This window comes from Collinsella sp. CLA-ER-H8, assembly GCF_040092335.1.
Classification (GTDB): Bacteria; Actinomycetota; Coriobacteriia; order Coriobacteriales; family Coriobacteriaceae; genus Collinsella.
The window spans coordinates 1-41,789 of sequence record NZ_JBBNLU010000017.1 but is presented as its reverse complement, the minus strand read 5'-3'; the positions used below and the strand labels follow the sequence as shown (position 1 = coordinate 41,789).

Below are 41,789 nucleotides of genomic sequence, written 5' to 3'. Positions count from 1 at the left end.
CAAGCCCATAAGGAGGGCCTACGAGGCGTGGGTCGAGGCCGGACTTCCGCTCGATTGGGACAGGCAAGCCTTCGAGGCCGAGCGCAAAATGGATTCTAAAAAACACCTTGCCAAATAGGAGCGTCAGGACGCAAGAAACCCCTGCCGCACGAAGTGCGCAGCGGGGGTTTCTTGCATGTCCGAGGACGTTCTGAAAAGTAACTTCAGGGCGGGCCCGGACAAACAACCGACTACAGGTCGATGTGCGATTCCTTGATCGGGAACGGCTCCGCGAAGTGGCAGGCGCAGCAGTGGCCCGGGGCAACTTCCTTAAACTCGGGAAGCTTCTCAGAGCAGATACCCTGCGCGATCGGGCAGCGCGTGTGGAAACGGCAGCCGGTCGGCGGATCCAGCGGCGACGGCGGATCGCCAGCGAGGATGATGCGCTTGCGCGTCTTCTGGATATCAGGATCGGGCACCGGCACAGCAGACAGCAGCGACTGCGTGTACGGATGGTGAGGCTCGCTATAGAGCGTCTTCCAGTCCGAAACCTCAACCATCTTACCCAGATACATAACGGCAACGCGATCAGAAATGTGCTGTACGACAGAGAGGTCGTGAGCAATGAAGAGATAAGCCGTACCGAACTTGTCCTGGAGCTCCTTAAGAAGGTTCAGAACCTGGGCCTGAATGGATACATCAAGTGCAGAGACAGGCTCGTCGCAGATGATCAGCTTGGGCTTCAGAGCGAATGCGCGAGCGATGCCGACACGCTGGCGCTGGCCGCCCGAGAACTCGTGCGGATAGCGGTTGATGTGCTCGGGGTTCAGACCGACGACGTCCAGCAGCTCGCGGACGCGCTCGATACGCTCTTCCTTGGTACCCACGCCATGAATGGTCATGGGCTCGGAGACGATCTCGCCGATGGTCATGCGGGGATTCAGCGAAGCATAAGGATCCTGGAAGATAAACTGCATCTCGCGACGCATGTCCTTGATCTCATGCTTGCTCATCTCGGCAACATCTTTACCCTGGAAGAACACCTTACCGGCGGTCGGCTTGGTCAGGCGCATGATGGTACGGCCCGTGGTGGACTTACCGCAACCAGACTCGCCGACCAGGCCAAAGGTCTCGCCCGGATAAATCTCGAACGAAATGTCATTCACAGCAGAGACGACACGCTTGGAGAAGCGCTTGGCGAACATGCCGGACTCAGCGGGAAACTCCTTAGAGAGATGCTCGACCTTCAGCAGCGGAGTACGCTCGTTGGTATCTGCCATTACGCCTCGCCTCCCTTCTTGGAATCCTTGCGCGTACGGGACGTCTCAGGAGCGTTCTTGAGGAACTCGGGGTCACCGGAATAGTGGCACGCAGAGTAATGACCAGAATCGGTAACAACGCGCTCGGGGCGCTGCTTGCGGCACTTGTCCGTCGCATAGGGGCAGCGAGGAGAGAAGACGCAGCCCTCAGGCAGGTTCATGAGCGAAGGCGGGTTGCCGTGAATCGGCGTAAGAGGCTTCTTCTCTTCGATGGCCTGCTCCGGGATGGAGCGGATAAGGCCCCAGGTGTAGGGGTGGCGGCTCTCGTAGAAGATTTCCTCAGCAGTACCGAACTCGACGGGACGGCCGGCGTACATAACCATGATCTTGTCGGCCATATCAGCGACAACGCCCAGGTCATGGGTGATCATGATGATGGCGTTGCCGTTCTTCTCCTGCATTTCCTGCATAAGCTCAATAATCTGAGCCTGAATGGTAACGTCCAGAGCCGTCGTGGGCTCGTCGGCAATCAGGATATCGGGATCGCAGGCAAGAGCCATAGCGATCATGACACGCTGACGCATACCGCCGGAGAACTGGTGCGGATACTCATTGACGCGCTTCTCGGGCTCGGGGATACCCACGAGGTCCAAAAGCTCGGTAGCGCGCTTGAGCGCCTCCTGCTTGGAGTAGCCACGGTGCAGACGAAGGCCCTCGCCCACCTGCTTGCCGATCTTATAGACCGGGTTCAAGGAGGTCATAGGATCCTGGAAGATCATCGCGATGTCGTTACCGCGAATGTGCTGCATCTCTTCCTCGGTCATCTCGAGGATAGAACGACCGCGATAGCGAACGTCACCGCCCTCGATCTTTCCCGGAGGCATCGAGATGAGGCCCATGATGGTCATGGCGGTCACGGACTTACCGGAACCGGACTCACCGACGACACCCAGGGTCTCGCCGCGATCGAGCGTGTAGGAGACACCGTCGACAGCGCGAACAACGCCATCCTCGGTGTGGAAATACATCTTAAGGTCATCGACCTCGAGCAGATGCTGGCCCTCGGGAACCGGCTGGTCCTTCAGGTCCACATAGTTCTTGTTCTTCTTCATCCTTATGCGTCCTTCATCTTGACGTCGAGGGCGTCGCGCAGACCGTCACCCAGCAGGGTGAAGGCGAGCACCGTCGAAAGAATTGCCAGACCGGGCATGATCATCATCCAGGGAGCAGTCAGAAGATACTGCTGACCGTCCTGAATCATGGAGCCCCACGAAGGCGTAGGCGGAATAACGCCCATGCCGAGGAAGGACAGAGCGGACTCGGTCAGAATGGCGCCACCAATGTTCATGGTCGCGTAGACCACGATGGAGGCGACAGAGTTCGGGAAGATGTGACGCACAACGATACGAGCATCAGATGCACCCATCGCGCGCGCAGCGTCAACATAGTCGTTTTCCTTGACCGTCAAGATTGCAGAGCGGAAGACGCGCGCAATCGAAGGCCAGCCGAGAATGCCGATGGCAAAAAAGACGTTCTGAAGACCACGGCCGATAACGGCGATCATGGCGACAACGAAAAGCACGTACGGGAACGCCAGGAAAATATCCGCACAGCGCATGATGATCGTATCCCAGATGCCGCCGTAGAAACCGGCCAGAGCACCCATGACCAGACCGATCACCGTGGAGATCGCAGTGGCCATAATACCGACGGAAAGCGAAACACGTGCACCGTAGATAACGCGAACGAGAATGTCACGACCAAGGGCGTCGGTGCCAAACGGGTGCTCTGCACACGGAGCCATCAGCGACGTCTGGGCCATGGTGGTTGAGTCGGAAGCCGTTGGCGAACCGAGCCAGGGCTTAGCCCACAGATCTGCGGTCAGGGCAACCACAACGACGATGATGATCCAGCAGACACCGATAACGGCGAGCTTGTTCTTACGAAGACGCTTAAAAGCGTCGCCCCACAGCGTGCGGGACTTGGCGGGAGCAGATGCGGCCTTGGTGGCGGTAGCCTGCTCCTGAGACTGAGGATCAGTTTCCTGCATGAGACGTACCTCCCTTAGGCCTTATCCGACGGACCGCCAAGGCGGATGCGCGGGTCGAGGAATGCATAGCTAATGTCGACGAGCAGGTTGATCACCATGACGACGACGACGATGAGCGTAACGCCGCCCATAACGATGGGCCAGTCACGCATGCTAATGGCGCGATAGACCTCATAGCCGATACCGGGCCAGTTGAAGACCGTCTCGGTCAGGATGGCGCCCGAAAGCATGCCGCCAAAGTCGACACCAATATAGGTAACGACGGGGATGAGTGCATTCTTAAGCGCATGCTTGATGATGATCGCGCGATTGGAGAGACCCTTGGCTTTTGCCGTACGAATGTAATCCTGGTTCATGACGTCAAGCAGCTGCGAGCGCATAATGCGGGCAGCATAAGCGGTCGAAACCGAAGCCAGCGTAATGGTCGGAAGCACATAGTGCATCCAATCCTGATACTGAGAGCTGGCACCGCCGGCACCCGAGATCGGCATGGAGAATGCACCGCCCGTGGCGTCCTTGAGAATGACGCCAAAGAACAGTTGCAGCAACATACCGAGCCAGAAGGCCGGGACGGCAACGAGGATCGACGTGGTGAGCGTTACCAAAATATCCCAGAAGGAATAACGCTTTACCGCCGAAATGATACCCGCACCGATACCCATGATTGCCTCGAGCACGATGGCGCACGCGGCAAGCTTGACCGTATACGGATACTTCTGGGCAAAGATTTCCGTAACCGGCAGCTTGCGCTGATACGAATTGCCCAGATCGCCATGAAGCAGGCCGTTCATGTAATACAAGTAACGGTCCACGAGCGACGTTTGAACGGGGTCGCCGTTCTCGTCAAGGATCGCGTTGCCGTCCTCGTCCGACTGGACCAGGTGATAGCGGACGCGAAGCTGAAGCTCCACCTCGGGGGACAGAGCCTTGTCTCCACCGATCAGCTTGATCGGATCTCCCGGCACGATATTCTGGAGGGCGAACAAAATCAGCGTAACGCCCAAAAACACCGGGATGAACTGAAGCACACGTTTAACGATGTACTTACCCATACCACTCCCCTATCTAGGGATTAACCTAAATGGGATGCCGATCGCCAGACCGGCATCCCAAAATTACCATCAGCCAGTTTACCCCAGGTTAGGGAGAACTGTATGTTTCCCATGAGGTCTACGTAAATACTTGACCCTCACGGAAGCTGCAAACTCTTAGGCGAGCTCAGCGGTACCCAGATCGGCGTGCTTCTGCGGATCGACATAGAGGTGCTTGATGCGATCGGAGCCGGCGATGGTGTGCGTGTAGAACATCACCGGGATGACCGGGCAGTCGGCAGCGACCATTGCATCGGCCTCCTGCATCTTAGCGACGCGCTCTTCGTCGTCAACCGTGGTACGGGCCTCGTCGACCTTGGCGTCGAACTCGGGGTTGTTGTAACCAGAGCGGTTGTCGCCACCGAGGGAGTCGGAGTGGAACAGCGGATACAGGAAGTTGTCCATGATCGGGTAGTCAGCAATCCAACCCAGACGACCGAACTGATAGTTAAAGTTCTGATACTGCTCGAGCAGGGCAGACCACTCGGGGGTATCGGAGACAGCGGTAACGCCAACCTTGGCGAGGTCGCCGATGATGGACTCCATGATCTCCTTGTGGCCACCGTCCTGGTTGTAGGAAAGGGTCACGTTAATGCCACGATCGCCGTTAGCACCAGCGGGAGCAACCTTGTCGAGGTACTCGTTAGCCTTGTCGACGTCGTAGGCGCAGAACTCCCATGCGCCCTCCTTGTAGCCATCGATGCCCGGAGGAACAATGCCGTCGGCAGGGGTACGGGTACCCTTGAAGATGGTCTTGCAGATGGCCTCACGGTTGATGGCCAGGGAGATACCCCTGCGCAGGTCGGCGTTGTTGAACGGCTCGGCCGTGTTGTTGCAGGTCAGGTAGTAGGTGGAAGGCTCGGCGCCGAGCAGCATGCGCTCGCCGTCACCCATGGTGTAGCCGTCCTTGGACACGCCGCGATCCTTCTTGGCAGCGTCGATCTGAGCAACGGGAACGTCGCAGACATCGAGGTTACCGGCCTGGAACTCCTTGTAAGCGGTCTCCATGTCCTTGATGACCTGGAAGTGGATGCCATCGATCTTGGCCTTGTCGCCATAGTAATCGTCGAACTTCTTGAGGTTGATCTCCTGACCATCCTCCCACTTGCCGTCCATCATGAACGGGCCGTTACCGACCGGTGCAAGGTAGAAGCTCTTGACATCGGACTCGGCGCACTCGGGAACCGGGGCCAGAGCCGGGTGAGAGGCGACGAAGGGGAAGTCGGCGTAAGCGGAAGACAGCTTGACGACGAGGGTCTCATCGTCGGGGCAAGTAACACCGCTGAGCTCGGTAGCGTTACCGGCAAGCAGGTCGTCATAGCCCTCGACCATGGAAAGGTGATAGGAGACCTCGGAAGGGCCGTACTCGGTAGCGATGGCCGACTTGGTGTTGACCAGACGCTCCCAACCGAGCTTGAAGGACTTGGAGGTAACGTCGTCACCGTTGTGGAACTTGGCCTTCTTGATCTTGAAGGTAAACTCGGTGGCGTCGTCGTTGGCCTCAAAGGACTCGCAAGCCAGCGGAACGATCTCGCCCTTCTCGGCGTCATAAGAGGTCAGAGCGTCAAAGAGCTGGTACTCGACCTGAGTGCCCTGGTCCTCCTGGACATTGTAGGGGTCGATGCAGACCGGGTTGTTGATGTAGAAGTTCAGCGTCGAACCGGACTCAGAACCGGAAGCGTCGCCGCCCTTCTTGCCGCATGCGGCAAGAAAAGCCATGGAGCTCGCAGCGAGGGTGCCGCCAACAAAGGCGCGACGACCCATAACGGGCTGGTGGAACATAGAATCAGCCATGCCATCCTCCTTATGAGATAGGACAAAGAAATGTTCAGTCGGACATATGTCGAGACAATCCGATCCGAACCATCAAAACGCCGCCCGCTGCTATGGCTGGTTATGCACAACGGACCAACGTTTCGCAATACAGTAGCGCATTTTATGCACGATTTGGGGCTAATTCCGGTTAACGGTCGAGAATTTCTTTAGTTGGGCGAAGTATGTGGGGATATTTTGACTCTGTTACAAATATGTAAACAAAAAGGGTCCCGCACCTGCGAGACCCATTGCAAACGTATATACGCCGATGCTTAGTAGCCGACGATGCCCTGCGGGAAGAAGAACATGCACAGGACGACGCACACGGCAAAAACAACGGCCATAATTACCGTCAGGCGATCGAGGTTCTGCTCCATGACGCCCGTGGCAGAGCTGGAGTTATACAGCGAGCTAGCGATCATATCCGAAACGCCGGTGCCCTTACCGGAATGCATCAGGACGAGAATCGTCAGCGCCACGGCAGAGACAGCCCAAACGACAAACAGAAGAATCTGGAACGGACCCATAGATAAGCTCCTTAATAGAACAGTTCAAACCCCAGTACTGTACCACAATCCCCCGCTCTCCCCTACCTGCCACTCAAGGACGGGGTGGAAATGGCAGAAATACCAAAAAGGGGGTTGTCCGGTTGTGGACAACCCCCTTACTAGAAAACGGTATTTGTTTTCTATTAGGCCTCGGTGGCGAGCACGCGGCCCGTCATCTCGGCGGAAGGCTCAATACCAGCCATGGTGAGCATGGTCGGAGCGATATCGGAAAGACGGCCGTCCTCGATACCGGTGAGCTGTGCCTTCTCATCAACGATGATGAACGGCACGCGGTTGGTGGTGTGAGCCGTAAACGGATGCTTGGAACCGTCGGAAGCAACGTCAAACATGTGATCGGCGTTGCCGTGGTCGGCGGTAATCAGTGCAAAGCCGCCCTTGGCGAGAATCGCCGGGACAACCTTGGACAGGGCATCGTCAACAGCCTCGACAGCCTTAACGGCAGCGTCGAAGACACCGGTGTGACCAACCATGTCGCAGTTCGCGAAGTTCACGATGTAGAAATCAGCGCGATCCTCGTTGATGGCGGCGACGAGCTTCTCGGTAACCTCGGGAGCGCTCATCTCGGGCTGCAGATCGTAGGTAGCAACCTTGGGGGAAGCGACGAGCACGCGCTCCTCGCCCTCCTTGGGCTCCTCGATACCGCCGTTGAGGAAGAACGTCACGTGGGCGTACTTCTCGGTCTCGGCGGTGTGCAGCTGCTTCAGGCCATTGGCGGCGATAACGTCGGCCAGGACGTTCTCGGGGAACGTCTTGGGGAAGGCGACCTCAACGTCAAACGTCGGATCGTACTCGGTCATCGTCACAAAGTGCGAAAGTTTGATCTGCTCGCGCTCAAAGCCGTCGAACTCCTTGTCCGTGAACACGCGGGTCATCTGACGAGCGCGGTCGGGACGGAAGTTGAAGAAGATGGCCGCGTCGCCCTCGTGGATGCCCTCGTTGTGGGCAGCGAAGGGTTCGACGAACTCATCGCCGCGCGGATCCTTCTCGTAGTAGGCCTTGATACCGGCAACGGGGTCGGTATCAGCATCGGACGCGTTGACCATGACGTCGTAGGCGCGCTGGATGCGCTCCCAACGATTATCGCGGTCCATGGCCCAATAACGGCCCGAGACGGTGGCAACGCGAGCGTCGCAACCGGTCTCCTCGGAGATCTTAGCCAGGAAGGCGCAGAACTCACTCATGTAACCGGCACCGGACTGCGGGTCAACGTCGCGACCATCCATGAAGGCGTGGACGCGAACGGTCTTGACACCGTGCTCGGCAGCCATCTTGACCAGAGCCTCGACGTGGTTCATGTGAGAATGAACACCGCCAGGGCTCATAAGGCCCATGAGGTGGAGAGTCTTACCGTCAGCCTTGACGTCGTCCATAGCCTTGACAAAAACCTCGTTCTTGGCGATGGAGCCGTCCTTGATGGCGTTGTTGATGCGCGAAAGCTCCTGAAACACGATGCGTCCGGCACCGATGTTGAGGTGACCCACCTCGGAGTTGCCCATCTGGCCGTCGGGAAGGCCCACGTCCTCGCCCGAAGCGCCGAGCGTGGTGTGGGGGTACTTCTCGTACAGGCTATCAAGGAAGGGCGTCTTGGCAGCGGCGACGGCGTTCTCGCCATCGGCCGGAGCAAGGCCGCAACCATCCATGATGATCAGGAGTGCAGGAAGATGACGTTGTGCCATATGTCCTACTCGCCTGCCTTGACGACCATAGAGGCGAAGTCGGCAGCCTTGAGCGAAGCGCCGCCCACGAGGGCGCCGTCAACGTCGGGCTTGGCGACGAGCTCGGCGATGTTGCCGGGCTTGGCGGAACCGCCATACAGCACGCGGATGCCGTTGGCGAGCTCCTCGCCGAACATCTCCTTGAGGGTCTCACGGATAGCGCCGCAGACCTCCTGAGCGTCCTCGGCGGTAGCGGTCTTGCCTGTGCCGATGGCCCAGATGGGCTCGTAGGCGACGACGACCTGCTTGGGGCAGGTGATCTCAAGGCCAGCAAGGCCAGCCTTGACCTGGTTCACGACGTGCTCGACATAGGTGCCAGCCTCGCGGACCTCGAGGGACTCGCCGCAGCAGAAGACGGGAACAAGACCGGCGGAAACGAGAGCCTTAGCCTTCTTGTTCTGATCCTCGTCGGTCTCGTGGAAGTAGTCGCGACGCTCGGAGTGACCGATGATGCAGTAGGTGCAGCCAGCGGACTTGAGCATGTCGCAAGAAGACTCACCGGTGAAGGCACCCTTGGCCTCCCAGTACACGTTCTGTGCACCGAGGGCGATGGGGGCAGCCTGAATGCGGTCATGAACCGTGGTGATGTCGATGGTCGGAGGGCAGACGAGCACCTCGACGCCAGCCGGAACCTCGGGCAGAGCCTGAGCCAGCTCGTCGGCGAGCTTGGCGGCCTCGGCGACGTCGTTGTTCATCTTCCAGTTACCAGCGATAAGAAGGGTGCGATTAGGCATCGAGAAGCGCCTCCACTCCGGGCAGGGCCTTACCCTCGACGAGCTCCATGGAAGCGCCACCACCGGTGGAGATCCAGCTCATCTTGTCGGCCAGGTTGAACTTGTTGACAGCTGCGACGGAGTCGCCACCGCCGATGATCGAGGTGCAGTCAGCCTCGGCGAGAGCCTCGGCGATAGCCTGGGTGCCGTGAGCAAAGTTGTCAAACTCGAAGACGCCCATGGGGCCGTTCCAGAACACGGTCTTGGCGCCCTTGACAGCCTCGGCATAGAGCTCCTCGGTCTTGGGACCGATGTCCATACCCTCACGATCGTCGGGGATAGCGTCGGAAGCAACAACCTCGGGGACAGCGTCCTCGCCAAAGTGATCGGCAACACGGTTGTCGATGGGGAGTAGGATCTTGACACCCTTCTCCTCGGCCTTCTTGAGCATCTCGCCGGCGCGCTCGACCCAGTCCTCTTCCTTGAGGGACTGACCAACGGACAGGCCCTGAGCCAGGAAGAAGGTGTAGGCCATGCCGCCACCGATGATCAGGGTGTCAGCGGAGTCGATGAGGTGATCGAGAACGCCGATCTTGGAGGAAACCTTGGAACCGCCGACGATGGCGACGAAGGGGCGCTCGGGCTCGGCGAAGATGCCGGTCAGCGTGTCGACCTCCTTCTCGAGCAAGAAGCCGGCGACGGCAGGCAGGTAAGCGGCGGGGCCCACGACGGAACCCTGGGCGCGGTGAGCGGTGCCAAAGGCATCGAGAACGAAGACGTCACCATAGGAAGCGAGCTTCTTGGCGATCTCGGGATCGTTCTTCTTCTCACGCTTGTCAAAACGGACGTTCTCGAGAACGAGGACCTTACCCGGCTCGACGGCGGCGACAGCCTCAGCAGCCTTCTCGCCGTAGGTGTCAGCGACAAAGGCAACGTCGAGACCAGAGAGCTCAGCGAGCTTCTTGGCGACGGGCTCGAGGGACAGCTCGGGCTGGAAGCCGGTGCCCTCGGGACGGCCGAGGTGGCTCATGAGGATGACGCGAGCGTTGTGCTCAACGAGGTAGTTGATGGTGGGCAGGGCAGCCTTGATACGGGTGGTGTCGCCAACGACGCCATCCTTGATAGGCACGTTAAAGTCAACGCGGACGAGAACGCGCTTGCCGTCGACATCGATGTCGCGGACGGTCTTCTTGGTAAAGGCCATGTTTGCTTCTACCTTTCGTACGTGTCTGCCTCCCATTACGGCAGACGATTTCTTATAAAAAGGGCGCGACCCTAGGGTGTAAGCCCTATAAGGCCGCGCCCTTCTTTAGACGCTCAACGAGCTATTCGCTAAAAGCTAAATTAAGCAACGAACTTCTCGAAGTACTTGATGGTGCGGACCATCTGAGAGGTGTAGGAGTTCTCGTTGTCGTACCAAGAGGTGACCTGAACGAGGGTCTGGCCGTTGCCGAGGTCAGAGCACATGGTCTGAGTGGCGTCGAAGATGGAGCCGTGAGTCTCGCCGACGATGTCGCGGGAGACGATCTGGTCCTCGTTGTAGGCGAAGGTCTCGGGGATGGTCTCGGCGTAGGCCTTCATGGCAGCGTTGACCTCGTCGACGGTGACCTTCTTGTCAACGACGGCGTAGAGGTTGGTCAGCGAGCCGGTCGGCGTCGGGACGCGCTGGGCGGCACCGATGAGCTTGCCGTTGAGCTCGGGGAGAACCAGGCCGATGGCCTTGGCAGCGCCCGTGGTGTTCGGGACGATGTTCTCGGAGCAGGCGCGAGAGCGACGGAAGTTGCCCTTGCGCTGCGGGCCGTCGAGCGGCATCTGGTCGCCGGTGAAGGCGTGGATGGTGGTCATGATGCCGGACACGATGGGAGCGAAGTCGTTCAGACCCTTGGCCATCGGGGCGAGGCAGTTGGTGGTGCAAGAAGCAGCGGAGATGATGTTGTCCTCAGCGGTCAGCGTCTCATGGTTGACGTTGTACACGATGGTGGGCAGATCGCTGCCGGCCGGAGCGGAGATGACGACCTTCTTGGCGCCAGCGTTGATGTGGGCCTGAGCCTTAGCCTTGCTGGTGTAGAAGCCGGTGCACTCGAGAACGACGTCGACGTCAAGGTCGCCCCAAGGCAGGTTGTTAGCGTCGGCCTCCTTGTAGATCTTGATCTCCTTGCCGTCAACGGTGATGGAATCCTCGCCAGCAACGACCTCGTGATCGCGAGCGTAGTTGCCCTGCGTGGAGTCGTACTTCAGCAGGTAAGCGAGCATATCGGGAGAGGTGAGGTCGTTGATAGCGACGATCTCGGAGCCCTCATGACCGAACATCTGACGGAAAGCCAGACGACCGATGCGACCGAAGCCGTTAATAGCAACCTTTACTGCCATTGTGTCTCCTTTCGTAAGGCCCCCGCGAGCTACAGCGCCCGCCGTTGAGGCCCACAAACTAACCACTCGCCTAATATACCTTTTTTTTGACTTGAATTTCACGAGAATGCTCGAAATTGAAAATCAAATTTACGTTAAAACGTTTTAAATACTAAAATAGCAGCTAAATCCATATATAAGTCGTTACTTCAAACTACCTGTTTGCTTCAATGAGCTTTTCAAGCCGTAAAACACGATGGTAGAGGGCTGACTTCGACAAGGGAGGGTCAGCCATCTCCCCCAAATCACGCAGCGACAGATCAGGATAGCGCTCGCGCAGGTCGCAAAAGACCGCCAAGGCATCCGGAAGCGCATCGCGAAGGCCACGCTGCTCGAGCTCCTCGATAAGCGCAAGCTGATGTTGGGCAGCACCGGCGCTTCTGGTCTGGTTGGCGAGCTCGGCATTCACGCGACGGTTCACATCGTTCTTAACCAACTTGACCGCGCGCGCCTCCTCAATCTCGGCAACGCTGCGCTTGGCACCAATCAGCTTTAATAGATGCTCGATTTCCTCGGCGCTCTTAATGTACACGGCATATGACCCCCGCCGTGCATTAACACGAGCATGGACCCCAATCTGCTCCAACAGATCGCAAAGTCCCTTGGCATATTGCTCGCCCTGCACAGCGATCTCCAAATGAAAATCGCCGCGTGGATCGGCCACGAAGCCGCCCGCGATGAGCGCGCCGCGGATATAGGCAAGTCTACAGCAAGGACGGGCAACGATATGTCGGGGTACGCCGGCGACAAGTCCTCCCCTACGGTCGAGGATACCCAGCAGAACCAAGGCCTTATCCAGGTCTGGCTGATCAGGCAAGGTGATGAGGTAGTTTCGAACCTTATGCAAGACAGATTTGCGGACGGTGAACTCCGTTTTGAGCTTAAGGATACGATGCGTCAGCGTGATCATCGTGCGCGCGACGGCTCCCGTCTCAGTCGCAACCGTCAAACGATACCGCCCAGAGCCGGCAAGCGAGAGCGTACCGCTCACGCGCGTGAGGGCGGCAAGCGTCGACAAGTCGCAGTATTCACATTCGGGTTCGCAGCGCGCAAGCTCGTCGCGCACCTCAGCGGTAAACGACATGCAGGCCTATGCCTTCGTGTTGGCGCGCGACAGGTCGCGGTGGGAAATGCTCACATGATACTGAGCGCCTTCCAGGTAACGGGCCGTGGCCTCGGCAATGGCAACGCTGCGGTGCTGGCCGCCCGTGCAGCCGATGGCGATAGAAAGCTGCGGCTTACCCTCCGCGATATAGCCCGGCATCACCGTATCGAGCAGCTGTGTCCAAGCCTTCCAAAACTCCTGCGTCTTGGGATGGTCCAGAACAAAATCGGAGACCTTTTTATCGAGACCGGTCATCGTGCGCATCTCGGGATCGTAGAACGGATTGGGCAGGAAGCGGACGTCGATCATAATGTCCGCCTCGACGGGCATGCCGTGCTTAAAGCCAAACGAGAACACGTGGACGTCCATGAGCTGCTGGTCGGACAGCTCGGAAAATGCCATACGTAGCTTGTTGCGCAGCGCAGAGGTGCGCAGACGGCTCGTGTCGATAATCATATCGGCTCGGTCGCGCACGCCCTGAAGCTGAAGGCGCTCGCGCTGAATGGCATCGGCCGTAGTCTCCCCCGGCTTGGCAATGGGATGACGGCGGCGATTTTCGCTGTAGCGACGAATCAGCACCTCGTCAGAAGCCTCCAGGAACACGATGTCGCAGCTCATCTCGCGCTCTTCGAGCGCGGCGACCGCATCGAGCAACTCGTCAAACAGTCCCTGGCTACGCAAATCGCAGGTGACGGCGAGATGCCTGCCCACGCCCGTATTGATGCCGACGAGCTCGGCAAGCTGGGCGATGAGACGCGGAGGCAGGTTATCGATGCAAAAATAGCCCATGTCCTCGAACACGTGCATGGCCTGTGTGCGGCCTGATCCGGACATTCCGGTGATGATGACGATATCGGGGATGCGCTCCGAGCGCTCCGCCGCATCCATGGCATCTCCCTTTTGCATGTGTTGCCTCCCGAAAACAAGCGCGGGACCCAGCAACCCGGATCCCGCGCGGTCAATTGCCTATATTGAGTATACCGCCCCGAGCGGATACGAGGCCTGTCTTACGCCTCAAGCGCAGCCTTGAACCAACTCGTAATACTCGTGGGGTGCGTGATGGCGGTGCCGACGACAACGGCCCAGGCGCCAGCATCGATCGCGGCGCGAGCCTCCTCGGGCGTATGCACGCGACCCTCGCAAATGATGGGAAGGCCGGGGAATTCCTCGGTCGCCTGACGCAGGAGCGGCAGATCGGGGCCATCGGCCATGGTGCAGTCGATGGCGGCGACACCGTGAGAAAGCGTGGTGGATACAAGGTCGAAGCCCATATCAACCGCACGGCGAATGTCCTCGATGGTGGCACAATCCGCCATCAGGAGCACACCCTCCTCGTGCAGCGGGCGGAAGGTATCCTCGACCGACTTGCCGTCGGGACGCGGGCGATCGGTGGCGTCGATCGCCACGATATCGGCACCGGCAGCAACGCAGGCGCGAGCGTGACGCAGCGTCGGCGTGATGTAAACGCCCTCGTGCCCATCCTTCCACAGGCCGATAACAGGAACCTCACAGCGACCCTTAATGGCGGCAATGTCGGCAAGGCCCTGGCAGCGAATGGCGGCGGCGCCACCGAGCTCGCAAGCGCGAGACATTTGAGCCATGGTCTCGGGCGTACGAAGCGGCTCGCCCATATACGCCTGAACGCTCACGACGAGCTTGCCCTTCAGGGATTGAATCAAAGGATCGACGGTCATAAGGCTGTAACCTTTCTCGGAACAGCCTCCCGAGGCGTGTTGTCTCGGGAGGCTCCTACAGAAGATACGTTTACTTCAACGAGGCAAGAAGATGCTCAGCGGCACCGATGAGCGGAGCATCGCCCTCCAGAGAACCGATGAGGATCGGCGTGTCCTGAAGCGGATCGAGCGCCTGGCTGGCATAGCCCTCGTGCACCGAATCCTTCCACGTCTGCGAACGCCAATCGGGACCTTGGTGAATCACGCCGCCCGAAAGCACGATGACCTCTGGGTCCAGGATGTTAGCGAGCGAGCCCAAGCTGGCCCCCAGCGCAAAGCCGGCGTCATGGATAACCTCGGTCGCCTTTGCGTCGCCCGCACGGCACAGGTCGTTCACATCGCGACCGACCGAAGGACGGCTGGGGTCGACGCGACCAAAGCGCTCATCGTACATACGACCAATGGAAGTGCCCGAAGCAACCGACTCAAGATGGCCGGAACGCCCGCAGGCGCAGGGAATGCCGGCGGCAGCCGAGCACTCGATGTGGCCCATATGGCCGGCAGCACCATGGAAGCCCTGCATCACGCGGCCGTTCTCGACATATGCGCCGCCGATGCCCGTGCCGATGCCCAGGCACAAGACGGAGAACTTGCCCTTGCCGACGCCCCAGTGGGCCTCGCCCAGAGCATGAGCCTGCACGTCGCCCACAACGGCAACGGGGAGACCAAGGTCCTCGCGCAGACGCGGCCCCAACTGAACGCCGGACCAGCCGGGCATGATCTCGTTGGCATACGCGATGGCGCCCGTCTTGGGATCGACGACGCCGGCGGCACCAATGCCGACGCCAAGGACCTCGACATCGGGATTCGCCTCGAGAGCAGCCTTGATGGACGCCTCGATACGCTGGAAGACGGCCTCGCCGCCCTCTTGGGCCTCGGTGGGAACCTCGGCCTCAAAAACGGGATGGGGCACACTACCGTCAGCCGGGTACTCCATGATGGCAGTCGCGATCTTAGTTCCGCCGATATCGACAGAGCAGACGTACTTGTTCTCCATGTCGTTCTCCTTAGGAGATAAAAACAACTACAGGAAATGAAGGCGGTGTTATCGCCGCAGCATGATAAAGGTTTCCCAGGTGCCCGAGGTTGGGGTGAAAGTGGTCGGGCGTTGACCTAATGGGTCACGCCCGGCCACTTGAGCCCCAAGATCGGGTGCCTGGGGAAGCTTTACAGGAGACCGTTGTCCTGGAGGACCTTCTTAATCGCCTCGACGTTCTCGCCGGTCATGGCCTTCACCGGGCGCGGCATGGTCGGGCTGTCGAAGATGCCCATGAGGTTCATAGCGGTCTTGAAGGCACCGACGCCACCGGCATAGCCCTGGACGCCCGAGGTGACATCCCAGATGTGCGAAATCTCATTGAGGCGGTCCTGCTCGGCCTTGACGGTAGCCCAGTCACCAGCCTGAGCGGCCTTCCACTGACGCACGTAGCCCTCGGGCTCAACGTTGGCGAGACCCGGGACGGAACCGTCGGCGCCACCGAGGTAGGCGCCGTCGACAACAACCTCGTGACCGGTGAGAATGCTCATCGGATGGCCGTTCTTCTCGTTCTCCTGAACGAGGTAGCGGAACGAGATGTCATCACCCGAGGAATCCTTGACGCCGGCCAGAACGCCCTCGGCGCCGAGCTTGGCAAGGAGCTTCCAGGGGAGCTTGGTGTGAACGCAGACGGGAATGTCATAGGCAAAGATGGGCAGGTCGAGCTCCTCGTGCAGGATGCGGAAGTGCTCCTCAACCTCGGTCATGCCCTGCAGGGCATAGAACGGGCAGGTGGCGACAAGCGCATCGGCGCCCAGCTCCTGAGCGACCTTGCCGTGCTCGATCATGCGCTCGGTCTCGGTGTCGATGATGCCGACCAGAACGGGAACACGGTGGTCGACGATACGAACGGCCTCGGCGATAATCTGGCGACGGCGCTCGTCGGTGGAGAAGACGACCTCGCCCGAGGATCCCAAGAAGAACAGGCCATCGACGCCGGCATCGATCATGCGGTTGATGCTGCGCTCAAAGGAGACAACATCGAGCTGGTGGTCTTCGGTATCGGGAACAACGACGGGAGGGATAACGCCGGTGAATTTCTGAGTTGCCACAAGAATCTCCTTAGTTGTCTGGCGGGCAGCCCTATGCCGCCCACTCTTGTTGGCAGTGTCCAGGCCGTCTAGGCCAAAGAACACGGGTAGAACGTTTGGTTAAAGAAGTCGACGACTTCGTTTTCGAACGCATTGATGCGCTCGTGAGCGTATTTTGCATAGATGATATGCCTCCGGTCACACTCAAGACCGTTGAATACGGCAAACTGATCCTTGGGATCGCTCACGGTATCCATAAGCGATGTGCCCATGAGCACCGATCCGCGCACCCGAGGCGACAGCGCCTCGAGGCCGCCAGGAAGCGGATTGGCAACCGCCGTGCAGGCGAGGCCCCGCTCGTCCAGAGCAGAAACCGCCAGCGCGACTCCGCCGCCAAGACCCTCGCCCCATGCAAAGATGCGGTCGGGGTCCATGCCATCAAGATTGCGCACCACCTTCGCCAGCGCGCCACCCCAACGGACGCGCTCGACAAAAGCGGGCGAAGAAATCCCCCGCTGCAGGTCGTCCGCACCAGCAACATCGTCATCCAGCGCAAGGACGGCATACCCCATGGCGGCAAATCTCGTCATGTGATGCCAGCCGCGCACAGGCCGATCGATGTCGTGGAACATCAGACACAACGGCACGCGCTCAGATACTCGGGCACGACCGACAGGCTCGATCAAACGAGCGTGAATCGCATCGTCACCGAGCTCAAAGGAGACCTCCGAGTAACGGACACAGGGGTTAACAAAGTCAATCGCCGTAATGGCCAGGCCTTGAATCTCAAGATTCGAAGCGCATGTCTCTAAATCGGAAACATCTGCTTGGACATCACCGCGCCAGCCTCGATATTCTGCGAGCCTTGACGAAACCGTTCCAGGAATTCCCACGAGCCCGGGGACAATCAGCTCATTGACATTGCTCTCGCACTTAGACATGAGCCTCCCCTCCCTTACAGAAAAACGGAATGATCAGATCGTCAAAATCCTGAATCTCCTCGTGGCCAAAGCCTTCAAAGAACTCATGACGCTTTTCACAGGTCAGGTTGTTATAGACCGCAAACTGCGTAGCTGGCGGACAGACGATATCGGCTGTGCCGGTGCCAAACAGCACGGGGCATTTGACCATAGGGGCAAAGTTCTTGGAATCGAAGTACTCCAGCTTGGCATAGGCTTCGTCAATACGAGTCGAGTCCTCGTCAAACCAGCGAGACCAATAGCGCAGGCCCTCGTAGGCAATGTCGTCGGCATCCAAATCCCAGACCAGACGGAAATCTGACAGGAAGGGATAGAGGATGGCGGCACGATTGATAAGCTCGCTGTTAAGCGCACAGGTCGCAATGCCCAAACCGCCGCCCTGCGACGCGCCGTTCACAAACACACGCGCAAGATCGATGCCCTCGAGCTCGCGAACGATGCGGCACAGGATGCGAATATCTTGGTGCAAGCGGACATAGTAGAGGTTGGCCGGGTCGCCGTCGATACCGGCGACGATATGACCGGCAACCGTTGTGCCCTCAAATCCACCAATGTCCTCGGAGGGACCTCCTTGGCCGGGGCAGTCGAGGGCGATGAGTGCCATGCCCATGCCCGCAAACGACGCCTGCTCAAACCAGCTGCGGCTTGCACCCGGATACCCATGGAACTGAAGCACCAATGGCACGGGCTCGTCCGAGACAGGTTTAAGGTACTTGGCATGCAGGCGCGCGCCACACATGCCGGTATACCAGAGGTCGAAAAGCTGGCAGGTCGCGGCATCGGCGACCGATGCCGTCTCGATCGCATAGTCAAGCCCGACGGCGTCGGCCTCGGCCATGCGATCCTTCCAAAAGAGATCGAAATCTGATGGACGGGGCATGGCGCCTCGGTATTCACCAAATTGATGTTGTAGCTCCTGAGCACTTGGCATGGCTCGTGAACCCAACCTTTCGAAATCGCAACGGAGGTGCGCCCGGCAAGGGAACCGGGCGCACGGGAGGGAAAGCGAGGCTACTCGCCGAGCTTGGGATGCAGCAGCGACGGCGCAGCGCCGAGCAGCATCTTGGTGTAGGGGTCCTGGGGGTGCTGGAAGACCTGCTTGGCCTCGCCCTGCTCGACGATCCTGCCACCATTCATAACGATGATGTCGTCAGAGATATAGCGGACCGTCTGGATGTCATGGCTGATGAACACCATGGCCAGGCCGAGCTCCTTCTTAAGGTCGGTTAACAGGTTCAGAATCTGTGCGCGGACCGAAACGTCCAGAGCCGAGGTGGGCTCGTCGGCGATGATGGCATCGGGGTTCAGCGACAGGGCACGGGCAATTGCGACGCGCTGACGCTGGCCGCCCGAAAGCTGACCGGGAAGAACCTCGGCGGCGGAGCTGGGCAGACCGGTGAGCTCCAGGAGCTCCTTGACGCGCTTCTCCTGCTCGGCCTCAGTACCCAGGTTGTGGACGCGCATGGGGTCGAGCAGCTGCTCGCGAACGACCATGCGGGGATTGAGCGCCGTGGCCGGGTTCTGGAACACGACTGAGATGACGCGACCCATGTGGCGACGGTCCTCGGCGGTACGTTTGGTAACGTCCTTGCCCTTAAAGTAGACCTTGCCGCTCGTGGGGGCCTGCAGGCCGCACATGACGTTGGCGGTGGTGGACTTACCGCAACCGGACTCGCCGACGATGCCGATCGTCTGACCGGGCATGAGCTTAATCGTTACACCCTGGACGGCGTGAACCAGGTTGGGGTGCAGAATCGAGCCGGTACGGGTCCTAAAGGTGACGTGGACGTCATCAAGGAAGATGATCGGCTCGACGCCGTTGACTGCGGTCTCGCTCATCTACATCACCTCCGCGTGAGGGGTCAAACCATTTGCCTTGAGCACCTCGTCGGGGAGCTCGGAATAGAAGTGCTCGGTACCGGGCACGCGCTTGAAGACCGGACGGGTGTCCAGGCCAATACGCGGATGGCTCGAGCGGGGCGCGAAGCGATCGCCCTTGGGGAAATCGCGCGGGCTCGGAACGGCGCCGGGCACCTGGTGCAGGCGACCCGAACCGCTCTCGATGGACAGAACGGAACCCAGAAGACCGCGGGTGTACTCGTGGATCGGGTTGGTGAGCAGCTCCTTGGTGGGTGCCTGCTCGATAACCTGGCCAGCGTACATAACCGTGATGTTATGGGCAACCTCGGCGACCAGAGCCAGGTCATGCGAAACGAAGATCATGGCAAAGCCGAGCTTGGCCTGAAGATCGTTGAGCAGCTTGATGACCTGCTTCTGGACGGTAACGTCCAGAGCGGTCGTGGGCTCGTCGCAGATGACCAGCTTGGGGTCGCGGGTAAGGGCCATAGCGATCAGGACACGCTGACGCTGGCCGCCGGAAAGCTCGTGCGGATAGCTCTCGAGCGTGCGCTTGGGATCGAGGCCGACGAGCTCCAGGAGCTCCTCGGCGCTGCGGGTTCCGCCGCGCTTGGTGAGCTGCTTCATCTGGGCAGAGATGAGCATGGAGGGGTTGAGCGAGGACAGGGCGTCCTGATAGACCATAGCGATATCGGTACCGCGCAGGCCGAACCACTCCTTCTTGCTCATCTTGAGCAGGTCACGGCCCTCCCAGAGGACCTCGCCGGAAAGGTGCTCGTCCTCATCGGTCAGGCCCATGATGGCCAGCGTGGTGATGGACTTACCGCAACCGGACTCGCCCACCAGGCCCATGGTCTGACCAGGACGGACGTCAAAGTTGACATGGTCGACGACGTTGATATCACCGTGATGCTCAAACTGAATGCAGAAGTCACGGACCGAGAGAATCGGTTCAACAGACTCGTCGGGCACATGGCGATCGTCACGCTTGAGCTCGACATCGCGCAGGGCGCCAAGGCGAGCGGAGAGGGACTGGGCCTGCTCCTTGTAGGCGCGAACGGGGTCGGAGACCAGCAGGTCGGCCTCGCGACGCTTGGAGGAATCGGTAGGATCCAGGGCGGCGGAGGGGGCAGCGGCCATGGCGTCGGTAATGCCCTCGGAGAGGATGTTAAGCGCCAGGCAGGTGATCATGATGGCCAGGCCCGGGAACAGCGCCTGCCACCAACGGCCGGCGAGCACGCCGCCGCGGGCGTCGGCGAGGATGTTGCCCCAGGTAGCGGTGGGCTCCTGGATACCAGCGCCGATGAAGGTCAACGAGGCCTCGAAGATGATGGCGTCGGCGACCAGGGTAACGGTGAAGACCATGATCGGGGCGATGCAGTTACGCAGAACATGCTTGATCAAAATCCACGGAGCCTTGGCGCCGGAAACGATGACCGCGCGGACATAGTCCTCGCCGTACTCGGACACGATGTTGGCGCGCACGATACGGGCAATCTGCGGAGTGTACATAAAGCCAATGGCGAAGATGATCGACGGCACGGAGTTGCCCAGGATGGAGACAAAGACGGCCGCGAGGGCGATGCCCGGGATGGACATGATGATGTCCAAGATACGCATGATCGTCTCGGAGACGGCCTTGCGCGAAACCGCTGCAAGGGCGCCCACGACCGAGCCGCAGACCAGAGCCATGGCAGTGGCGCCAAAGCCGATAATCAGCGAGTAACGACCACCGTAGAGCATACGCGACAGAATGTCGCGACCCTTATCGTCGGTACCGAAGATAAATCCGTTGCCGGGAGCCTGGCGAGCCGTAAAAATCTCGACCGGGCTATAGGGGGCAAGAAGGGGCGCCAGGATCGCAGTCAGGGCGACCAGCACCAGCACGACGGCGGCAATCTTAGAAGATAGCGTCATCTTCTTCCAGCCACCGAGCTTGAGCCCCTTGGAGGCAGCCTTCTCGAGCTGCTCGGTTTGCTTCTCTCGAATCTTTACCATAATCTACACCGTCCTGATGCGCGGGTTGATGAGCAGGTAGAGCATGTCAACCACGATGTTGATGATGATGAAGGCGAGAGCAACGACGATGACGACGCCCTGAACCAGGTTCGCCTCGTTGCCCTGAACGCCCTGCAGAATCGCGGTGCCCATGCCGGGGAGGTTGAAGATAACCTCGATGACGACGGCGCCGCCCATGAGGTAACCGATCTTAAGACCGAGGGTGGTGACCGGGGTGATCAGCGCATTGCGAAGAACGTTGATGCCGACGACGACCTTCTCGGGAACGCCGGCGCCACGAGCCATACGGACATAGTCCTTGTCGAGCTCCTCGACCATGGCGGTACGCACGATACGAGTCATCTGGCCCGTCAGCGGAAATGCCAAGGCGATAGCGGGCATGATCATACGTCCCAGATAGCCAACCGGATTCGTGGTGAAGTGAGGCAGAGCACCCGATGCCGGGAGCACCTTAAGGTAGGAAGAGAACAGCAGGATCAACAGAACGGCAAGCCAGAACGACGGGGTTGCCAAGCCGGCGATGGAAAAGACGCGGATCACTTGGTCCGGCCATTTGTCGCGATACAGTGCCGCGATGACGCCGAGCAAAAACGAAACGACCGCACCGATGGCAAGACCGATGAAGGTCAGCTGCATCGTGACGGGCAGGGCCGTGGAGATGCGCTTGGCAACGGAGTTGCGAGCAGCACCATAGGTGCCCATGTCGCCATGGATCAAATCGCCCATATAGCGCACGTAGCGCACGGGCCAGGGGTCGTCCAGACCATACTTCTCATGGTACTCGGCAACCGCCTCGGGCGAGGCGCCGTCACCCAACGCCGTGTAGGCGGGGTCGGTCTTGGAGAACGACATAAGGAAGAACACCAGGACGGTGACGCCCAATGCCATGATCGGCAGCGCCACAAGACGCCTTCCAATCAAACGTAGCAAGTTGTTCACGTTCTCTCCCCTTTCTTTTGTCGGTAGGACCAACTGGTATATGAGTACGGATACTCATTACAAGACCCGAGCGACATCGTTGCCGCCCGGGTCTTTGTTTCAACTATGAGGATACGGTCCCAACGACCGACATCCTGCATACAGACTCAAGCGAGTCTTACGCCTTGACGGTCGCAACGCCCCTGAAGGACATGCTCGTCGTGCCGATGCCCTTGAAGCCATCGAGGGCCTCGCCGTTGGGCGCAGTGGACGGATCGTCCCAGGAAGCGGAGACGGTCTTGACGTGGACAACGGGGTACAGAACAGCGTTGTCGGCAATGATGTCGAAGCACTCGTTCCACTTCTTCTGCTGCTCGTCGCCCTCGGCGGCAAGAGCCTCGTCCATGAGACCGTGGAGCTTCTGCCACTCAGCGGACTCCTTCCACGGGCAACGGGTCTGCATCCAGACGTTGTCGCCGTACCACCAGTTGAGCAGCAGGTCGGGGTCGGCGCCGAAGCAGGAAGGATCGCCAGGGGCAAGGAGGATATCGTAGGCCTCGCCGCCGTCGATGGCAGCGTAGGTGGCCGGCGAGGTATCGGTCTGGATGGTCACATCGAAGCCGAGAGCGTCGAGATCGTTCTTGACCTGGGCGGCCATGCCCTTAATCTGCTCGTTGTCGGTGGTGCGCAGGGTGATGGCACCCGGGGTGATGCCAGACTCCTCGATGAGCTTCTTAGCCTTCTTGGCGTCGGTCTTGTACACCGTGGAAGCCTCATGATAGTTGGTGAAGCTCTTGGGCAGGTAGCAGCTGGCAGCGGTGGCAAGGCCGGCGAAGGTGTTGCTGACCATCTTCTCGGTGTCGAGCGCATACATGACAGCCTGACGGACCTTGACGTTGTTCCAAGGCTCCTTGGCGACGTTGAACATAATGAAGCGGGTGCCGAAACCCTGAACGTTATCGATCTTGCAGCCGGCGCTCTCGAGCTGGTCGACGGCGTCAGCGGTAACGAGCTCCATAACGAGCGTGGAGCCCTCCTGCTGAGCGGTAACGCGAGCGGTGGGGTCGGTCAGGATGCTGTACTGGATCTTCTTATCCTCGGCAGCATACTCACCGTTGTACTCAGGATTGGGAACCAGGGTAATCTCGGTATCGGAGATAGAGTCGTACATCCAGGGGCCGGAGCCGATCGGCTGCTTGGCGCGATCCTCCTCGGTCTGGGTGGCCGGGGTAACGCGGACGATGGCCAGACGATCCTTGAGCAGGGAGAAGTTGGGGACCTTGGTCTTGACCGTCACGGTGCTGGCGTCCTTGGCCTCGATGGACTCGAAGGGTTGGAAGAACGGAGCATAGGTAGCGGAAGCGGCGCAAGCGGTGTAGGAGGCGACGACATCGTCAGCGGTGACCTCGGTGCCATCGGAGAACTTGGCACCCTTACGGATGGTGACCTCGAAAGTGGTGTCGTCCACAGACTTGGGATCGTCGGTGGCGAGCTCGTTGAAGGTGCTGTAGTCGTGGTAATCGATGCCGTAGAGGCCCTCGACGACGTGCCAGTTAGCACCCAGGCCCACAGCGGAGCCGGTGCTGGCGGGATCGAAGCTGGACGGAGCGTAAGCGGAACCAGCGGTGATCACGCCGCCGCCACGGTTGGCGGAATCGGTGGAACCGGAAGCGGAACCCTCGTCGCTAGAGCTGCCACCGCAGCCGGTGAGACCAAGCCCTGCGACAGCAGCGACGCTGCCGGTGAGGCCGAGGAACGAACGCCTGGACATACCCTTGTTGATGATGGCCATGTCTTCTCCTATCAATAGAGAATCTTACTCGGGAGCACCTAGACTTGCCCCCGCGCAACTTGCGGACGATATATACCTTACCTACCGACGAGCCCAACTGAGGTGCCGCGCTCGGCGACCGATACATACATCCGCTTGAACGGTATTTACTACCGTTCACCGAATTCGTTGACAAACGATTCGCCAGACAGTATGTATCGGCGAGGTGAGATATCAGTCTTCGTCAACCCGCAGGATAGCAGGGTTGTTCACCATGACTAGTCAAACGTTTTAGCGTTAATAAAACCCGAAACCAGCAGGCAATCATGGCGAAATAAATGGTTGAAAATCACGCAATCATGTATATCAGTAGTTTAGGCTCGTGTTTAGCTATCGGAATGGCCAGCCGCCGCCTCGGCGCGCTCGGCATTCCATGCAACGAGCGCCTCGTGGACCGCCTTGGCAACATCGGCAGGTATGCCGCGAACTTCCGCGATCTCTTGCTCGCTCGCCGCGCGCAAACGCTTCATCGAGCCAAAATGGCGCATAAGGGCACGTTTTCTGGTGGGTCCCACGCCTGGAACGTCATCGAGTACCGAAACCGTCATGGCTTTATCGCGCAACTCGCGATGGAACGTGATGGCAAAACGGTGCGATTCATCGCGAACCTGTTTAATTAGATAGAGCGAAGCAGACCCGGTCGGCAGCACGACGGGAGTCTCGTCCCAAGGCACGAAAACTTCCTCATCGGCCTTCGCCAAGCCGCAAACCGGTATATCGAGCCCAAGAGCCTCAAGTTGCTTGATCGCAGCGGTCAATTGCGGCTTACCGCCATCGACAACGAGCAAATCGGGGCGCGAGCCAAAGCGCTCGTCGACCATGCGCTCGGGAGCATAGCGTCGTCCCAAAACCTCGGACATCGACACGAAGTCGTTTGCCTCGTCCAATTCGGCCTGAATTTTAAAACGACGGTACTGGCTTTTGTCGGCGCGTCCGTTGGTAAACACCACCATCGAGGCGACGGTAAAGGTTCCATGCAGCGTCGAGATATCGAAGCACTCGATACGCATCGGCGGCGCCGGCAGCGCCAGCGCGCTTTCGAGCTCCAGGAGCGCTTGATTGGTGCGGTCGTCAGCGTACCCCGTTCGCATCATGTAGCGCATGAGGGCATGGCGCGCATTTTTGGATGCCATATCGAGCAAACGGTGCTTTTCGCCACGCTGCGGCCTATGGAGATGGCAGGAACGCTCGCGCTTGCCTGCAAGCCACTCCCCCAGCGCCTCCGCATCCTCAAGCTCGACAGAGAGGTTTATCTCAGCTGGAATATCAGCCGTCTCGTCGTAATAGCGCTTAAGAAAGCCCGACTGGAGCTCTTCCTCGTCAACATCAAGACCCTTGTCGAGAATGAACTCGCAGGTGCGAACTGTTCGGCCCTCACGCACGACAAAGACGCAAGCGGCAGAGATGGTCTCCTCGCGATAGAAACCGATGACATCGATATCGACACTGGAGGGAAAAACGACTTGCTGACGGTCGTCCAGACCCCTGATGACCTCCAAACGACGCTTGACGCGTGCCGCGCGCTCAAAATCGAGTGCCTCGGCGGCATCCGCCATCTCGGAAGTCAGCTCGTCGACGACATCCTTGCGATGGCCCGACAAAAAGCGCTCGACACACTTGACGTTCTTGGCATAGTCTGCCGGGGAAATCGCGCCGACACACGCACCCGGGCCGCGCCCGACATGGTAGTCAAAGCAGGGGCGCCCGTTTTGCGCGCAAATCATATTGACGATGTCTTCCTCGCCCTTGTGGGACTCGACGATACGACGACAACGACGCCACTCCGCACAGGATGCGGAGCAGATGGGGATAACCTTGCGCAGCGTATCTATCGTCTCACGTGCCGCACGGCTATCGGTATAGGGACCAAAATAACGCGTTCCCGGCTTATGACGCTCGCGCGTATATTTGATAGCGGGATACAGGTCGCTCTTGGTGATAGCGATAAAGGGATAGCTCTTGTCGTCCTTAAGGTCCACATTAAAGTACGGATGGTACTGGCCGATCAGGTTGCGCTCGAGTACAAGCGCCTCGTGCTCGGTCTCCACCACGATATAGTCAAAGCTCGCCACCAGCTGCATCATCAGCGGGATCTTTTGACGCTCATCCTGCAGCGTCACGTACTGGCGCATACGGGAACGCAGGTTTTTCGCCTTGCCAACGTAGATGACATCGCCCTTGGCATCTTTCCAAAGGTAACATCCGGGCTGCGTGGGAACGCGCGAAACCTGCTCGGCGAGTGTTGGAATGTTGTCGTGACCGGCCACACGCACCTACTTGCGACGAAGCAGCGCCGAGACCTCGGGCATCTTAAGGACGACGGCAAGGCCAAAGGTAACAGCAAGCGAGACGACACCCGCAACGCAAACGTAACCAAGAGTAATCAGAATCGAGCCGCCAAGTGCCCCGACAAAGTGCTCAAGCGCCCACATGACGCCGGCGCCTGCGGCAGCGCCCAGGCCACCGAGCAAAAGGCCAAAGAAACCGCCATGCAGGATAGATTTGACCTGAAGGCCACGCAGACGACGACGCAGCCACCACAGCGAGCAACCGACCAGGATCACGTAGTCGACGACATACGAAAGCGCGATTGCCGGCATACCGAAGCCCAGCACAACGCCAAACAGCAGAACCGAGCCGGCCTGGCCGATGGCGGAATACAGGCAATAGCGGCTATAGGGCTTCATGTCGAGCAAGGCAGAGAAGCTCTTCTGCATCAACACGACCACGCCGTAGAGCGGCAGCGAGAACGCCAGGTAGACAAGGAACTCGGACACCAGCGCCACGCCGGACTCATCAAACTTGCCGGCACAGTAAATCATGTTGAGCGGACGCGCGAAGACAATCAGGTACAGCGCGAACGGAATCAGGAAGAACAGCATCTGGGCGACGCCACGCGAAATGCCCGTGCGAACGCTGTCGTAATCCTTCTCCTGCGCGTCGTGAGAGAGCTCGGTATAGAGCGCCGTCGAAAGCGAGGCGGCAATCAGCGCGTAGGGCAGCGTGTACCACAGGCGCGCATAGGCGATGACGGAAGGACCAGTCTCGGGCTGGACCACCAGCGCGGCAGCGTTGGTGATAGAAGTCGAGACAAACATGCACACCGTGGCGAGCAGCGTCGGGATACCGAGCGCAATCGTCTGGCGCAGTGCGGGGTCCTTAAAGTCGATATGGATATGGGGATGCACGCCGTGCTTGCCAAGCGCGGGAATCTGACATGCCATCTGAACAAAGACACCGAGGGTCGTACCGGCCGCAATCAAGATGATGCCGGCACGTTCGCCAAACTGTGCGGACACGGGCGCAAAACCCATAAAGCTCGCAATGACGATCACATTGTTGAGGACCGGGGCAAACGTCGACCAGAAGTAGTCGCGGTGTGCGTTGAGAACGCCCGAGAACACCGAACCCAAACCATAAAACAGAATCTGGATGGCAAAGAAACGGAACATGAACGCAGCGGTATCCATGCTGCCGCCGTCACCCGAAAGGAACGATTGTGTCCAGATAAAGCCCGGGGCGAACACGGTCCCCAGCAACGAAATGCCACCCAGCACCAAAAGCAGAATGCCGAGCAGGTTGCCCACGTACTCGTTCGAGGCCTCGCGACCCTGCTCACGCCTCACGCCCATGTACACGGGCAAAAACGCCGTCACGAGCATGCCACCCATCACGAGTTCGTAGAGCATATTGGGCAGGTTGTTGGCGACCTGATAGGAGGACGAGAGTAGCGACATGCCGATAGCGGCCGCCATTGCCCACGTGCGGATAAAACCGGTAACGCGAGACACGATGGTCAGGATGGTCATAAGCCCAGCGGAACGACCAACCGTGGAGTAGTCCGACGAGCCCATGTCGTCAGTGTCATCTCGCGACGAAGAAACTTCGGATGAGGGTGTCTGAGGCGCAGATTCTTTTGCAAAATGAGCTCCGCACTTCAATTCTTCCTGCGGCATCGCTCAGTCCTCTCTCGTAATCGCGGCAACCGTCGCCCCGCAAAATGCAATTAAATCATCGGGTGCAAGCTCGAGCTGATAACCACGCTTGCCGCCCGAAATAAAAATGGTATCCCAAAGGACACACGTCTCATCAATGAGCGTCCGGTAGCGTTTTTTCATACCGACCGGGCTGCAGCCGCCGCGAACGTAGCCAGTCGCCGCAAGCAAATCCTTCACATGCATCATGACCAAGGACTTCTCCCCCGCGGCACGCGCGGCGGACTTTAGATCGAGCTCATCGGCAACAGGGATGCAGCACACGACATGGTCGTTGGACGGCGTCACGCAGACCAAGGTCTTAAATCCTTGACCGGGCTCCTCGCCAAGCTGCTCCGAAATCGCGACCCCCAGGCCCACTGACTCATCACCATCGTCTTCGTACGTATGTAGAACATAGGAAATGCCGGCGCTTTCCAGCTCGCGCATCGCATTGGTTTTTGGCGTCTTTACAGCCTTTGCCATGACATATCCTTTCCCTCGCATTCGGACGCAAAGATTAAGTATATGTCCAATTCGGCTGCATACGTCACTTCGACACAGCAAGCGCCATCGAATCACGAGGAGTCGATGGCGCCCATAAACTGAATCGCCTATTTATTGAGCATCAAGTTGAGCCTGACGCTCCCGGTCACGCCTGAGCAACGGCGCCAAAAACTTGCCCGTATAACTCTGCGGACAGTCCGCAACCTGCTCCGGTGTGCCCGAAACCACGACGGTTCCGCCGCCGTTACCGCCCTCGGGACCCATATCGATCAGGCGGTCGGCAACCTTGATGACATCAAGGTTGTGTTCAATCACCAGCACCGTGTTGCCCGCATCGACCAAGCGCTGCAGCACATCGAGCAGCTGGCGGACGTCCTCAAAATGAAGGCCGGTCGTCGGCTCGTCCAAAATATAGAACGTCTTGCCCGTCTGGCGTCGATGAAGCTCCTTGGCGAGCTTCACACGCTGCGCCTCGCCGCCCGAGAGCGTCGTGGCGGGCTGGCCCAGGCTCACGTAGCCTAAGCCTACATCGTACAGCGTCTGGAGCTTGCGCTTAATCTGCGGGATATTCCCAAAGAAGGCCAGCGCCTCGGTGACGCTCATGTCGAGCACGTCCGAGATGGTCTTGCCACGGTAGGTGACCTCGAGTGTCTCGCGGTTGTAGCGTTTACCGCCGCAAACTTCGCAGGGAACGTAGATATCGGGAAGGAAGTGCATCTCGATCTTGATCTGCCCGTCGCCCTTGCACGCCTCGCAGCGCCCGCCACTCACATTAAAGGAGAAACGACCCGGCGAGTAGCCGCGCGCCTTCGACTCCGGCGTACTCGCAAACAGCGCGCGAAGATCATCCCACAGGCCGATATAGGTAGCAGGGTTGGAACGCGGCGTGCGGCCAATCGGCGACTGGTCGATATCAATAACCTTATCGATACACTCGATGCCCTCGATTTTTTTATACGGACCCACAGGGCGCGTCGAACGGTGAATAGCATTCGTAAGGGCAGGCGCAATGGTGTCGGTAACCAGGGAGCTCTTGCCCGATCCCGACACGCCGGTAACAACCGTAAGCGTACCAAACTCGATCTTGGCAGTAACATTTTTGAGGTTGTTGGCTCGAGCGCCCGTAATTTTAAGGCAGCCGCGACCGGGCTTGCGCCGTTCATCAGGCACCCGAATCATTCGTTTGCCGGTCAGATAAGCGCCCGTCATCGACTCAGGACACGCCATGATATCAGCAGGCGTTCCCGCCGCGACTACGTGCCCGCCGTTGACACCGGCGCCGGGCCCCATGTCGATCACGTAGTCGGCGGCACGGATTGTATCCTCGTCGTGTTCGACGACGATAACGGTATTGCCGATATCGCGCAGGCGCTCGAGCGTCTTGATCAGGCGCTCGTTGTCACGCTGATGAAGACCGATCGAGGGCTCGTCCAGAATATAGAGCACGCCCATGAGACCCGCGCCGATCTGCGTTGCCAAGCGAATACGCTGTGCCTCGCCACCGGAAAGCGTCGCCGAGGCACGATCGAGCGTCAGATAGTCGAGTCCAACATCGACCAGAAAACGCAAGCGCTCCAGAATTTCCTTGACGATACGACCGCCGATAAACTGTTGGCGCTCGGTGAGTTCCAGGCCCTCAAAAAACTCGAGCGATTCACGGCACGACAGGCAACAAACCTCGTAAATGGACTTGCCGCCCACGGTGACGGCGAGCATCTCGGAGCGCAAACGAGCGCCGTGGCAGGTCGAGCACGGCTCCTCGCGAATGTACTTCTCCAGGCGCGCCTTGGTGTTCTCGTTCGTCGTCTCGGTATAGCGTTCGTACAGGATGTTGCGAACGCCCGAAAACTTGGTATCCCACTGGCTGCGACGTCCGTCGAGCTTTTGGTAGTCGACCGAGATCTTCGTATCGCCCAGGCCATCCAAGAATGCACGACGCACGCGAGGGGGCAAGTCCTCCCACGGCGTATCGGCGCTCACCTTAAAGTGTTTGCAGACCGCAGCAAAAATCTGCGGATAGTAGTTCGAATTGCCAAACAGGCTACCAAAGACTCCGTCGGCAATGGACTTCGAGGGGTCCTCGATCAGCGCCTCGGCATCAACGGTTTTCTTAAAGCCCAGGCCGTCGCACTCAGGACATGCGCCATAGGGAGCGTTAAACGAAAAATCACGCGGCTGAAGATCGTCAATGGAGTGTCCATGCTCCGGGCACGCCAAGGCCAACGAATACTCCAGCAGCTCGCCCTCGGTCCCCTCGGGAGCATCACGATCGGGCAGCATGTACACGTTTACATTGCCGTGAGCCAGCGCGGTCGCCTGCTCAACAGACTCGGCGATACGGCCCAGAGAATTCTCACGGATCACGATGCGATCGACCACGACCTCGATATCGTGCTTGAATTTCTTATCCAGATCGATCGGATCGTCGAGCGAGCGCACTTCGCCGTCAACGCGCACGCGGCTAAAGCCCTCGGCGCGAAGGTCCTCAAACAGTTTGGTATACTCGCCTTTTCGCCCGCGCACCACCGGTGCCAGCACAAACGCGCGGCGGCCCTCCCCCGCCGCCAAGACCTTGTCGGCAACCTGGTCGGTCGTCTGGCGCTCAATGACGCGGCCGCATTCGGGACAGTGCGGGGTGCCCACACGGGCGAACAGCAGACGCAGATAGTCATAAATCTCGGTTACGGTGCCAACCGTCGAGCGAGGGTTTTTAGACGTCGTCTTTTGGTCGATCGACACCGCCGGCGAAAGGCCGTCGATTGAATCCAAGTCGGGTTTGTCCATCTGGCCCAAGAACTGGCGCGCATAGCTCGAAAGACTCTCGACGTATCGACGCTGGCCCTCGGCATAGATAGTGTCAAATGCCAGCGAACTCTTGCCCGAGCCAGAAAGACCGGTAATGACCACGAGTTGGTCACGCGGAATGGAAACATCGATATCACGGAGGTTGTGCTCACGAGCGCCGCGAATAACGATAGAAGAATCAGACATGGAAGCTCCTTGCCTCCTATTGCATCGAATCATACTGTCGATGAGTTTAGCGCACTCGACGCGCACAGATGTTCGTAATACAAGATTCGCAGACCTTTAGCTTTGCGTATCGGGCGCTTTGTTTCTCGAAATGCCGTGGAAAGGTTACAGTAATCTAATACTGAACTTAATTTGCCGTAACAGAGGAACGTCCATGACCGAAGATATCCCCCTTGAAATCACTTCGAGCGACATGGCCAATCTGCCCATATTCATCGCCGTCCTTATCGTGGCCATCGTCGTGGTGCGCGTATATTTTTCAATCAAACACAATGAAAAGCCGCCCATTGCCCGCGTCTTTTGGTGCGCGACGCTCCTCATCCCGCTCGGCATGGTAGCTGCATGGATTACGAATCAATTGCTCGTAAATGAGGACAATTCCCTATGGGTCCTTTCTTATTCGGCGCTCGGTGCTACCGCCGTCATACTTCTTGTCGAGCCCTTGGTTTCGGGACTTATCGACCAAACCGATCTTGCGACGGGAACGGTTGCCTGTATTTGCCGTGACATCCTTGTCATCGCCGCTGTTTCAGCGCTCTCGTTCGTTTCACTCGAAATTGCCTGTAACGAAACGTTCTATCGCATTCCCGCCAACTCATTCGGGTTTTCCGTCGGGCTGCTCGCGACGGTTCTGCTCTCCCTTTATTTGCTGGGACAGCGTCATGGAGGCGTCATGGCCCTCGTGCCCGTCGCCTGTTGCATCCTTGGCATTGCCGAGCACTTCGTCATAACGTTTAAAGGCGAGGCCATCCTGCCAAGCGATATCTTGGCCCTTGGCACCGCAATGGAAGTGAGCGAGGGATACGAGTTTACCTTTACCGCCGGAATCGTAACCTCTCTAGCCCTGCTGGAGATTTCCCTAGGGCTTCTTTCGCTTATCCGACCGAGAAAGCTCCGTACGCCCACCCATGTCTTCCCCGCAATCGCCGCTAACCTCTGCGCTTTTCTGCTAGTGACCGTTGTGGGGCTCTCGGGCTTTTCCAGCATCGACTTGGAGCAGGCGCTGAATTTTGGATTTGACCGTTGGCAGCCCATCACCACGTATGCGTCTCAGGGTTTTATCACTTCGTTCACCGAAATGGTCAACGAGTTGCCCATTGAGAAGCCCGAAGACTATACGCCCGATGAGGCGCAGAGCATCGAGCAGGAGCTCGCCGCCACCTACGACAGCACGTATGGCTCGAGCGAGCAGCGCGCGGCGGCCGTTGCCCAGTTCAATGAAATCAAGCCGACGATTGTTGCCGTCATGAATGAGAGTTTTAGCGACCTTTCGTGCTTTGAGCAGCTCCAGGCGGCCGGGTACACCGGCCCCGCATTCTACAACTCGCTTCCCGACACACTTGTTCGCGGCACCATGCTCGCTTCGGTCGCCGGTGGCGGAACGGCGAACTCCGAATTCGAATTTTTGACCGGAGCGACAACGGCCTTTGTCGGATTAGGCAAAATCCCCTATCAGCTATATCAGATGAATGGCGTCAACAGCCTGGCAAAGGACCTTAAGGAGCTTGGGTATACCGCTACCGCTATGCACCCGCAAAACCCCGTCAACTACCATCGAGATAAAATCTATCAGCAGCTGGGCTTTGGAGACTTTCTTTCAATCGGCGATTTCGAAGGTGCGCCCTGTTACCATGCCGGCGTATGCGACTACGCCACCTACGACAAGATACTCGACCTGCTTAGAACCGACGAAGCCCCGCAGTTCATCTTTGACGTCACGATGCAAAATCACGGCGGCTACGACTATGGCACCGTTCCCGCCGAGGAGCTGACAAACTATTGGGTCGAGGGAGCCAGCGAGGGTACCAATAGCGCGCTCAACACCTATCTTACCTGCATCAACGCATCCGACCGGGACCTCGAGTACTTTATCAACGAGCTCCGCAATATCGGCAGACCGGTTGTCCTTGTCTTTTTTGGCGACCATCAGCCGAGCGCCGCAACGACTCTCAACGACGAGCTGTACCCTCAGGAAGATACGGCAAGCCACGCTTTCCGTATCTATCAGTCGACATATTTTGTCTGGGCTAACTATGAAATCGCCGGCAATACCGAGCTCAACGTCTACGACACCGTCGGGGCAAACGAGGTTGCAGCCATTACCCTTAATAAGATCGGCGCCCCGCTCACCGACTATCAAAAGGCTCTGCTTGCAACAAGGTCAGATGTGCCCACCATCAATGTCGCCGGCTACCTTGGTGCCGACGGGCTGCGCTACGACTTGGAATCTGAAGACAGCCCATACGCCTCGACGATCGACAAGCTGCAGCGCATGCAATACCTCGAGTTCGCCAGCAAAGTTCAGTAAGCCCGCCCATTCGCTTGGACCCATCGTATTGCAAGCACGCTCGGCCCAAATGCATCGTAAATGACTCCCGCTCGCAAACGAGGGTACAATGACGCTCGTGTCACATCACGGGGCCCCGGCCCCAACATATACAAAGGAGTCATACATGGGTTGCGAGCACGCACAGGCCGCCGGCGGACAAACGTCGCCGTCGCAATTTGAGGAGAATACGCTGTCCGAGGTCAAACGCGTCATCGCCGTGCTTTCCGGCAAGGGCGGTGTCGGCAAGTCGTTTGTCACCGGTGCCATCGCCACCGAGCTTGCCCGTCACGGCCACAAGGTCGGCGTCCTCGATGCCGACATCACCGGTCCCTCTATCCCCAAGATGTTCGGTATGAGCGGACGCCACGTCCATGCCCTTGGCAACCTCATGCTGCCTGAAATCTCCGAGCGCGGCGTCAAGGTCATGAGCTCCAACCTTCTGCTCCAAAACGAGACCGACCCCGTCCTTTGGCGCGGTCCGGTCATCGCAGGCGCCATTAGGCAGTTCTGGAGCGAGACCTCATGGGGCCCCATCGACTACCTGCTGGTCGACATGCCTCCGGGAACAGGCGACGTCGCTCTCACCGTCTTCCAGTCACTGCCCGTCGACGGCATCGTCATCGTCACGAGCCCGCAGGATCTGGTCTCGATGATCGTCGCCAAGGCGGTCAACATGGCCGAGAAGATGAACGTCCCCATTCTGGGCATTGTCGAGAACATGAGCTATATTGAGTGCCCCGACTGCGGCAAGAAGATCGAGGTCTTTGGCAAGAGCAAGCTCCCCGAGGTCGCAGAGCGCTATAACCTCGACATCTTGGGCCAGCTTCCCATTAATCCGGCACTCGCCGAGGCCTGCGATAAGGGCGAGGTCGAGACCGCACTGCCCGATGGCATGTTGCCCAAGGCAGTCTCTGCCGTCGAGGCCATTACCCCGCACGAGACCGACGAGGCCTAAGTGAACGCGAGCGCCTTCTATGACGTCCTGGTAATCGGCGGCGGGGCTTCAGGCCTCGCCGCCGCCATTACGGCCGCACGAGCTGGCAAAAGCGTCTGCATCGTTGAGCGCGATGTCGCCTGCGGCCTTAAGCTCCTTGCGACCGGCAACGGCCGCTGCAACCTCTCCAACGAATCGATTGATCCACAGCGGTATAACCACCCCGCATTCGTTGAATCCGTTATGGGCCCCCGGCCCGAACAAGAGCTTATGGGTTTCTTCTCCTCGCTGGGCATCATGACAACCTCCGAGGAAGGCCGGCTGTACCCGCGCTCCCTTCGCGCCGAATCGGTGCGCGACGCGCTTCTCAACGTTTGCGACCGCCTAGGTATCACCTTAATCTGCGGAGCCAACGTTGCCTCGGCGCACAAAGCTTCCGAAGGCTGGACACTCCAAATAGACCGTCCAGCGCGGGCACTCAAGGCAAAGAAGCACGACGACCGAAAATCGGAGCTCCGCTCGCTTCGGAAAGCGCTCGCCGATGTCCCTCGCAAGAACGAGGCCCTGGAGGCACATGCCGTAATTATCGCCACGGGCGGCAACCCCACCGGTATCGCCGATACGTTTGGCCTCCCCCTCACCTCGCTGCGCCCCATCCTCTGCCCCGTATCGGCAACGGTCGTTGGCGATCGGGCGGCACTCAAGACGTTGGATGGTCTGCGCGTCCGCGCCCGCTTGACGCTCACCCGTAACCATAGTGAGCTCTGGCACGAAGACGGTGAAGTACTGTTTCGAGCCTTCGGCATCTCGGGCGTCGCTGTCTTCAACCTCTCCCGTCGTATCCAGCGCGGTGATACGATCCTGCTCGACGTTTTCCCCGACCTCTCCAAAGACGAGCTGCTCGATATGCTCAACCGGCGCGTTGAGCTGCTCGGCGGCTTTTCGCCCCGCGATCCCCGTTGGCTCGACGGCATGCTCGCCCCGCAACTCTCCCGCGTCGTCTGCACGGCGTTCGAGCAGTGCCATCCAGGCTCCAACGATGTCATCCACCTGGTCTCGATCCTCAAGCACTTTAAGTTGCTCGTCGAGGGAACAGCCGAGGAGCGCTCGGCGCAGGTCACGCGTGGTGGCGTATCTGTCGAGAGTATCTCAACACCCAGCCTACGCGCGCGCAGCGTTGTCGACGCCCCGCTTTACGTCTGTGGCGAAGCGCTCGACATCGACGCCGATTGCGGAGGCTTTAACCTTGCGTGGGCATGGCTCTCGGGCATTCGCGCTGCAAGCAGCCTGTAGCCGCGCAGTCTATAATCAAAAACGCATTCGGGCCGTCTGGGATACCGGACGGCCTCTTTCTTGCCTCTAAGGAGACCTCGATGATCGAAATCACCCAAGTCAACGCTTCGCTCGATGAAGCCGGCGATGAAAATGCCTGCCTCATTGTTGGCAAGCGAGTCGCCAAGCGCGTCCTACGTTGCAAGGACTCCGAGATCAAGTCCATCGAGCTCCACCGCAAGTCAATCGACGCTCGCAAAAAACGAGACGTCCATTTTATCCTGAGCTTTCGTGTTGAGCTGACCAGTCCCCACCTCGAGCGAGAAGTGGTCGACAGCGTTTCCGAACGTGACCGCTCGCGCGTACGCGCGATAGAAGACGATGAGCCTTCATTCCCCTCCCCCATTTCCGACGCATCCAAAGAGCGCCCCGTCGTTGTCGGCGCCGGATGCGCCGGCCTTTTCGCTGCGCTCACGCTCGCCGAAGCAGGTCTTAAGCCCTTGCTTATCGAGCGCGGCGACCCGGCATTTCGCCGCTCGCAGGCGATCGACCTCTTTCTAAAGGAGCGCATCCTCGACCCCGAGAGCAATATCCAGTTTGGCCTGGGCGGCGCGGGGACCTTCTCGGACGGCAAGCTCAATACGGGAACCAAAAATCCCGCCCATCGCCTTATCCTCGAAACCTTCGTCGAGGCGGGCGCGCCCCGCGATATTCTGTGGGATGCCAAGCCGCACATTGGCTCCGACATCCTTCCCACGGTTGTCACCGCTATATCCCAGCGCATCGAGCAGCTCGGAGGTGTCGTCCGTTATCGAACAAAGCTCGTCGACATTCGCATCGACGCGTCTGGCGCCATCACCGGTATCGATGTCCAATCGTCCCAAGACGCCGCTTACGAGCCAGTTGAGACAAAGCACCTCATCCTCGCCTGCGGGCATTCTGCTCGCGAGCTTTTTGAGCTCCTTAAGGACCACAACGTGGCCCTCGCACAAAAGACCTTTGCCATGGGCGTTCGCATCGAGCATCCGCAGCGCGACATCGACCGAGCCCAATATGGAGCCTCGGCGGGGCATCCTGCCCTCGGAGCAGCCCCCTACAAGCTCGTCGCCCATCTTCCCAACGGCCGCAGCGTGTTCTCGTTTTGCATGTGCCCCGGCGGGCAGGTTGTCGCCGCCTCTTCCGAGCAGGGCCACCTGTGCGTCAACGGCGCCAGCCTCAATGCCCGCGACGGACGCAACGCAAACGCCGCCCTGCTCGTTAACGTCACGCCTGAGGACCTTCCCAACGATGACCCGCTCGCCGGCATCGAGCTCCAGCGTGCCTGCGAGGCGGCCGCCTATCGCCTGGGTGGTTCCAACTGGAACGCACCGGCACAACTCGTCGGAGATTTCCTCGCAGGACGCGCCAGCAAGGCACCCGGAAAGGTAAAGCCCACCTATCCGCTCGGTGTGACCTGGACGGCAATTGACGAAGCCCTGCCGCAGCATATCATCGAGTCGCTCCGCCTGGGACTTCCTCTACTCGGAAAAAAGCTACGAGGCTATGACCGCCCCGATGCCGTTCTTACCGGCGTGGAGACTCGTTCGAGCTCACCGGTTACTGTCACCCGAGACCGAACGTGCCATGCCGTGTCGACCCCGGGACTCTACCCTTGCGGTGAGGGAGCTGGATATGCCGGCGGCATCATGAGCGCGGCCACCGACGGCATTCGTTGTGCCGAAGCCCTGATCGCAGACCTCTAGCGCACGAATTCCAGCACGCAAAAGACACAGGCCCCGAGCTCCACAGGGAACTCGGGGCCTGTTCGCTATTTCTTAAACCGTGCACCCTGGCGTTTTCTGCCCGATGCGAACGTGGAACCCTTGCGGGCCTGCGAACGTAAGCGCTCGATCGTCTCGTCCTCAGACGCACCCTCGAGCATCGCCCGAATCTGAACGACGGCATCGCGCAGGCGCGCCGCCTCCTCAAAGTCCATGGCGGCAGAAGCGTTGCGCATATCCTCTTCCATGGTTTCGACGATCCGCACAAGCTCGTCATGCGGCAGTTCTTCCAACTGCTCCGCAAGTGTCTGCTCGGGTGCCACCGTTTCCGGCACGCCGCCCTCGCCCGACTCATCGGGCGTATAGAATGCGCCATGGCCAAGGGAGTCGCCCTTCGAGCGCCCCTTGGAACCCACGGTTTTTTCGGCTTCGGCAATAAAACTTGAGATGTCGTTGATGGCCTTGCGCACCGTCTTGGGCACAATGCCATGCTCTTCGTTATATGCCATCTGAATCTCGCGGCGGCGCCGCGTCTCCTCGATGGCCTCTTTCATCGAATCGGTCACAACGTCCGCATACATGATGACTTCGCCATCGGCGTTACGGGCCGCGCGGCCAATCGTCTGAATCAGCGAACGGCGGTTGCGCAAGAAGCCTTCCTTATCGGCGTCGAGAATTGCCACCAGTGAGACCTCGGGAAGATCCAGGCCCTCACGAAGCAGGTTGATGCCAACGAGAACATCGATCTTGCCCTCGCGCAGCGTTCGCAGGATCTCGACACGGTCCATTGTCGCCGTATCAGAGTGCATGTAATTGACCTTAATGCCCGCGTCGAGCAGATGGTCGGTCAGGTCCTCGGCCATGCGCTTGGTCAACGTGGTCACCAGCACGCGCTCCTTGCGGGCAACGCGCTCGCGAATCTCGTCCTCAAGATCGTCAATCTGGCCGCGTACTGGACGCACGTCAATCTTGGGGTCGAGCAGGCCGGTCGGACGAATAATCTGCTCCACGTCGTTTTGGCTCACCCGCAGCTCGTAGTCGCCCGGCGTGGCCGAAACATAGATAAACTGGGGTATCCTTGCCTCAAACTCATCGAAACGAAGCGGGCGGTTATCGAGCGCGGAGGGCAGGCGAAAACCGTGTTCCACCAGCGTCACCTTACGCGAGCGGTCACCTTCGTGCATGCCGCGAATCTGCGGCACCGTCACATGGCTCTCATCGATGATGCAGAGCATATCCTTGGGAAAGTAATCGATTAGGGTAAACGGCGGCTCACCCGGTTTGCGACCGTCCAGATGACGCGAGTAGTTCTCGATGCCGTTGCAAAAGCCCATCGTCTCGAGCATCTCAAGATCATAATCGGTGCGCTGCTGCAGACGCTGCGCCTCGAGCAACTTGTCGGTCGCCTTGAGCTCCGCCACGCGCTTCTCGCACTCTTCGCTGATCGATTTCAGAGCCGCCTTGACCTTCGGCTTCTCGGTCACGTAGTGCGATGCCGGCCATACGGGGATGGCCTCGTACTCACGAAGCATCTCACCGGTGACCTCATCGATCTCGGCAATCAGCTCAACCTCGTCGCCAAAGAACTCAAACCGCAACGGATGCTCGGCATAAGGCGGATACACGTCGACAACATCGCCGCGCACGCGGAACGTGCCGCGTGCCAGGTCATAGTCATTGCGATCATATTGAATGTCGATAAGTGCATGGATAAAGTCATCGCGCTCGAGCGGCACCTTCTTGTCGACGTTTGGAGCCAGACCCGCATAGTCCTCAGGAGAGCCAATGCCATAGATACACGAGACCGATGCGACAACGATCACATCGCGTCGAGAGAGCAGCGATGCGGTCGCCTGATGTCGCAGCATCTCAACCTCTTCGTTAATCGAGGAGTCTTTCTCGATATATGTATCGCTTTGCGGCACATACGCCTCGGGCTGATAGTAGTCGTAGTACGAGACGAAGTAGACCACAGCGTTGTTGGGAAAGAACTCTTTGAGCTCGCTCGCAAGCTGAGCGGCGAGCGTTTTATTCGGAGCCATGACCAGCGTCGGCTTTCCCAGGGCCTCAATAGTCTTTGCCATCGTGAAGGTCTTGCCCGAACCAGTCACGCCCAGCAAAACCTGATAGCGGTCTCCGTCCCTCACGCCCTGCACAAGCGACTCAATGGCCTTAGGCTGGGAACCGGCAGGCTCATAGGGAGACACGACCTTAAACGGCACGTCAGAGCCTTCAACGCCAAAGCGCTTAAGTTCACCACCAACGCGTTCTACTTCAAATTCCGCCATGGATACTCCTAACTCATATATCTGCAGTATACGCAGGCGGCAGGCATAGTCCTATACGAACCGATCGGGATAGAGGGTCTTGTAGCGAGCCCAGGCATTATTGACACGAATCAGATACGCCTGCGTCTCGGGAAAGGTGATTGCATTATGAAGCGACGTACTCTGCTGCGCCCATCCGTCGACATTGCCCATGCCGGCGTTATAGGCGGCAATGGCACTGTCAGTCGACCCGTTAAAATACGCTAGAAGATACGAGAGATACGCACAGCCAAACTCGATATTCGTAGCCGGATCGTTAAGGTTGTCGGCCGAATACTCGCCACCGTCGACAAGGCCCTTGGCGATCATATCCTGGGCAGTCTCGGGCATCAGCTGCATCAATCCCTGAGCACCCTGATTCGACTCGGCCTCGGGATCCCAATTCGATTCAGACTTAATGACAGCGCACACCAGATACGGATCCAGATTATGCGAAATACTGGATTGCTTTACATACGCCTCGTAGTCAATCGGATACAGCGGCTTAAAGAAAGCGGCAGGAGCATACGAGTAAACGAATGAGATAAGGCCGAAGGCAAAAACGGCAGCTAGCGGTATAAGGCGATACCACGTAAGGAAACGTGTCTTAGGCATCAGCCTCCTCCTTATCCACTACATCCCCGAACCCATGGCATGCAAGCCATGAGTCAAGCTGCTCAAAGAGCGAATTATCGCCTGAGGCATTATCAATCACCGTTGTAGCGAGATTGCACAGCGCAGACTCATCGGGCTGACAAGCAGAACGGGCATCGAAATCAGATGGCTCCATGCCACGTTGAATAGCGCGCTCGCGACGAACTGACAAAGGGGCGCTAATGACCAGAATTTCATCAGCCAAGCCAAATGCATCCTCAAAACCAGTCGGAGCAGAAACCTCGACCACCGCAAAGGGGTAACGGGGAGATGAAACCGTACAACAAACCGGATCGAGAATCCTAAGCGAAAGCTGTTCAATCAGAACGGGATGCACGATGCCATTGAGTCGTGCGACCGAATCAGGAGAAGCGAAAGCTCGAGAACCGAGGATGCTGCGGCGAATGCCGCCCTCCTCATCCAAAATGTCCCAACCGAATTCATCCGCGAGAGTATTGACGATATCAGAGCCCGGCACATACAGAGATTTTGCAAGCTCATCCAGATCGATAAGCATAGCGCCACGAGATTCGAAATAGCGGCAGGCAGTCGACTTACCCGAAGCAATATTGCCCAAGACAAATACGGTAAACATCAAGCCCTCCCTAACGCCAATGCGAGTAATTATCGCTCAAATACACTAGATGGACTCAAAATACAGCCAAACAGTAAGAGCGCATACGGGGGAGCTAGGTCCCAAAGTACAACGTGTATATAACGCAAAAAAGGGGGAGGCCGCGAGGCCTCCCCCTTCTCCATGTCATCCGACGGCTCGGTGCCGTCCATCGGTCAGCGGCGCCCTGGCCTCCCACGGGCTGACCCCGCAGTACTCTCGGCGCGATGGGGCTTAGCTTCCGGGTTCGGAACGGGACCGGGCGTGCCCCCCATGCTCTGGCCGCTGACCGGTGGGCGG

The 41,789-nt window shown here is 58.9% G+C and carries 32 protein-coding genes and 1 rRNA gene; 4 read left to right on the top strand and 29 right to left on the bottom strand.

Going from position 1 to position 41,789, the window contains the following annotated elements:
- Window positions 1–230: 230 nt before the first annotated feature.
- The 25 genes from AAAX72_RS09030 to uvrA form a co-directional block, all read right to left on the bottom strand.
- Window positions 231–1,259, bottom strand: coding sequence for a dipeptide ABC transporter ATP-binding protein (locus AAAX72_RS09030; protein WP_022094888.1), 1,029 nt, complete (start codon window positions 1,257–1,259; stop codon window positions 231–233).
- Window positions 1,259–2,350, bottom strand: a complete 1,092-nt coding sequence (locus AAAX72_RS09025) for an ABC transporter ATP-binding protein (protein WP_349130051.1) — start codon at window positions 2,348–2,350, stop codon at window positions 1,259–1,261. The genes AAAX72_RS09030 and AAAX72_RS09025 overlap by 1 nt, the downstream gene beginning before the upstream one ends.
- Before the next feature lie 2 nt (window positions 2,351–2,352).
- Window positions 2,353–3,288, bottom strand: a complete 936-nt coding sequence (locus AAAX72_RS09020) for an ABC transporter permease (RefSeq protein ID WP_349130050.1) — start codon at window positions 3,286–3,288, stop codon at window positions 2,353–2,355.
- A gap of 14 nt (window positions 3,289–3,302) precedes the next feature.
- Entirely contained in the window at window positions 3,303–4,340 is a 1,038-nt protein-coding gene (locus tag AAAX72_RS09015; RefSeq protein WP_195520694.1) for an ABC transporter permease, read from the bottom strand.
- 156 nt (window positions 4,341–4,496) lie between these two features.
- Window positions 4,497–6,173, bottom strand: a complete 1,677-nt coding sequence (locus AAAX72_RS09010; protein WP_229077154.1) for an ABC transporter substrate-binding protein — start codon at window positions 6,171–6,173, stop codon at window positions 4,497–4,499.
- 293 nt (window positions 6,174–6,466) lie between these two features.
- Window positions 6,467–6,721, bottom strand: a complete 255-nt coding sequence (secG, locus tag AAAX72_RS09005) for a preprotein translocase subunit SecG (protein ID WP_006236144.1) — start codon at window positions 6,719–6,721, stop codon at window positions 6,467–6,469.
- 164 nt (window positions 6,722–6,885) lie between these two features.
- On the bottom strand, window positions 6,886–8,439 hold the full coding sequence (gene gpmI, locus AAAX72_RS09000; RefSeq protein WP_006236146.1) for a 2,3-bisphosphoglycerate-independent phosphoglycerate mutase: 1,554 nt from the start codon (window positions 8,437–8,439) through the stop codon (window positions 6,886–6,888).
- Window positions 8,440–8,444: 5 nt separating this feature from the next.
- Window positions 8,445–9,212: a triose-phosphate isomerase gene (gene tpiA, locus AAAX72_RS08995; RefSeq protein ID WP_035138884.1), complete on the bottom strand. Its 768-nt coding sequence runs from the start codon at window positions 9,210–9,212 to the stop codon at window positions 8,445–8,447.
- Window positions 9,205–10,395, bottom strand: coding sequence for a phosphoglycerate kinase (locus tag AAAX72_RS08990; RefSeq protein WP_035138885.1), 1,191 nt, complete (start codon window positions 10,393–10,395; stop codon window positions 9,205–9,207). The genes tpiA and AAAX72_RS08990 overlap by 8 nt, the downstream gene beginning before the upstream one ends.
- Window positions 10,396–10,535: 140 nt before the next feature.
- Complete coding sequence (gap, locus tag AAAX72_RS08985) at window positions 10,536–11,561, bottom strand: type I glyceraldehyde-3-phosphate dehydrogenase (protein ID WP_055286941.1); 1,026 nt, start codon at window positions 11,559–11,561, stop codon at window positions 10,536–10,538.
- Between the two features lie 193 nt (window positions 11,562–11,754).
- A complete protein-coding gene (whiA, locus tag AAAX72_RS08980; RefSeq protein ID WP_349130048.1) occupies window positions 11,755–12,684 on the bottom strand; it encodes a DNA-binding protein WhiA in 930 nt (309 codons plus the stop codon).
- Window positions 12,685–12,690: 6 nt separating this feature from the next.
- Window positions 12,691–13,611 carry an RNase adapter RapZ gene (rapZ, locus tag AAAX72_RS08975; protein WP_022094878.1) on the bottom strand — a complete coding sequence of 307 codons (921 nt, stop codon included), beginning with the start codon at window positions 13,609–13,611 and terminating at the stop codon, window positions 12,691–12,693.
- 101 nt (window positions 13,612–13,712) lie between these two features.
- The gene (locus tag AAAX72_RS08970) at window positions 13,713–14,399 is read right to left on the bottom strand and encodes an N-acetylmannosamine-6-phosphate 2-epimerase (RefSeq protein WP_006236154.1); all 687 of its coding nucleotides are present in this window, start codon (window positions 14,397–14,399) and stop codon (window positions 13,713–13,715) included.
- Window positions 14,400–14,469: 70 nt separating this feature from the next.
- Window positions 14,470–15,435: an ROK family protein gene (locus AAAX72_RS08965; protein WP_022094876.1), complete on the bottom strand. Its 966-nt coding sequence runs from the start codon at window positions 15,433–15,435 to the stop codon at window positions 14,470–14,472.
- A 170-nt stretch (window positions 15,436–15,605) separates the two neighbouring features.
- Window positions 15,606–16,526, bottom strand: coding sequence for a dihydrodipicolinate synthase family protein (locus AAAX72_RS08960; protein WP_117746686.1), 921 nt, complete (start codon window positions 16,524–16,526; stop codon window positions 15,606–15,608).
- Between the two features lie 68 nt (window positions 16,527–16,594).
- Window positions 16,595–17,446 (bottom strand): acetylxylan esterase, encoded by an 852-nt coding sequence (locus AAAX72_RS08955; RefSeq protein WP_349130046.1) that lies wholly within the window; start codon window positions 17,444–17,446, stop codon window positions 16,595–16,597.
- On the bottom strand, window positions 17,439–18,416 hold the full coding sequence (locus AAAX72_RS08950; RefSeq protein ID WP_349130044.1) for an acetylxylan esterase: 978 nt from the start codon (window positions 18,414–18,416) through the stop codon (window positions 17,439–17,441). Before AAAX72_RS08950 ends, AAAX72_RS08955 begins: the two co-directional genes overlap by 8 nt.
- Before the next feature lie 80 nt (window positions 18,417–18,496).
- Window positions 18,497–19,324, bottom strand: coding sequence for an ATP-binding cassette domain-containing protein (locus tag AAAX72_RS08945; RefSeq protein WP_117848735.1), 828 nt, complete (start codon window positions 19,322–19,324; stop codon window positions 18,497–18,499).
- Complete coding sequence (locus AAAX72_RS08940; RefSeq protein WP_099431432.1) at window positions 19,325–21,340, bottom strand: dipeptide/oligopeptide/nickel ABC transporter permease/ATP-binding protein; 2,016 nt, start codon at window positions 21,338–21,340, stop codon at window positions 19,325–19,327.
- 3 nt (window positions 21,341–21,343) lie between these two features.
- Window positions 21,344–22,300, bottom strand: a complete 957-nt coding sequence (locus AAAX72_RS08935; RefSeq protein WP_035138896.1) for an ABC transporter permease — start codon at window positions 22,298–22,300, stop codon at window positions 21,344–21,346.
- A gap of 157 nt (window positions 22,301–22,457) precedes the next feature.
- Window positions 22,458–24,071: an ABC transporter substrate-binding protein gene (locus AAAX72_RS08930; protein ID WP_035138897.1), complete on the bottom strand. Its 1,614-nt coding sequence runs from the start codon at window positions 24,069–24,071 to the stop codon at window positions 22,458–22,460.
- 365 nt (window positions 24,072–24,436) lie between these two features.
- A complete protein-coding gene (gene uvrC, locus AAAX72_RS08925) occupies window positions 24,437–26,377 on the bottom strand; it encodes an excinuclease ABC subunit UvrC (protein ID WP_349130043.1) in 1,941 nt (646 codons plus the stop codon).
- Window positions 26,378–26,383: 6 nt separating this feature from the next.
- Window positions 26,384–27,964: a murein biosynthesis integral membrane protein MurJ gene (gene murJ / locus AAAX72_RS08920; RefSeq protein ID WP_117759563.1), complete on the bottom strand. Its 1,581-nt coding sequence runs from the start codon at window positions 27,962–27,964 to the stop codon at window positions 26,384–26,386.
- Window positions 27,965–28,069: 105 nt separating this feature from the next.
- Window positions 28,070–28,570: a Cys-tRNA(Pro) deacylase gene (ybaK, locus tag AAAX72_RS08915; protein ID WP_117848725.1), complete on the bottom strand. Its 501-nt coding sequence runs from the start codon at window positions 28,568–28,570 to the stop codon at window positions 28,070–28,072.
- Window positions 28,571–28,702: 132 nt separating this feature from the next.
- Window positions 28,703–31,582 (bottom strand): excinuclease ABC subunit UvrA, encoded by a 2,880-nt coding sequence (gene uvrA / locus AAAX72_RS08910; protein ID WP_271748696.1) that lies wholly within the window; start codon window positions 31,580–31,582, stop codon window positions 28,703–28,705.
- 193 nt (window positions 31,583–31,775) lie between these two features.
- Here uvrA and AAAX72_RS08905 point away from each other — a divergent pair, with 193 nt between their 5' ends.
- The 4 genes from AAAX72_RS08905 to AAAX72_RS08890 all read left to right on the top strand — a co-directional run bounded on the left by AAAX72_RS08905 (window position 31,776) and on the right by AAAX72_RS08890 (window position 37,898).
- Window positions 31,776–33,929, top strand: a complete 2,154-nt coding sequence (locus AAAX72_RS08905; protein ID WP_271748697.1) for an LTA synthase family protein — start codon at window positions 31,776–31,778, stop codon at window positions 33,927–33,929.
- Between the two features lie 145 nt (window positions 33,930–34,074).
- A complete protein-coding gene (locus AAAX72_RS08900) occupies window positions 34,075–34,905 on the top strand; it encodes an Mrp/NBP35 family ATP-binding protein (RefSeq protein ID WP_271748698.1) in 831 nt (276 codons plus the stop codon).
- Window positions 34,906–36,177: an NAD(P)/FAD-dependent oxidoreductase gene (locus AAAX72_RS08895; protein ID WP_271748699.1), complete on the top strand. Its 1,272-nt coding sequence runs from the start codon at window positions 34,906–34,908 to the stop codon at window positions 36,175–36,177.
- 80 nt (window positions 36,178–36,257) lie between these two features.
- The gene (locus tag AAAX72_RS08890; protein ID WP_349130040.1) at window positions 36,258–37,898 is read left to right on the top strand and encodes an FAD-dependent protein; all 1,641 of its coding nucleotides are present in this window, start codon (window positions 36,258–36,260) and stop codon (window positions 37,896–37,898) included.
- Between the two features lie 65 nt (window positions 37,899–37,963).
- On the opposite strand, the gene uvrB is transcribed toward AAAX72_RS08890, so the two are convergent.
- The 4 genes from uvrB to rrf all read right to left on the bottom strand — a co-directional run bounded on the left by uvrB (window position 37,964) and on the right by rrf (window position 41,779).
- Window positions 37,964–40,204, bottom strand: a complete 2,241-nt coding sequence (gene uvrB, locus AAAX72_RS08885) for an excinuclease ABC subunit UvrB (protein ID WP_055286969.1) — start codon at window positions 40,202–40,204, stop codon at window positions 37,964–37,966.
- A gap of 51 nt (window positions 40,205–40,255) precedes the next feature.
- Entirely contained in the window at window positions 40,256–40,837 is a 582-nt protein-coding gene (locus tag AAAX72_RS08880; protein WP_349130039.1) for a lytic transglycosylase domain-containing protein, read from the bottom strand.
- Window positions 40,830–41,471 carry a dephospho-CoA kinase gene (gene coaE / locus AAAX72_RS08875; RefSeq protein WP_349130038.1) on the bottom strand — a complete coding sequence of 214 codons (642 nt, stop codon included), beginning with the start codon at window positions 41,469–41,471 and terminating at the stop codon, window positions 40,830–40,832. Before coaE ends, AAAX72_RS08880 begins: the two co-directional genes overlap by 8 nt.
- Window positions 41,472–41,663: 192 nt before the next feature.
- A 5S ribosomal RNA gene (gene rrf, locus AAAX72_RS08870) occupies window positions 41,664–41,779 on the bottom strand.
- Between the last annotated feature and the right edge of the window lie 10 nt (window positions 41,780–41,789).

Excerpts from the sequence above, each read along its gene's own strand:
- AAAX72_RS09030 (WP_022094888.1), bottom strand. The coding sequence starts at position 1,259 with ATGGCAGATACCAACGAGCGTACTCCGCTGCTGAAGGTCGAGCATCTC.
- AAAX72_RS09025 (WP_349130051.1), bottom strand. The coding sequence starts at position 2,350 with ATGAAGAAGAACAAGAACTATGTGGACCTGAAGGACCAGCCGGTTCCC.
- AAAX72_RS09020 (WP_349130050.1), bottom strand. The coding sequence starts at position 3,288 with ATGCAGGAAACTGATCCTCAGTCTCAGGAGCAGGCTACCGCCACCAAG.
- AAAX72_RS09015 (WP_195520694.1), bottom strand. The coding sequence starts at position 4,340 with ATGGGTAAGTACATCGTTAAACGTGTGCTTCAGTTCATCCCGGTGTTT.
- AAAX72_RS09010 (WP_229077154.1), bottom strand. The coding sequence starts at position 6,173 with ATGGCTGATTCTATGTTCCACCAGCCCGTTATGGGTCGTCGCGCCTTT.
- secG (WP_006236144.1), bottom strand. The coding sequence starts at position 6,721 with ATGGGTCCGTTCCAGATTCTTCTGTTTGTCGTTTGGGCTGTCTCTGCC.
- gpmI (WP_006236146.1), bottom strand. The coding sequence starts at position 8,439 with ATGGCACAACGTCATCTTCCTGCACTCCTGATCATCATGGATGGTTGC.
- tpiA (WP_035138884.1), bottom strand. The coding sequence starts at position 9,212 with ATGCCTAATCGCACCCTTCTTATCGCTGGTAACTGGAAGATGAACAAC.
- AAAX72_RS08990 (WP_035138885.1), bottom strand. The coding sequence starts at position 10,395 with ATGGCCTTTACCAAGAAGACCGTCCGCGACATCGATGTCGACGGCAAG.
- gap (WP_055286941.1), bottom strand. The coding sequence starts at position 11,561 with ATGGCAGTAAAGGTTGCTATTAACGGCTTCGGTCGCATCGGTCGTCTG.
- whiA (WP_349130048.1), bottom strand. The coding sequence starts at position 12,684 with ATGTCGTTTACCGCTGAGGTGCGCGACGAGCTTGCGCGCTGCGAACCC.
- rapZ (WP_022094878.1), bottom strand. The coding sequence starts at position 13,611 with ATGCAAAAGGGAGATGCCATGGATGCGGCGGAGCGCTCGGAGCGCATC.
- AAAX72_RS08970 (WP_006236154.1), bottom strand. The coding sequence starts at position 14,399 with ATGACCGTCGATCCTTTGATTCAATCCCTGAAGGGCAAGCTCGTCGTG.
- AAAX72_RS08965 (WP_022094876.1), bottom strand. The coding sequence starts at position 15,435 with ATGGAGAACAAGTACGTCTGCTCTGTCGATATCGGCGGAACTAAGATC.
- AAAX72_RS08955 (WP_349130046.1), bottom strand. The coding sequence starts at position 17,446 with ATGTCTAAGTGCGAGAGCAATGTCAATGAGCTGATTGTCCCCGGGCTC.
- AAAX72_RS08950 (WP_349130044.1), bottom strand. The coding sequence starts at position 18,416 with ATGCCAAGTGCTCAGGAGCTACAACATCAATTTGGTGAATACCGAGGC.
- AAAX72_RS08945 (WP_117848735.1), bottom strand. The coding sequence starts at position 19,324 with ATGAGCGAGACCGCAGTCAACGGCGTCGAGCCGATCATCTTCCTTGAT.
- AAAX72_RS08940 (WP_099431432.1), bottom strand. The coding sequence starts at position 21,340 with ATGGTAAAGATTCGAGAGAAGCAAACCGAGCAGCTCGAGAAGGCTGCC.
- AAAX72_RS08930 (WP_035138897.1), bottom strand. The coding sequence starts at position 24,071 with ATGGCCATCATCAACAAGGGTATGTCCAGGCGTTCGTTCCTCGGCCTC.
- murJ (WP_117759563.1), bottom strand. The coding sequence starts at position 27,964 with ATGGGCTCGTCGGACTACTCCACGGTTGGTCGTTCCGCTGGGCTTATG.
- ybaK (WP_117848725.1), bottom strand. The coding sequence starts at position 28,570 with ATGGCAAAGGCTGTAAAGACGCCAAAAACCAATGCGATGCGCGAGCTG.
- uvrA (WP_271748696.1), bottom strand. The coding sequence starts at position 31,582 with ATGTCTGATTCTTCTATCGTTATTCGCGGCGCTCGTGAGCACAACCTC.
- AAAX72_RS08905 (WP_271748697.1), top strand. The coding sequence starts at position 31,776 with ATGACCGAAGATATCCCCCTTGAAATCACTTCGAGCGACATGGCCAAT.
- AAAX72_RS08900 (WP_271748698.1), top strand. The coding sequence starts at position 34,075 with ATGGGTTGCGAGCACGCACAGGCCGCCGGCGGACAAACGTCGCCGTCG.
- AAAX72_RS08890 (WP_349130040.1), top strand. The coding sequence starts at position 36,258 with ATGATCGAAATCACCCAAGTCAACGCTTCGCTCGATGAAGCCGGCGAT.
- uvrB (WP_055286969.1), bottom strand. The coding sequence starts at position 40,204 with ATGGCGGAATTTGAAGTAGAACGCGTTGGTGGTGAACTTAAGCGCTTT.
- AAAX72_RS08880 (WP_349130039.1), bottom strand. The coding sequence starts at position 40,837 with ATGCCTAAGACACGTTTCCTTACGTGGTATCGCCTTATACCGCTAGCT.
- coaE (WP_349130038.1), bottom strand. The coding sequence starts at position 41,471 with ATGTTTACCGTATTTGTCTTGGGCAATATTGCTTCGGGTAAGTCGACT.